The following is a 56,474-nucleotide window of genomic DNA, read 5'->3' as shown; positions in this document are numbered from 1 at the left end:
GACGATGGTATTTCTGGAAAGCTGAGCCTGTCAGCCGATCTCGCCTTCAGGGCTGTTCTCCCGCGTGTTCCCGATCAAACATCTCCCGTGATGCGCGAACGCTGTCGACGTTCTCGACGATCCACGTCCAAAGCGGAACCATCCTGACCAGTAGCTTCAGTCCGGTTTCGGACAGAGAATATTCTACATGAGGAACCACCTCCTCGAAGTCGTGACGCACCACCAATCCATCGCGCTCCAGATGGCGCAGTGTGCGCGTCAGCATCCGCTGCGTAATACCGTGCATCCGTCGGCCGATTTCCGCATGGCGAAGCTGGCCGTACACGCCGAGCGTATGGATGACACCAAGCGACCAGCGGTTGCCGGCATGGGCCAACACCTCACGGCGAACCCCGTCGTCATCGTCCCGGAGGCCATCACACACCGTTTGCGAATATTGGAGGATGTCCTCCTCGCTTAGCGATTGAACGGCAGTATCACGCATGTACCCATCTTTCACGCTTGCCCGTGGCTTGCCAGATCACCGGCATCCACGGTGAAACGAGTTAGAACGATGAACGATACAGTCTCCAACGTGAAATCCCGCAATATCCTCGTTCTGGGTGCTGGCGAGCTTGGCATGCCCGTACTCCGCAATCTGGCGCGTCGCGCCAAGGGCATCGACGGTGCCAAGATCAGCGTCCTTCTCCGCGAGAGTGCCGTCGAGTCGGGCGATCCCTCCAAGCGGCGTGACATCGCCGAAATTCGCGAAGCGGGGATCAAGATCGTGATCAGCGACCTGGTGAACGACACGATCGATGAGCTGGCATCGCTCTTCTCGGACTACGATACGGTGATCGGCTGCGCGGGTTACGCAGCGGGGATCAACACGCCGATGAAGCTCGCCAAGGCGGCGCTGCAATCCGGTGTCCCGCGCTATTTTCCGTGGCAGTTCGGCGTCGACTTCGAGGCGATCGGCCGTGGCGGGCCGCAGGACATCTTCGATGCGCAGCTCGACGTGCGCGCGCTGCTGCGCTCGCAGGACAAGACCGAGTGGGTCATCATCTCCACGGGCATGTTCATGAGCTACCTGTTCGAGCCGGACTTTGGCGTCGTCGATCTGGAGAATAGCGAAGTTCACGCGCTCGGCAGCCTTGATACCGCTGTGACGCTGACGACGCCGGATGACATCGGTATGCTGACCGCCGAGATCGTGTTCTTCGAGCCGACGATCCGCAACCAGATCGTCTTCCTGGCCGGTGACACCGTCACATATGGCGAGGTCGCGGACAAATTGGAGGTGGCACTGGGCCGGGCCTTCAAGCGGTCGGTTTGGACCGTGCCTATCCTAATGGAAGAGCTAGCGAACGATCCGAAAAACATGATGCGCAAATACCGCGCCGCCTTCGCCATCGGTCGCGGTGTGTCCTGGCCGAAGGCAGGCACGTTCAATGATCGGCAGGGTCTTCCGGTCACCGACGTCGCAACCCTGATCGATGCCGATCTGCGAGGGGCGCAACAAGAAAAGTGATGCAGGCGGGGTGACTGTAGAGACCTTCCCAAAGACAAACCTAGGGTAGGACAGTCGCCCCGGCGATCACGCAGACAGCCTGGGGCAGCTTACTTCCCAAGACCCGTTCCCAATTGGCCTTTCCCGAAATGGCCAATCGGAGACGTAGAAACGGGAAAGTCGCGCTGAACGAATGGCCGTTATGGGGCGCCCCGATCGCCAGCCTGAACGTCCGGGTGTGGGCGATCGATCCCTGCGCTACGGCTTCCGGCCAGACCCATAGTCGGACGCTGGGGGGCGGCTTGTCGTTCCCCAACTTCGCCCGGCCGACGCCACGGCGCGATCTGCGAGTGAAACAGGCCGGGCCGACGCCTTCAAGAGCAGCGCCGGCGATCGATTTTAGACTAGCGATAGCAAGCCGAACGGCACATTTATGCTGCGACCGGCCGTCGTGCTGGTCCACATTGCCGACTGGCTCGTTAGATCGGGATGCGCTATAAGACATTGTGCCGATCCACGGTCCCGCTGCTGATCCTGCTTACCCACGAAGCGGCGCACGCTCAGGTCGTTCCGATCGAAGCCGTAGCCCGTCCAGACCCCATCGCGATTGCGGTCGACGAGGCCGAAGTGACGGACCCCAGACTTCGGACGTTGTACGCCAAGTCGAAATGGCGAGCTTTGTGGTCGAAGCAGAGCATCACGGCATTCCAGTCCGCGCTCGCCGACCGCGGCCGGCACGGTCTCGACCATCTGGCCTTCGCCGCCGCGGACGGAATGGATACAAGCCCCGCCATCGCCGACGTAGCGCGGTCGCGCACCGCCCTCTCCTATGCTGAAGCGCTGGCAGGAGGACACATCGATCCTGTCTCGTTGCACGAAATCTATACCCTGCCCCGGCCAAAAACCGACGTAACGGCCGGCCTCGGCGTCGCCCTTGCGACCGGTAAACTCACCGAGTGGCTGGCGTCGCTGGCACCGCAGGACGCAGAATACCGGGCTTTGTCCGACGCCTATCTCCGCTTCAGTCAGGCTGCGGCCGCGGCTGGACCAGCCCAGCCGATCACCGGTGGCCTGATCCGCGTCGGCGATCGAGACCCGCGGGTAGCGGCCATCGCCGATCAGCTGACGCAAAGCGGTTATCTGGCACCCTCCGGTTTAGCGACCGAGCCGTCGCAACTCGCGCCTTCCCCCATGTCGGCGCTCTACACGCAAGCGCTGGCGGACGCGCTGAAAGGGTTGCAAACCGATTACGGGATTGCCGCCGACGGCGTCGTCGGCCCCGAGACGCTGAAGGTGCTCAACCTGGGCGCCGGCGACCGCGCCCGGGCGTTGGGCGTTGCGCTGGAGCGCCGGCGCTGGCTCGAACGCATGCCACCGGCCACGCGGATCGACGTCAACACCGCGGCGTCACAGTTGCGCTATTACCGCGACGGCACGGTGGCGGACGAGAGAAAGGTCGTGGTCGGAGAACCCGGGCACGAGACCCCGGCGCTTGCATCGCCGATCTTCAGGTTGGTCGCCAACCCGACCTGGACCGTGCCGAAATCGATCCAGAACGGCGAGATGGCGAATGTCGACGACGCGTTTCTGCAAGCGCACAACATGGTGCTGCGTGACGGCTGGATCGTCCAGCAGCCGGGACCCGACAATGCGCTCGGCCTCGTCAAGTTCGACATGGCCAACAACCAGGCGATCTACCTGCACGACACCTCGGCGCCTGCCCTGTTCGAGCGCAGTCAGCGTCACCTCAGCCATGGCTGCGTCCGCGTCGAGAACGCGCTCGGCTTCGCGCAGATGCTCGCCGAGGACGAGGGCGTCGCGGACGCCTGGCAGGCTGCGCAGGCGACGGGCGAGATGACCTTCGTGCCGTTGCCGCGTCGTATTCCGGTCCGGCTGCTCTATCACAATGTCTATGTCGGTGCCGACGGGGCGATAGCCTTCCGCACCGACCCGTACGGATGGAACGATCCAATCGCCGAGCAACTCGGTTTTGCCAAGTCGTCGGCGCGCCGGGCGGAAGCGCAGGCGATCGACATCGGCCCTTAGTCACAACCCTTCCCCTTGCCCGCGAACGCGAGCGCATGGGTTTGGCCACTGGTTCCTGCCTATTGAGGGATCGCTTAGACAAAGCATTGCTGGCCGCTGGGCAGCCATACCCCACCAAGCGGATCGGCGTTGAATTCCAACCGCCGTCGTGTATCCGTACCGCACCACAAAAAGGGTTGATCATGAAGAAAGTTTTTGCTGTCGCCGTCGTTACCGGTCTGCTCTCGCTCGCAGCCTGCAATTCCAGCCCGCGCGAGCAGGCGGCCGATAAGATCGAGTCGAACACTGAAGCCGTCGCCGATAACCTCGAAGACGCGGCCGACGCCACGGGCAACGAAGCAGCTGAAGCGAGCCTGGAGAACAAGGCCGACGCAGTGCGCGCCACAGGCCAGAATCAGGCGGAAGACATGCGCACCAACGATCCGGATACCAATCTTTCGAATGGCATCTAAACGACTGAGCGCTTAGAGCTGCAGGCAGGTTGCTCCCAAGCGGCTTGAAAAATTAGGGCATTCGAGGCGACTCGGATGCCCTTCTTACGTCTTGGAGTAAGCGCCAGGGCTGTTGGCAGCTGTAGTCCTCCGATGCACCATGGATGATCGAAAGGCTGCCCCCGAACGTGGCGACTTCACCGGCGATTGGCGTTTCTTCCTTGGTTGGGGACAGGTTTGGCGGACGCTGTTGCGGAACGAGTCGCTCCGACAGCAACTGGTCAGCTCCCCGCACTCGCGGGGCCAGATCCACGCGGTGAACCCGCTACGCAACGTGGATGCTTGGTACGCCGGGTGGAAGATCGATGCTAGCCAGACGCAGTATCTCGCGCCGGCCGACCGCGTACGGATCTGGCTACAGTGTCATCCGCCAGATATCTACGCCGGGCGGCAAACGGGGAGTTCAGGATTTGAGGTGACTTGCTGCACCTATTCATCCGCCAGCGCTACTCATCCGCGCGAAGACCCATTCCCGGTCATTCAGGACCTGTTTGCCGCTTCCCAACTGCGGCCTTTCGTTCATCTTGGTAAACCGCGGGTATCAAGCTTATGTAACCCGCAGTCGAGCGGGCGCTGCCGCAACGGCCGGTGCCTTCATCGACGTGCCGTTATGACCGAAAAAGGCCGGTATCCTCATTTCATCAGGCGCGTTGGGATGTCCCGTCACCTACTTGCAACGGGGATCGTCACGTTGGCCCAGTCGACGATCTGCGTGACACTCTGCATCGTAGCGGCATCGAACGCGGCAGCGATGGCTGGACCGGTATCGGCAGTGGCGGGCGCCGTTCCCGAGAATTGCAGTCGTCCCACGATGGTATTCGTTGCGCGATCAGCAAGGAATGCCACGCCGTCGACATGGATCACCGGCGCGCCTGCGCCGGCGCCCGGATAGCTGGCCTCGAACCTGTTGACCGAAACCGTCAGGATGGCGGTGGCCGCCCCGGACGCACGCGTGGCGACCGCGATGTCGGGTGCGCGTGTCGCGACGGTGGCGTCCAGCGCGGCCGCGTAAAGGGTTGGTGCGGGCGATACCCAGCGAACGCCTTTGATGTAGGATATCTCACTACCCTGCGTGGTCAGGATTCGGTCGCCGGCAGTTGCGGGTGAAAATTGCGGCACCGGCAACGCCAAAGTCCGGCGTGGCGCTGGGGTGGCTTGAGGGACCGTCCCCGCCGCCACTGGTCCGAACCGATACAGCGTGTCGGGTTTGCCGCCCCCCAGCAAGGCACCGACGCATCCGGTCAGGGACAGCGCCGCAGCAATCGCCAGGGTCGCACGTGATGTAGCTCGATAAGTCATTTCTGGAGTTCCCGTTCCCGGCTCGATCTCTTCAGCAGCGTTCCGCGCGGATCCTGTCGGATACTCCGGACCAGCGTGTCGAGATCGTCTGAGGTTTCCTGAAGGCTGCGCATCGTGTCGGTAATCTGCGGGAGCGTCGACGATCCTACCGTCTTGCCCTGCACGGCCAAAGTCGAAAGCACGGTACGCGCCTCTGCCAGTGTCGCCTTGAGTTCGGCTGCGGCATCGGCGGTGTTGGCGACCGCGCGTTTGCCGTCGCCCTCGACCAGCGACCGCACGCTGCCCATAGTGACCCGTGCATCGCCCGCGGTGGCATCAAGCTTTGCGATCGCGGATGCGGCATTGCCGAACATTGCGCGGTTGGCCGCGAGTGCGCCCGTAGTCTGCTTGAGGTCGTTTATCGCCCCGGACAGATTGGCGATGTTACGATCAGTCAGCAGCGAGTTTACCCGATCGAGCGCGGTCGTCGCGCTTTCGACCATCTGCCCGCCGCTCTGCAACAACGAGGCCAGCGCGTTGGGTTTCGACGGAATGATAGGGACCTTGTCCTTGGAAACGTCGCGCAACAGCGGCATCCGGGTCGACCCTGCGCTGATCGAAACCGCGTTCAATCCCGAGATACCCTGCATTTCCGTGCTGCCGAGCGAGTCCGTCCGCACCGGTGTATTGTGATCGATCTCGACATCCACCAGGATCTTGTTGGCATCCTGGGGCGCAAGCCGAACGTTGGTGACCTCACCGACCTTGATGCCGTTGAATTGCACATCCCCGCCCTTGCCGACGCCGCGGACCGGGCCCTGGAAAATAATGCGGTACGGGTCCTTCTTGTCGCCGGCCTGGAAGTTCCCGAGCCACAGGACGAAGACGATGCCACCAATCAGGAGAAACGTGGTCAGCACGCCGACCAACGCGTAATTCGCATGGCGTTCCATTAGTCGATCTTCTCCTGCACGGCGCGCCCGCGAGGGCCGCCGAAATATGATTTGATCCAGGGGTGGTAAGACTTTTCGAGCCTTGCGACCGTATCGATCGCAGCAACCTTCCGGTCGGCGAGTACCGCCACACGGTCACAGATCGCATACAGCGAGTCGAGATCGTGCGTGACCATCAGCACGGTGAGGCCCAGCGCATCGCGAAGCCTGCGGATAAGGTCATCGAATTCCGCGGCGCCGATCGGATCGAGCCCGGCGGTCGGTTCGTCGAGGAAGAGAAGCTCGGGATCCAGCGCGATCGCCCGCGCGACGCCTGCGCGCTTGCGCATGCCGCCGGACAGTTCGGACGGTTTCTTGAGACCGGCATCGTCCGGCAGCCCGGCGAGACGGATCTTCAGTTCGGCAAGGCCGCATATGAAGTCGGCGGGGAACCGGGTATGCTCGATCAGCGGTGCCTCGACATTCTCCCGCACCGTCAGCGATGAAAACAGCGCGCCGTTCTGAAACATCACGCCGATCCGACTGACCACGGCAAGGCGACCGACATCGTCGTGAATGTCATAGCCAAGCACTTCGACCTTCCCTGCATCGGGGGTCTTCAGCCCGAGGATCGTTTCGAGAAGGACGGATTTCCCCGTTCCCGATCCACCGACGAGACCAATGATCTCGCCGCGCCTCACGTCGAGATCGAGGTTGTCGTGGATGACGGCCTTACCGAACGCCGTGCGCAGGCCACGGACGCGAACGACGACGTCGTCGTGCCCATCGGAGGATGCTGGCGGGGCCGTCGTCACAGTCCGGCCTGCTTGAAGAGGACCGCGAACAGAGCGTCGAACATGATGATCAGGAAGATCGATTGGACGACGGATCCGGTCACGTTGGCGCCCAGGCTCTCGACGTCGTCCTTCACTTCGAGCCCCTGGCGGCAGCCGGTCGTTGCAATCGCAAGCGCAAATACCGGGACCTTGACCATGCCGACCCAGAATTGCTGGGCACCGACGGCATCCACGAGCCGCTGAAAGAAGAAGCTTGGTTCGATCCCCATCATCGTTCGCGCCACCAGCATGCCACCAACGATACCGCCGAGGTCCGCAACCAGTGTCATCAGCGGCAGCATCAGCAGCGCCGCCAGAACGCGGGGCACGACCAGAGCGTCGAAAATATCGACCCCCATCACCCGCATCGCGTCGATTTCCTGGTTCATCCGCATCGACCCGAGCTGCGCGGTGAAAGCCGACGCGGATCGTCCGGCGAACAGTATTGCAGCGATCACCGGTCCGAACTCGCGCAGGATACCGATGCCGACCAGCTCGACCGAATAGACCGCCACGCCGAGCGACTGGAGCATGGTACTGCCGACGAGCGCGAGCACGGCCCCGATAAAGAACGTCATGATCGCGGCGATCGGCAGACCACCCAGTCCGGCCTGTTCGATCGTGGCGACGAACGGCGTAAGGCGCAGCCGGTGAGGACGGACCAGTGTTCGGCCGAGGGCAACCACGAGTTGTCCGAAGAATGTCTGATTGCGGTAGGCGGTTTGCCCGATACCGACCGTCGCGCGCCCGATCCGATCGAAAATCTGCCTGAGTCCACCGGCGCGCGGCGCAGCCAGGGGAGGCTTTTCAAGCGCAGGACTGATGAGATCGGCAAGTGTCGCGAGGTCCGGTCGGAGCGATTGCGGGAGGTGAACCTTACGGACCAACCCCAGCGCCCGGACGATCGCGTACGCGCCCGCAGTATCCAGACGGCCCAGGTCTTCAACGTCGATATCGACCTCGACATCGTCAGTCATGCCCGTGATATCGCGCCTTAGCCGGTCCGCGGCGTCGTTGAGCCGCATGGTGATCCAGTCGCCATGCAGGACCAACGAGCGCCGACCGTCGCGATCGTGCAATTCGAACGCCGCAGCGATGCTCATGATCGCATGTCCTGCCCGCCGTCTGATCGTGCATCCGCCAAGGCGAGCTTGAGCGATACCAGGCGGCTTGAAGCGTGACGTCTCGGCCCGGTCACCGCGCGGCCCCGGCTGGTTCAGACCATCCCAGTCCCAGTGCCTTGTTGACCGCGATATAGCTGAGCGAAAGCTGCGCACGCGACTGCTGTACCGCGATCGTTGCTGCAAGGCGCTGACGCTCGATATCGAGCTGATCGATGACCGAACTTGTCCCCGCCTGAACACGCTGCGCGTTGAGCCGCTCGGACCGCATCGCAGTTGCCTCAGCGAGAACCAGTTGCCGCAATTGCGCACGCGTGTTGCCAAAGCCGGACAGCGCATTCTCCGCATCCTGCAATGCCGCCAGCACGGTGCGGCGATACTTGGCATCGGCTCCATCACGTCGCGCCTCCGACGCCCTGGTCGCTGCACGGTTCTTACCGAAATCGAGGAAGGACCAACTCAGCGATGGCGCGAGCAGCGTGGTCAGATTGCCGGTATCGAAAACATCGCCGGGGCTGGTGCCGCCAAGTCCTAGAATACCTAGGAAGCGGATCCCCGGGAGCTCCTTCGCCTTGTAGACGCCGATCGCGGCGGTGCTTGCTGCCAGCTGGCGTTCGGCCGAACGGATGTCTGGCCGATGCGCGATCAGCGCGGCCGGGTTGCCGATCGCAACCTGCGCAGGCGGCAGCGGCACGGCGACGACCGGCGCAAGCGTTGCGTCGAGCGCACCGGGCGTCCGCCCCGTCAGCACCGCAAGCTGGTTCAGATATTCATCACGCTGCGTGCCGAGCGGTATCGCGTTGGCCTGCGTGCTTTCCAGTTGATTGCGCAACCGCTCGACGGCGAGCAGCGAGACGGTGCCCCCCGCATAGCGCACCTGCGCCAGTTCGACCTGGCGTCGTTGCAGGGTTGTCGACGCGGCGTTCAGCCGGATCCTTGCCTGCACATCGCGCAGATTGACATAGGCCTGAGCAACCTGAGCGGACAGCGTCACCTGCGTATCCGCTAGATCGGCGCCGCGCGCGTCGATCGTCGCGCGTGACTGCTCGACCCCTCGCCGCCCGCCACCGAACAGATCGGGTTCCCACGATGCATTGAGTCCAAGATTGTAAAAATCGAGGGTGTTCGATCCGCCCGATGCAGCCGTATCGGCGCTACTGCTCTGACCGATCCCGACTCCCGGCAGCGCCGCGTGAAGATATGTGGCGTTCGCGCTGACGCTGGGCAGTTGCGACGCGCGCTGCTGTTTGAGTTCGGCTTGCGCCTCCCGGATGCGCGCGGTTGCCTCGTCGATCGAAGGGCTATGCGCCAGCGCATCGTCGACCAGCACGTTCAGGGTTGGATCGGCCAGCGTCTCCCACCAACGGGCGAGACCCGGTGATGCCATCAGCATCGTGTCCTGCGCCCGCACAAAGGTGCCACGGGCGATGGCGTCCGCCGCGACGGCGGGGCGCCCGCTATAATCGGGGCCGACGGTACACCCCGTCAGCGCAATGCTGGTCACGAGGGAAACCAGAAAAGGCAGGGAATACCGCATCAATGCACCATCGCCGGTTCGGCGTCCTTTGGCAGGGGCTTCAGGAACAGGACGAGGGGCAATGCGGCGAGCGTACCGAGGCCCATGATCCAGAAAATGTCGTTATAGGCCATGATGGCCGCCTGGCCCTGAACCTGTTGGCCGAGGATGCGGAGTGCAGTCGACGTGTCACCCAACTGGCGCGACAATCCACCGACAAAGTCCTGCACCGCTGGGCCATTGGCGTTCAGCGACTCCTCAATCCGACGCGAATGCAGCCATGTCCGCTGCTCCTGCAAGATCGAGATGCCCGCGAGTGCGAAGCTCCCGCCAAGGTTGCGCATCGCATTGAAAAGGCCGGAAGCATCGCCGGCATCGTCGGGCGGCACTGCGCGCACGACCGCCTGGCTGAGAAAGAGCATGCCCAGGATCTGGCCTACGCCGCGCATCAACTGACTGATGGTAAAGTCGCCGCCCGACGACGACAACGTCAGGTTCGCGTCCATCAACGCAGAGGCCCCCATGATGGCCAGTCCGGCTCCGACCGCGAGCCGGATATCGACCCGGCTCAACATCAGCGGCACGATCGCCATCATCAAAAGGCTTGGCACGCCCGACAGAAGCACCACCTTGCCGGACTGGAGCGCGTTGTAGTTGGCGACCGACGACAGAAACTGCGGGATCGCATAGGCGGTGCCGTACAGCACGATGCCGAGCACGACGCCCATCAGCGCCACCGAGCCGAATTGCCGATCGAGCAGCAGCTTGAGCTTGATGATCGGGCGCTTCGCGGTTGCCTGCCCCCAGAACAGGAGAGCAAAGCCAATCAGCGTTGTCGCAAACATCGCCCGGATCATGCCGGAGTCGAACCATTGCTCGCGCTGGCCGTCTTCGAGAAACACGGTAAGGCCACCCAAGCCCAGCGCCAGGCCGGCGATGCCCTTCCAGTCCGCCTCACCGAACAGATGCAGCTTGGCCTTCTCGTGCGGCAAACCGATCAGCAGGAGCGTAACGAGCACGGCGCAGATCGGTACGTTGATGAAGAAGGCGTAATGCCAACTTATATTCTCGGTCAGCCAACCACCGATCAGCGGCCCGAGGACTGGCCCTAGAATAGCGGTCGCGCCGAATGCGGCGACGCCGACGGATTGCTGCGATCGCGGCAGACGTTGCGCGATAATCGCCTGCGCCGTCGGGATCATCGCGCCGCCCGTGAAGCCCTGTCCCACGCGTCCGACAATCATCATCCCTAGCGACGTAGAAACACCGCAGATCACCGAGAACGCAGTGAACAAGCCCGCCGCGATGAGCAGGAACGTGCGCAGTCCCAGCATCCGTTCCAGCCATGCCGCCATCGGGATAATGATGATCTCCGATACGAGATAGGCTGTGGCGATCCACGTCCCCTCGGTGCCGCTGGCCCCGATCTCTCCCTGGATCGTCGGCAGCGACGAATTGACGATCGAGATGTCGAGCGTTGCCATGAACGCGCCGAGCGTGCCCGCCGCCACGGCGAGCCAGGCCGACAGGTCGGCGCGTTCGTCCGAACGACCGCCCGCGCGAGCGACGGATGGAGCGGATACCGCGCTGGTCACCTCAGCGGTCCTTGCGGTCGAGCTGCTTTTGCTGGTCGCGGATCCGGTCGAGCTCACCCTTGGCACCGATCGTATCGACCGTCACGACGACCGAGAGACCCGGCACGAGCAGGCGCTTGGCGGAGGGAGACGCTTCGATCGAGATACGCACCGGCACACGCTGCGTGATCTTGGTGAAGTTGCCTGTCGCGTTCTGCGGCGGCAGTAACGAGAATTGCGCCCCGGTCCCCGGCGATACGCTCTCGACCCTGCCCTTCAGCGCGATCCCGTCGATGGCATCGACCTCGATCGAGACCGGCTGGCCCGGCCGCATCAGTGCAAGCTGCGTCTCCTTGAAATTGGCCGTGATATACATTCGGTCGAGCGGCACGATCGACATGAGCCGCGTTCCAGCCTGGACATATTGGCCGACCGTGACGGTCTTGTCGCCAATCCGGCCGGCGGTAGCCGCGCGGATCAGCGTCGCGCCGACGTCGACATCGGCCGCGTCGAGCTGCGCGCGCGCCGCCTGCCCCTGCGCGGTACCCTGTCGCACCTGGGACTGGATCGATGCCACGCGGCGCTGCTGCATCGTCAAAGCGGCCGCCTGCGCGCGCGCATCCTCAGCGGATTGACGCGCGGTCGCTTCGAGTTGAACCAATTGCTGCCGGCTCTCCGCACCCGACGCCGCAAGCGGCCGATACCGGGCGACCTCCCCAGCGTCATAGGCCGCCTTGGAGCGCGCCGCCGCCAATTGGGCGCGGGCCTGATCGATCGTCGCATATTGCTCGCGGATCTGCGCACGAGCGTTGTCCGCCTGAGCTGCAGCCACGGCGATCTGCGCTTTGGCCTGAGCTGCTTGCGCCTCTGAGCTGCGGGAATCGATGCGCGCGAGCGGCTGTCCGGCCGTCACATCCTGATGATCGCGCACCAGCACCTCGGCAACATAGCCTGCAACCCGCGGCGACACCGTTACCATGTCGGCCATAACCTGCGCGTCGTTGGTATCTTGCAGATATTTCCCGGTTGATTCGTACCGCACGTACCAGATGACCCCGACGACCAACACCGCCAGGCCCAGCACGGTCAGAATGATCTTCGCGCCCAGGCTCAGGCCTTTCTTCGCGCCTTCGTCGTCATGCTGCGCGCTCGCATCCTCGCCAAGCGTAGCGTCCGGCTCGCGGTGCGCGTCTTCATGCTCTGTCACGGTCTGCCTCGTCGCTGCTCCGGCCGGGCCGGATGCCGGTGTCGAGGGCTACTTAAGACATTTTCCGTAAGCGGACAAGATGTCCGTTTACGTCAGCGAGGACGGAGTCCGTCGAGCAGAAGGTCCAGCGCATCGTTCAGATTGCGTAACGCCACCGCCTCATCGTCAAAATCATGGTAAACATTGCTCACCATGCGAAGCGCGGTGCTCAGTTTCCATCCGTCCGTGTCGCTGCCCACATCGCCGCTCGCTCTCGCGCGATCCGCCAGTGGCGCCAACGCCTGCGCCAATCGATCACCCAATGCTCTGAAGGCCGCCATGTTCGCGGTATCGGCAACCAGATCCGCTGCGATACGGGCGTACAGGGACGTGCCGCGGGCGGTTACCAGCGCAACGTCTATCATCGATTTCCGCAGATCATGCCCAGCCGCCACGGTCTGCTGGATGCGTTCTATCTCCGACTCGAATATCGCCAGCGCAAGAGCTTCGCGGTCTTTAAAGTTACGATACAAAGTCCCCCGGCCGACTCCCGCTCGCGTGGCAACTTCGTCAAGCGGAACCTTATAGCCACGCTCGGTAAAGATCTCTGCCCCTGCAACGATCAGCGCGTCTCGCCGCACCTTCGCATCACGCCGCATCGAACGGCGAGCCTTGGCGACAGGAATGAGTCAACTTCGTCACTTCGAGCCTACCAAGATTGTCTCCTGCCATTTGCCACATTTATTCCAGAAATTGGGAACCATTGGTGGGCGCCGGTTTTATCACTCATCATATACCGGACACATTGTCCGGTTATGCGTCGATATCACAGGTCATCCATGGCTTCTGCAACTACCGATATGCAAAGTTCTTTGCCCGTGTCCATTGCCAGCAGCGTTGCCGCTGCGAGCGCGACGTTCGAGTCGTCGTTGATCGCAATCAGCCCGCGGTTACAGCGCTACGCCCGGTCGCTCGCACAGAATGCCGATGCGGCGGAAGATCTGGTGCAGGAGACGCTGCTGCGCGCATGGAAAGCGCGGGCGCAGTTCGTCCCGGACACAAGCCTGAGCGCATGGACCTTCACGATTATGCGCAACCTGTTTTTCTCCGCACGCCGTCGCGACCGATTCCATGGGCCATATGACGAAGTTTCGTCGCAAGCTATCATTGCCACCGGTAGCAACCAAGACAATGTAGTCGACCTTGCGAAAGTAACGGCGGCGATGGCATTATTACCGGAAGGGCAGCGGCAAGCACTCCATCTCGTCGCTATTGCCGGAATGACACCCGATGAGGCTGCCGACCGGATTGGGTCTCCAGTCGGGACGGTAAAAAGCAGGGTGTCGCGCGCCCGAACGAACCTGAAACTGCTATTGAGCCCTCAATCTTCGCGTTCGTCGGCGGTAGTCGGGAGATTACCTGTTATTGCGACCCAGCAGCGTATGGCCGTCAGAAAGAAGCGGAATTTTAAGGATCGCTCCTTGGTGATTGGTTAGGATTCTGCAGCGCCTCCGGTACCTTGCCGGGCAAAATTGGCACCTGAGTAGGGCCGGCGGATGGTTCCCAGATCTGCGAAGCGGGTTGCTGCCGTCTCCGGCATGCCCGTAGCATCGGCTCGCCCGTCGAATGAATAGAGCACGCCTGTCAATAGGAGCAAGGTGATGCGCATCATGCCCATCACCGGGTGGTGTCCTCGATGGTTCCAGCTGCTGCCAACCCTGTTGCGCCGCTGTCAAAGCGAGCACCCAGGCACCTCCGCACCGCGCCGCTCGCGCGTACGACCGTCACCACCGCTGCGGCGCCGCGAACGTAAAAGGGTGCGCTGAGCCTCGACTTCGCGGATACGCAGGTCCTGCACCATCTGAATGGTGAACGAACGGCGGCTTAGCCGATTCCACTGCTCCAAACCGGACAGTCCGCTTTCCACCAATCGCTGACACCTGCTCAGCATAAAACTCGTCAAGCTGACCCATTCCGCAATCGGATCCTATCGCGTCGAGCAGCTTGATGTTGGAGGACGCCAGTTTTCGCAGGCACCCCCTATTTTTGTTGGAAATCGTACCGTACGGAATGGAACATAATAAGAACGATATGAGTCGGCGTTATGGTTTTAGTCTTCCAGTCTCAGCCCCGATGTGAGCGCGGATGTGCTCGGTGTGAAACAACCTGCGCTATGCTCGCTGGCGCGCGTGACGATCGTCGTGACCGTCTTCAGGATCGGCTTGAGGAGCATCGTCGTCATCCGTCTGTTCGAACACGAGCGGCCCTTGAAGAAGCCCGAGCCCTCTGGGAAGCAGCTGTGCGAGTTCACGCGCGAGCGCTTCCTGCGGCAAGCCCTCCGAAGCCTTCAGAATTCCAAGAAACATCCGCTCCAGAGCGCGCGCGTCCGGCAACAGGACCTGCATGGTCGCGAACTGCGCGACGGGCTTGATACTGGCCTCGATAGTCGGCGCATTCGTTTCCTCGAAGCCGCCCAGCGCCAACACATCCCACTGGTCTATGCCATGAGGTGTCAAATGCTGCGCGAGCGACTTTGTCAGTTCGATCGGCAGATAAGCCTTCTTAAATTTTTTCGGGTCCTCGTAAAACGCGTACGTCGACGCGGGCATGCCTAGCAATTGCGCGAGTTTACGCACGCTTAGAGCTGGATCAGCAGCCTCGCGCAGTTTCTTGAGCCTGATAGCAGCGGGTTCCACGCGTGCTACGTCGCGAAAATTTCGCACGCTGTCTGTACGAAATAACCGTTGATATACTGTGCGACTTTATCGTACATAGCTATTCATGGTCATGGCTTCCAACCTCTTTGATCGATTTGACGGCGTCCGGCCGATGGCTGCTGCGCTCATTGAACGGTCGTCCACCGTTCAAAGCTCGAAAACCGCAGGACGTATTCCATCGACCAGGCAGCCGGAGGTTTTGGAAAAGGCCCGCGAACTCAGCATTCAGATCAGTGCCCTAGACGTTGTATTTCCGCTTAATGGGCTCTCAGACGTGCCTCGTTTAACTGACCTACCTCCTCCCTATGGCAAGGTCGATTGCCATCAGCGTTCGGTTTTGCAGCGACAAGGCGGCGCATGACCAAGCTCCGCACGCCCGATACGTTTCAGGACGCGATGACTAAGGTTCTCGCGCAGATCGGCCCGGCCGAAGCTGCGCGCGTCATCACCGCGCTCACTAAGCGCGACTATTCCGCGCGGACTATGCGCGAGTGGTCCGACCCCGACACGGGAACGCTGCCGACCCTCATGCAAGCGCTGGCGTTAGATACCGCCCATCGCCTTGCAGGCGGTGAGGATGCGCCGTTCCGCGACGCGTTTAGTCAGCAACTCGGGATTAAGATCCAGCAGCAGGAAGCCTGTCGCCTCGCGCTCGTGGCGGATTCGCTCGACTTCATCCACAAGGCAGGAGAACTGCACTCCGCCCTTTTTGCCGCCGCCCAGCCCAGTTCGTCCCCGCGCGATCATCATCATGCGCTGGTCAAGGCGCAGCAGGTTGACGGCGTTCTGCGCCGCATTCGTCGGCGCCTGCCAAATTTCCTTCGTCCCACCATGTCGACGGGGTCGGGCAATACCGGGGGGACCCATCAGTGACGAAGAGGAGAAGCTATACGCCGCGCATCCCGGCCATGGTGTGCCCGCACTGCCTGACGCGCTCGATCGCCTGTGACTCCTTTGAAATCGATCGGCTGCCGCGAGATGTCCGCTACATTTGCCAGAACGCCAAATGCGGTCACGTCATCGTGGCGCGGCTCTTCATCATCCGCATTGTGCGGCCGAGCATGATTCCGGAGCCGGCGATCCGCTTGCCATACGGCCAATGGCGCTCGAAGTCCGCTAACGACGACAATCACTTGCCGGCCAACGACGACCACCGCGTGCCGGCCAATGACGACCATCCGCCAGACGCGGCGGAAGTCGCTATCCCCCGGCTAATCCCCTGATCTGATTCCCGCGGCCGAGCTGCCGCGACCGTCCTGAACCATCCCTCCGCAGCTCCGGAAGATCCTGCTTTCGGTGCCGCCACCCTTTTGCCTGCAAGGATTGTCCCATGATCCATGTCACGATGCCCATCCTCCACGGCGTCTGCACTGGCCTATTCATAGGCGGCGGCGCGACCGCGCTCGGCGTCATCGTCGCAACGGTCGCGCCGGAATGGCAACGCATCTGTGGCCTCGCGCTCGGAGATGTCCCCGCCACCCCGCCGCTCTTGTCGAAACGCTTTCTACAAGAGCAGCGGCTGGCACACCCGCTCGATCACCCCGCAGCGGGTGGATCAGCATGATGACCCGCGCCGCGCCCACGCAAGTATGCCAACTCGGCCCACCGCCACGGTCAGCGACCTGTTCCCGAAAGCGGGAACAGGTCACGTTCCCGATCGCGGTGGTCCGGATGATGAGGCTCGATACCGCGGCCGGATTGCTCGGCAAGGGCAAGCTGGCCGACGAACTGTGCATCAGGGGCCCCACACTGAACTTCAAGATCAACGGGGACCGCGGCACGTCAGTCTCGAACATTAAGGACGCTGCTGCAGCGCGGGAGTCGCGCGGCGAACGGCTTCCCGCCCACGCCCGCAAGCTGCGCGAGGCGATCCAATGAACGCCCCCTCAATCGTCCGGCTCGACCAGAAACTCGCCCGCGCCGCCGAGCTTGGAAAGGGCATCCGGCTCGAATCCGCCGACCTCGATCTGCTCGGCAGCCTCGGTCTCTTCGACATGACGCACCGCGCTAAATCCGAATATCTGAAAGAACGAACACAATGTCGCGACGCACGCCGCCGGTCTATCAACGGGGCAAATACTGGCTCGCTCATGACGAACGAGCAGACGGAACCCGCCGCAGCCCGTATTTCTATGTCTGGTGGTACGATTCCGCCGCGCAACGTGAGCGAAGCTCGTCGACGCGTACGGTAGACGAAGCCACTGCGATCCTTGCGCTCGACACGCTCTACCTTGCCGACAAGGGCGAGGCGCCGGCCTTCTGCCACGCCTGCGGCCAATCGCTGGCGCAGGCGCAAACCTATCTCCTGACCGACGCTATCGCGGATTATAAAATCGAATGGGGCGACACGCGCGTGTCGGCGGACACGATCGCCGGACGGCTGGCGCACGTCGTTGGATTCCTAGATGCCGAGCAGGCGCTGGGCGCGGAAGGCCGGTTCGGTCACGCCACCAGCTGTGCGGCCGCCTGCTCGTCCGTGTTCGTCCACGCGTTCCGTGCCTGGTCGCGGTTGCAGCCGGTCGAATGGCGCAACGGCAAGGGCGAGGTCACGGTGTCACGCACCCGCTCGCCAGCCGCGACCGAGGCGTCGATCGCGCAGCTGATCGCGGTCCTGAACCACGCCGCCAACGCCGAGCCGCCGCGCTCGGACAAGCGCCCGATCTACAAGCCCCTTCCCGCCCGACAGGTGCAGCGCCAGCGCCGTACGCGAATCGGCGTCGAGGAAATCGCGAAGATGTTCGCCTATGCGGCCGAGCCCGATCGCCAGCGCGGCTCGCTCCATGCGTTTCTCGTAGCTTCGGTCTGCACCATCGCGCGGCCGGGCGCGGTTGTAGATATCAGCGTCGCTCCAGATCGCCAGCAATGGTGGCCGGACGCCGGGACGATCGATCTGAACCCACAGGGCCGCACGCAGAACAAGAAGCACCGCGCGCTCCTACCCGTTCTCCCGCTGCTAGATCGCTGGCTATTCGCCGAATACTCGACCTACATGGCACTCAAACCCGCCGAGCGATCGGGCCGCGGCTGGCTAGTGAACTATCACGGCCGCCCCGTGCAGGACGTCGACCGCGCCTGGGACACGATGCTGACGAAGCTCGACATGCCCACCGGCCGCGAATGGCGCCCTTATGTGCTGCGCCACAGCCTTGCGACGCTCGTCCGCAACCGCGGCGCTGAGAAATGGGATCTGGAGGGCTTCATGGGCCACCGCGCCGGAAGCCAGACCGAGGTATATGCGATCGGCGAATTTCCGAGCGTCGTCCGCGCTCTGGAGAGCATCATTTCGGAAATCGAAAAGCTCGCACCGGGTTCGATGCACCGGAACCCTACCGGAGCCGAAAAATCCTCAACCATGCGGGAGGACGTAAAAATGTAAGTATTTTCAACAACATGTCGATGGTGCCGCTTACAGGACTCGAACCTGTGACCCCCGCATTACGAATGCGATGCTCTACCAGCTGAGCTAAAGCGGCCCGACGACGGACGTATCCGGTCGAGGTCGCGGCGAATACCAAGGGATTTGCGGGCTGACAAGCGGTTTGCGTCTTTACCGGGCGTTTACCAAACGGCGTGCAAGAGCGTGGCTGAAAAACGGGGGCCCTTGGGCATGGATACGGTACGCGGCCTGGACAACGAACGCAGCGACGGTCCAGATGGTCCGGTCGCTCGCGGAGGATATGATGCAGGGAGTTCGGGGAGTTCGGGTTTCGGGAGTTCGGGTTCTGGGAGTTCCGATTTCGGAAGTTCGGATTTCGACGGCACGAACCACGCGACGCCCGGCGATGCGCGCCACCCAACCGATGCGGGCGTCAACGACGTGATGTTCGATCTCGGCGGCGACGAGCGGCGGATGCACGTGCGCGCGTACAACCACTGGGTGTCGCTGCTGAAGGACCGCCCCTACCCGTCGATCGCCGATCTCGAGCCCGAGACGATCACCGATTTCGGCCCGCACAGCGTGCTGCTCGATTTCAGTCGCGGCATGGGCGACCCCAGGATCGCGTATCTCGGGCGTGCGCTACGCGAAGAATGCGGGCTGGAGGGGCCGATCGCGACGATCGCGGACGTGCCAAGCCGCTCGCTGCTGTCGCGGCTGACCGACCATTATCTCCAGATCATCGCCAATCGCGCACCGATCGGTTTCGAGGCGGAATTCGTCAGCAGCCGGGGGCGGACGACGTTGTACCGCGGCATCCTGATGCCGTTCGCATCGGGCGGGGTGACGATCGACTTCATCTACGGCGTGATCAATTGGAAGGAACTCGCGGACGCCGATCTGCAGGCGGCGCTGTCGGCCGAACTGGATGCGGCGGTTCAGGGCACGCCCCGGAGCTCGGGTGCGGCCGCGCAGGTCTGGGCCGATGGTCCGAGCGGCGGGTTCGATATCATGCCGGCCGAGCCGACGCCCATGCCGGCGCTTGTCCTGGATGATCCCTTGCCGGCCGAGTATGTGCTCGCCGGTCCGCTCGGCGAGCAGCTGGCGATGGCGCGCGAGAGTGCGGCGCAGGTGCGGGCTGCCGAAGCACGCAGTCGTGCGGCGCTGCACCGGACGCTGGGTCGGGCGCATGATCTCGCGGTGTCGACCGAGCACGACGAGGGCGATTTCGCCACGCTGTTCGCCGCTGCCTGCCTGCCGGGCCAGACGGACGTCATGATGCAGATCGTCACGCTGGTCTTCGGCGTCAATTTCGAGGCGACCCGGCTGGCGACGTTCGCGGCGGTGCTGCGCCACGCGCAACGGCATCAGGTACCGGCAGGAGGTTTCGCAAGCTTTCTCGGCGGTTTCGAGGGCGATCTGGTCGCGATCGCAGCCGCCGAACACGCCGCATCTTAGGTGCGCCGCAGCATTCGCCTTCGCACCTGCCACAAGGGTTGAGATAGGCGGATAGCGGGCGCATAGGCCCTGACCTATGGCGAACCAATCGTTGAACACGCTCACCGAAACCCTCGCGGGCCGGCTGACCGAACGGGCCCTTCCGGGCGAACTGAGGGACTTCGGGGCGAGCGAGGTCGCGCAGGCTGCGGCGTTCGTCGCCGCGACCGCCGCGCACCGCGACGACGGTGCGCCGGCGATCGCGATCGAGCCGATCAGCGCGGATGACACGCGGCGGCGGATGCGCCTCGCGATCGTCAACGACGACATGCCGTTCCTGGTCGATTCGATCGCCGCGGCGATCGGCGCTCAGGACATCGCGGTCGATCGGATCATCCACCCCGTCGTCCGCACGACACGCGCGCCCGATGGCACGCTGCATGCGATCGACGCCGACGGCCAGGGTGCAGGTCGGCCCGAATCGATGATCTATCTGGAGATGGAGCGAGCGGACGCGCGTGATCGTCGCGGACTGATCGAAGACCTCACGGCCGTATTGGCCGACGTCCGTGCGGCGGTGAGCGACTGGCGTGCGATGCAAGCCGCGCTCGACGACGATATCGCCAAGCTGCCCGAGGGCGAAGGCGCTGCTCTGTTGCAGTGGTTCCTGGGCGGGCATCTGACGCTGCTCGGGCATCAGATCTGGCATCGTGACGGCAGCGGCCATGCCGCGCTGGGTATCGCGCGCAACGAACACCGCGTGCCGATCCTCGCCGAAGCGTCCCGCGCGCTGGCGATCGAATGGTTCGAGGCGGGCAACGACGCGCCGTTGTTGCTGAAGTCGAACTTGATTTCGACCGTCCACCGCGCCGTGCCGCTCGACCTCGTCGTCGTGCCGGTGATGGAGGGCGCGACGGTCGCCGGGCTGTCGATCTACAGCGGCCTGTGGACCAGCGCCGCGCTGGCCGCGATGCCGCGCGAAGTGCCGGTGTTGCGCACGCGCCTTGCGGCGATGAAGGCGAAGTTCGGGTTCGATCCGCGCGGGCATGCCGGCAAGGCGCTGACGCACGCGTTCACTGCGCTTCCGCACGATCTGGTCATCGCGTTCGCGCCCGATGCACTGGAGGATCTGGCGCTGACCGCGATGAGCATCGCGGATCGGCCGCGGCCGGCGCTCGTGCTGGTCGAATCGGCGCTCGGGCGTCATTTGTTCGGGTTCGTGTGGTTGCCGCGCGACGACGTCACCACCAGCCGCCGCGTCGCGATCGGCGACATGCTGGCGGAAGCGGCGAATGCCAGCGTGCTCAACTGGTCGATCGCGCTGGAGGACGGCGAGGTCGCAATGATCCGCTACACGCTCGACCTGCGCGGCGATGGCCGGATGCCCGACGTCGCGCCGCTCGCGCTCCGGTTGCAGCGGATGGTCCGCGGCTGGGTGTCGGACGTCGAGGCGGCTCTCGTCGAGACGTTGCCGCCGCCGCGCGCCGCGCGCCTCGCGCTCAAATGGGCCGCCGCGTTCCCGCAGAATTACCGCAACCTCAGCACGCCCGCCGAAGCCGCCGAGGATATCCAGCGCATCGCCGCGCTGGGCGACGCGGATGCGCGTGGCGTGCGTCTGGTTCCGGGTGAAGCCGGCGCCGACCCACAGCTTAAGATCTACAAGCTCGGCGGCGCGCTCCCCCTGTCGGACGCAGTTCCGGTGCTGGAGAATTTCGGCTTCCGCGTGATCGGCGAATTGCCGACGCGGTTGCGCGACGACAGCGTGCCGTTCGTGCATGATTTCGTGCTGGAGGCGAACGACGCCGCGCAGCAGAGCGACGCGCCCGTGCTCGAAGGCGCGATCGCGGCGGTGCTCGAGGGCGCGGCCGAGAACGATGCGTTCAATCGGCTGATCGTCGAACTCGGGATGCGTCCCGAGGCGATCGTGCTGTTCCGTGCGTGGTTCCGGTATCTGCGCCAGGCGGGGCTTCCTTATGGCCTGACCACCGTGGTCGACGCGCTGCGGCGTGCGCCGAAAGTTGCGGCGGCTCTGATCGCGCGCTTCACCGCGGTCCACCATCCGGAGCACCCGGGTAACGCGATTAAGGCAGACCAGGCGATCGAAGCCGGCCTTGATGCAGTCACCGCGATCGATGACGACCGCATCCTGCGTGCGTATCGTAACCTGATTGCGGCGACGCTACGCACCAACGCGTTCACGCCGGCCGCGTCGGAAGCGCTCGCGTTCAAACTCGACAGCCATCTGATCCCCGGCCTCCCAGCCCCCGTGCCGTGGCGCGAAGTCTGGGTCTATTCGCCCCGCGTCGAGGGCATCCACTTGCGCGCCGGCCCCGTTGCGCGTGGCGGCCTGCGCTGGTCCGATCGTCGCGACGATTTCCGCACCGAGATCCTCGGGCTGATGAAGGCGCAGCGCGTCAAGAACGCCGTCATCGTGCCGACCGGCGCGAAGGGTGGCTTCTATCCCAAGCAACTCCCTGCCCCGTCGAACCGCGACGCGTGGTTGGCCGAAGGCACCGAGAGCTACCGGATCTTCATCCGCACCTTGCTGTCGATCACCGACAACATCGTCGAGGGCAAGGTCGTGCATCCGGACGGCGTGACGATCCTCGACGGCGAGGACCCGTATTTCGTCGTCGCCGCCGACAAGGGCACCGCAACGTTCAGCGACGTGGCGAACGCGCTCGCGTTCGAACGCGGCTATTGGCTCGGCGACGCGTTCGCCTCCGGTGGCTCGGTCGGGTACGATCACAAGGCGATGGGGATCACCGCCAAGGGCGCATGGCTGAGCGTCCAGCGGCACTTCGCCGAACGCGGGCTCGACGTGCAGAGCGAGAGCATCACCGTTGTCGGCTGCGGCGACATGTCGGGCGACGTGTTCGGCAACGGCATGCTGTTGTCGAAGACGCTGAAGGTCATCGCGGCGTTCGATCACCGCCACATCTTCCTCGATCCCGATCCCGATCCGGCGACCAGCTGGGACGAGCGCAACCGGATGTTCGCGCTGCCGCGGTCGAGCTGGGCGGATTACGACGCCAGCCTGATCTCGAAGGGCGGCGGCGTGTTCGCGCGTACCGCCAAGGTCGTGAAGCTGTCGCCTGAGGTGCAGGCTGCACTCGGTGTAACCGCGAGCGAGATGGAGCCGGGCGCGCTGATCTCGGCGATCCTCAAGGCGCCGGCCGATCTGCTCTGGTTCGGCGGCATCGGCACCTATGTGAAGGCGGCATCGGAAGCGAACGTCGCGGTCGGCGATCCGGCGAACGACCGGTTGCGCGTCAACGCGGAGGATCTCCGCGTGATCGCAATCGGCGAAGGCGCGAACCTGGGCGTCACGCAGGCGGCGCGCATCGCGTTCTCGGCACGCGGGGGTCGGATCAACACCGACTTCATCGACAATTCGGCGGGCGTCGACTGCTCGGATAACGAGGTCAACATCAAGATCGCGCTCAACCGCGAGATGATTGAGGGCCGGCTGGAGTACGAGGACCGCAATACGCTGCTCGCCAGCATGACCGACGACGTCGCGCACTTGGTGCTGGAGGACAACCGCCTCCAGACGCTGGCGCTGTCGATCGCCGAGGCGGATGGCGCAGTCGCGATGCCGAGCTATGTCCGCGTGATCGAGATCTTCGAGGGCACCGGGCGGCTCGATCGTGCGGTCGAGGGGCTGGCGTCGAACGATATCCTGCTGCGTCGCGGCCAGGATGGCCTGGGGCTCACGCGGCCTGAGCTAGCGGTGCTGCTGGCGACCGCCAAGCTCGGGTTGCAGGATGCGATCGAGCACAGTGATGTCGCAAAGGACGACGCGCTCAAGCCCGACTTGCACGCTGCGTTCCCGGCGGCGATGCGCGAGCGGTTCGCGACGGCTATCGATGAGCATCGGCTGCGGCCCGAGATCGTCGCGACCAAGCTCGCCAACCGGATCGTCAACCGACTGGGCATCCTCTACCCGTTCGAACTGGCGGAAGAGGAAGGCGCGGCGATGGGCGATATCGCGGCGATGTTCGTCGTCACCGAACGCCTGTTCGACCTGCCGGCCTTGTGGGCGGAGATCGAAACCGCCGTAATGCCCGAGGCTGCGCGGATTGCATTGTTCGACGAGGTGGCGGTCGCGACCCGCTCGCAGATCGCCGACCTGTTGCGCGTGTCGGCGCCCGGCGCCGTGCCGGGCGAAGTCCTCGCGCGGCTGGCAAAGGGGATCACGCAGCTCGACAGCCAGACCGCGGCGTTGCTGCTCGAAGAGGCGAGCGCGCAGAGCAGCCGTATCGCGGCACAGCTCGAAGCGGTCGGTGCACCGGGCGATCTGGTGCGCAAGGTAGTGCGCCTTTTCGAGATGGACGGCGCGGTCGGGCTGGCGGATCTCGGCGAGCGGATGGCGCTCGACGAGGCGGTCCTCACGCGCGCGTTCACGCATCTCGGGCAGGCGCTCGGGCTCGACTGGGCGCAGGCAAACGCCGCGCGGATCAGCCCGACCGATCCGTGGGAGCGCCTGCTGATCGCAGGCTTGGCGCGCGATTTCCAGCAGCTACGGCTCGAATTCCTCGCGCGCCGCGGCGCGCAGGATCCGCAAGGTGCGGTGGACCAATGGCTAACCGCGAACGCAACACGCGTGGCACAGTTCAAGGCGGTAATCGACCGCGCGCGCCATGCGGCGGTGCCGAACGCGGCAATGCTCGCGCAGATCGCCGGTCAGGCACGGGTGCTGTTGGGACGCTAACCTAAACCCCTCTCCCCTGCGGGGAGAGTGAGGGGCCCGCGTGCTCTTGCGCGTGGGAGGGTGAGGGGCATGAGGCTCGGGACATAAATCTCAATCACCCCTCACCCTCCCGTCGCCAAGAGGCTCCTCCCTCCCTCTCCCCGAAGGGGCGAGGGAAAGCTTACGCTGCCCGCTTGGCCGCCAGTTCCGCCTTCCACCCACGCGCGCGCCACCACATGATCACCCCGGTCACCGCCAGCACCGCCGGCAATATTCCCCCGAGGAAGATGATCACCTGCCACAGCGCACCCATGTCGGTGCCGTCGTGGATCCGCCGGATCCACTGCGCCACGCCGCCCTGCGGCCGCGCGGGAGCAGCGGTCGCGCCGCCGGTGTCGTCGGCGATCTTCACCCCGACCGGCGTCGTCCCGCGCGCGAACGTCACCGTCCAGTCGGCGCTGAGATCGGTCGGCCACGCGACACTGCGCAGCGGCGCGCCACCCGCCAGCGCGCGCGCCTTGCCTATCGCCACGGCAAGCGGTTGCGCCGGCTTGGCCAGCGGTTTCGCGCGCATCATCGCGCCGCGATCGGGTCCACCTCTGGGCCGCGACGCCTCCCCCGTGATCTTCCCGAAGAATTGCGGGAACGAGATCCACGCGCCGGTCAGCGACAGCACGAACAACGGCAGCGCGATCCAGAACCCGAACAGATGATGCAGGTTGGTATCGACGTTGCGATGCCGCCGAAACCGCAGCCCGCGCGACCATTTGCCCACGGTCGGCCACCACAGCCAGAGCCCGGTGAAGCACGACACCATCATCGCCACACCGATCCAGCCGACGATCGATCGCCCGACGCCGGGCAGTTGTAGGCTTCCGTGGAGCACGTGGAGAAACCGCACGAGCCCGCCGTTCGACGGCGACACCTCCAGCACGCGCGCGGTCGGCGGATCGAGATAGACCATAGTCCGCTGCGGCGGTCCCGGTCGCTTGGTCGCAGTCCCGGCGGCGGCGGCAATGACGACCGGCCCGCCATCGTCGGGCATAGTCAGCTGTGCGATCCGCTCGCCGTGCGTCAGCCGGGTCGCCGCCGCCGCGACATAGGCGTCCGGGCCGAGCACCGTAGTTCCCGACACCGCATAGCGCGTCGGATCGACGATCCGGTCGAGCGCGTCATGCCACACCAGCGCCGCGCCGCTGAACGACAACGGAATGATCAGGATCGCGAGGATCAGCCCGATCCACTTGTGGACCTGAAACCACGCCCGCCGCATCGCCAAATTACTCATCGAATATCCCCCGTTCGTGGAGCGTGGCATGGCAGGCGTACGCAAGTCCATCCTTCCCCCCCCCCGTCATCCTGACGAAAGTCAGGACCCAGAGCCAAGCAGCGTAAGGCCCGTGATCCTGGGTCCTGACTTTCGTCAGGATGACGGACCGCGCTCAGACGTCCGCCCAGCGACGCAGCAGGTTATGGTACACCCCCGTCAACCGCACCGTCGCCGGATCGCCCTGCCCTTGTGCGGCTGCGACCGCCTGCACGCCCTGATCGAGATCGAACAGGATCCGTCGCGCGCCGTCGTCGCGCACCATCGACTGCAACCAGAAGAACGACGCGACCCGCACACCGCGCGTGACCGGCGCCACGCGGTGCAGGCTGGAGGCGGGATAGACCACCATGTGACCGGCGGCCAGCTTGACCGATTGCGGCCCGAATTGATCCTCGATCACGAGTTCGCCGCCGTCGTAGGTTTCGGGATCGGCAAGGAAGAGCGTGGCGGACAGGTCGCTGCGGATGCGAAAGTCGGAGCCGCGCTTGATCCGGATCGCAGTGTCGACGTGGAGCCCGAAATCCTGGCCGCCGGCATAGCGGTTGAACAGCGGCGGGAAGACCTTCAGCGGCAGCGCGGCGGCGACGAACAGCGCGGAGCGGCCGAGCGCGTCGAGAATCATGCCACCGGCCTCGCGCGCTCCGCTGGAGTCCTCGGGCAATTGCTCGTTGCGCTTGGCGAGCGCCGATTGTTGGCCGGAGGTCGCGTTGCCGTCAATCCATTCGGCCGCATCGATGATACGCCGAACCCGCGCCACTTCCGCCGGATCGAGCACATCGGGAACGGCGATCAGCATGCTGCCCCCTCGCGCAACGCGGCCACGCCGGAAGTCCGGAACGCTGAGATATCGCTCGACGCCAGCCACGCTTCGGCCTTGCCTAGAAACGCCGCGTTGCCCCGCGCGCCGGCTTGTTTCAACCAGACCAGCGCCGCGTCGACCTCCCCCGCAGCGCCAAGCATCCGCGCGTGATTGAAACACCCGCGAAAATCCCCGCCTCCCGCCGCCCGTGCATAGCATTCAGCGGCCCGCAGCAAATCGCGCTCGCACGCCCAGCCGTCTTCCGCAAAACTCCCGACGAAGTTGATCGCCTTCGCACTGGCGAGCCCCGAATCCATCGCCGCGACCGTCTTCAGCAACGCTAGCGCCGCCGGTTTGTCTTCGGCGACCCCCTCCCCCAGCGCGAGCAGCGTCGCGTAGTTATACATCGCCCAGTCCAGCCCGCGCTCGGCGGCAATCCGGTAGCATTCCGCTGCGCGCGCCCTGTCGACCGCCGTGCCCCAGCCGAGATCGTAGCAGCGCCCCACCATGTTGAGTGCCATCACATGATGCTGCGCCGCCGCCTTCACGAACCAGCCGAGCGCAGCTTTCCGGTCGGCGGCAACGCCAATCCCGTCGAGCAGCATCTGCCCATACACCGCCTGCGCCTCCGCCACGCCTGCATCCGCCGCCTCGCGCACGAACGCCGCGCGCTCCTCCGGGCTTCCGGAGAGGCGCGCGGCGATGGCGTCGGGCGTGAGGGTATCGATCGCCGTCATATCATCCTCAGAACCGCAGGTTCACCGTGCCGAAGATCGTGCGACCGGCCGCGAGCGTCGCATAGTGGCTGGCATAGGTCTGCGAGAAATAGGTCTTGTTCGTCAAATTCTGCGCATTGACGCTGAGGTCGACATTGTCGGTCAGCTTGTAGCTCGCGCGTGCATCGAAGCGCCAGTAGTCGGGCGTGCTGCGCGTCAGGACCTTGGTCGCCGGGTTGACCGACACGACGCCGGCGGCAGTCTGCGTCGCGGTGCGGTTGTCGGCATAGCCGCCGATCTGCTCGTCCATGTACAGAGCCGTGCCGCCGATCTGGAGCCGCTTGGTCACGGCGACGTTGGTGGTAGCGGTGAAGCTGTTCTTCGCGGTCTGCGGGACCTGCTTGCCGGTGTTGACCGACACGACGCCGATCGTCCGGGCCGGCTGGATGACGGTGGTGACGCCGTTCGCGGTGCGCGTGATCGCCGGCGCGGTCAGGATCGTCGAGCCGCCATCGATAATCTTCGGATCGAGATGCGTGAACCCGCCGAACACGGTCCAGCCTGGCAGGATCGTCCCGCTGACGTTGAATTCGACGCCACGGATACGGGTCTCGCCAATGAACGACGCGGTGTTCGAATCGTCGAGCACGCGCGCGTTCGAGATCTCGGTCTGGAACGCCGCAGCGCCAAGCTGGAGCTTCTCGCCGAACAGGCTGGCCTTCGCGCCGACCTCGTACGACTTGGTCTTCTGCGGCTTCAGCAGGCTGAGCGTCGCGACCGTGATCGCATTATCCTCGCGGCCTTCGCCGAGCAGGCTGTTGGGCGGCGTCGCGGCGGTCGCATAGCTTGCGTACAGGCTGGTCTCCGGCGTCGGCTTGAACACCAGGCCGGCCTGCCAGTTGAACAGGTTGTCGACGCGCTTGACCTTCGTTTGCGTCGCGCCCGGAAGGGTGATGGTGGATTCGAACCGATCGTAGCGCGCACCCAAATTCAGGATCAGCGCCGGCATCAGCGTGATCGAATCAAACGCGTAGACCGCCTTGGTATTGGCGTCGTTCTGGGTTTCAGCGGACGTCGCGCCCTTCACGATCGGGGTCGGCGTGGTCGACGTGTCGCTCGTGTAGTTGACCCACGGTGCGTTCGGATTGGGGTTGAACAGGCTCACGCAATAGGACCGCGCGATCGTCGCGGTGTTGCAGCGGGGCGAGATCGTCGATCCGTTGGCCGACACGAACGCGCCGCGCCGCGTCTTTTCCCACGAGATCTCGGTGCCGAGCGAGAAGCTGTGCTCGATCCCGCCGGTGTCGAACTTGCCGTACAGGTCGGTCTGGTCGACGATGCTCTCGCTATAGCCGTAGCGCGTATTGCCGCGGGTCCAGACATAGCCGCCATTGGTCACGTTCGCGCCGGTGTTGGTCGCGGTGGTGCCGTAGACGTTGCCCTGGCTGTCGTCGGGCAGCGTGAAGATGTAGCTCTGGTCGCTGTGCGTGTAGCGCGCGGTGTTGCGCAGCGTGATGCCGCCGAAATCATGCTCGACGCGGATCGTCGCCTGGTTGGTGTTGGCATCGCGGAAGTCGCGATTGGCCAAGCCGTAGAAGTTCTTGCGCGAGACGTAGCCGGTCTGGCCGCCTGCGGTCGTCACGGTGCCGAGCGCAGGAAGAGTCGAGATGTTGCCGGTGCCCGGATGATTGGCGATCGTGTAAAGATACGGGATGCCGCTGTCGGGCAGTTCGCTGCTCTCCATGTGGTAGAGGCTGGCGGTCAGCCGGGTCGGCGTACCGAGTCCGACCGCGAACGACGGTGCGATGCCCCAACGCTTCGCCCAGATCGCATCGCGCCCGGCGACGTCCTGATCGTGCCACATGCCTTCGATGCGGAACGCAGCGGTGTCGGAAATCTTGAGGTTCACGTCGCCGGTGATGCGCTTGTAGTCCGCCTCGCCGTAGCTTCCGCTGAGCGATCCAAAGTTCTCGAGCTGCGGCAGGCGCGACAGGATGTTGATCGTGCCGCCCGCCGAGCCGCGGCCGCCGAGCGTCGAATCCGAGCCACGAACGATCTGGACCGAATCGACCGCGAAGACTTCGCGTGTCTGCGATGCGAGATCGCGGACGCCGTCGACATAGATGCTCCCCTGGCTGTCGAAGCCGCGGATGAACGGGCGGTCGCCGATTGGGTTGCCACCCTCGGCCGCGCCGAAGGTGATGCCGGGCACGGTCCGCAGCGCATCTGCCAGGCTGTTCGACCCGGTCTGCTCGATCACGTCCTTTGGCAGGACGATCACCGAGCGCGGCGTGTTGACGAGTGGCGCGACCTGCTTGGGGCCGGAGTCGCGCTCGCGCTGACCGTTGACGAGGATTTCGTCGCGTTGCTGTGCGTCGGTCACCGGTGCCGCGGGTTTGTCGGCATCCGCCGCATAGGCCGGCGCGGTCGCGAAGGCGCCGACGCACGACAACGCGAGAAATGCTGGCACGGTGGACGAACGCTGCACGGATGCGCGCGGCGATGGTAGCGACATAGACAAACCCCTTTGCTCTTGAAGGGCTCGCTATTGAGACTCGTTCGCACTGTCAATGCTAATGCGAGTAGTTCTCAACCTAGATTATCGAACAGCCATGTTCTCAACGCACTAGCGAGGTTCGGTGGATCGTCCGCGACGATGCGGATCGCGTCGATTTCGGCGACGAGCGCGGACAGCGGCAAACCGAGACGCACCGCTACGGCCTCGAGCGCCTGCCAGAAGACGGGCTCGAGGCTGATCGAGGTCTGATGGCCGGCGATCGTGATCGAGCGCTTGACGGGGCCATGAAATCCGCCGGCTGGCGCAGCGATCACGCCGCCCGCCTGAGGATCACTCGGTATCGAACAGCGAGGCCAGCTGTTCGATGATCGTCCCGCCGAGCTGCTCGACGTCCATGATCGTCACGGCACGCGCGTAATAGCGGGTGACGTCGTGGCCGATGCCGATCGCGACCAGCTCGACCGGCGACTTGCTCTCGATCCAGCCGATCACCTGGCGCAGATGACGTTCCAAATACGAGCCGGAGTTCACCGACAGCGTCGAATCGTCGACCGGCGCGCCGTCGCTGATCACCATCAAGATGCGACGTTCCTCCGGCCGTGCGACTAGCCGCGCATGCGCCCACATCAGCGCCTCGCCGTCGATATTCTCCTTCAGCAACCCCTCGCGCATCATCAGGCCCAGCGAGTTGCGCGCGCGGCGCCACGGCTCGTCGGCGCGCTTATAGACGATGTGGCGGATGTCGTTGAGCCGACCCGGCTGCGGCGGACGCCCGGCCGCCAGCCACGTTTCGCGGCTCTGCCCGCCCTTCCAGGCGCGCGTCGTGAAGCCGAGAATCTCGGTCTTCACACCGCAGCGCTCCAGCGTGCGTGCGAGAATGTCCGCGCTGATCGCCGCGATCGAGATCGGGCGGCCGCGCATCGAGCCGGAATTGTCGATCAGCAGCGTCACGACGGTGTCACGGAAGTCGGTCTCCCGTTCGGCCTTGTAGCTCAGCGACAGCGTCGGGTTGACGATCACGCGTGCGAGGCGCGCCGCGTCGAGGATGCCTTCCTCCTGATCGAAATCCCACGACCGCGACTGCTGCGCCATCAACCGCCGCTGGAGCCGGTTGGCAAGCTTCGACACGGTCGATTGCAGGTGCACGAGCTGCTGATCGAGATAGCCACGGAGGCGTGCGAGTTCGTCGGCGTCGCAGAGCTCGGTGGCGGCGATCACCTCGTCGAACTGCGTCGTCCACGGCTTGTAGTCGAACGCGCCGCCCATGTCCGCGAAGGGACGGTTCGGGCGAACCGGCTGCATGCCTTCCTCGCCATCGTCGCCCGGCTCGCCGTCGATGTCGTCCATCGACTCGTCGCTCTGCTCCTGGCCGTCGCTTTCCTCGTTCTGCTGCTCGGACTGTTCGCCGCGCGCTTCGACTTCGCCCTGGCCGTCCTCGCCCTGGTCGTCGCCTTCGTCGCCCTCGTCCTGCTGCTGCTCGTCGGTGCCCTCGTCCTCGGAGCCGCCTTCGTCGCTCTCCTCGGGGACCTGATCGCCCTCGACCAGTTCGAGCTCTTGCAACATTTTCCGCGCAAGGCCCTGGAACGCCTTCTGGTCGTCGAGCGCATAGGCCAGCGCGTCGAGATCGGTCCTGCTCTCGATCCACTCACGCACCAGCGCGAGACCGGGCGCGGCGATCGCGGGCGATTCCAGTCCGGTCAGCCGCTCGCGGACCATGAGGCCGAGCGCGGTGGACAGCGGCACTTCGTCGCGATTGCGCGCGCGCGTGATGGGATCCGCCCGCAGCCGCACGTCGAGTGCGCGGTCGAGGTTCTCGGTGATGCCGGCATAGCCACGCGAGCCGAGCGCTTCGACACGTGCAGTCTCGACGGAATCGAACACCGCACGCGCAACCGCATCAATCGGCGCTGCACGATTATGCAGCGCGATGTCGTGATGCTTCAACCTCAGCGCGAATCCGTCCGCGAACCCACGCGCCTCCGCGACCTGCTCCAACGGCAGGGCACGTGCGGGCATCGGCACCTTAATGTGCTTACCCGACTGCGTCGGTGCATCCGCGGTGAAGGCGAGTTCGACCTCCGGCTCCTCCGCAATCGCACGCGCGGTACCGGCGAGCACCGCCTTGAAGCGGTCGAGTGGGGTTTCGTTGGCCATTACCAGAGTACCTTGCAGCCGAACTTGGCGATTTCAGGGTCCCGCGTGAGGACGGTCAAATTCTCGATCATCGCCTGGGCCGCGATCATCCGATCGAACGGATCACGATGCGCTCCAGTCAGAAACCCCGCCTTGAGCGCATGATCGTCCGTGATCATGAGAGCTTCGAACGCATTGGTGCGCATGAGAGGCCCGTATTCGCGCGAAAAATTGGCAATCGCTGTCAGCTTGCCCGACTGCGTCTTTATGGCGATTTCCCAGACGCTTGCCACGCTGACCGAGATCCGTGCCGCACCCTCTCCCAGGATTTCGCGGGCATCGTGGCCAAGACGATCGGGCTCGGTCCACCACCATAACAACGTGTGCGTATCGAGAAGAAACCCGCTCACCGACCGTATTTCTCAAGACGATTGCCCTCGAAGAGTTCGAGTTCGTCCTCGGGCATTGGGTCGAAGAACACCGAATCAGGAATTGATCCCGTCACAGTCAGGCCCCCAGGCGTACGCTTGCGCCTCATGGCAGGCTCGAGCGGCATCATCCGCGCGTAGGGGATGCCAGCCTTGGCAAGAATGATTTCTTCGCCCGCGTGCGCACGCTCGATCAGTTTCGACAGATTGGTCTTCGCATCATGGACGTTGAACGTCTTCTGTGGATCGGCTTCACCCATGATCGCCTCCCTGGGGTGGACTAAATAGCTTAGTCCACCCTGATCTTCAAGCCTTGCCCACCACGCTCTCGGGGAGATCCTTGCCGAACACGCGCTGGTAATATTCGGCGACCAGCGGCCGCTCCGCCTCGTCGCACTTGTTGAGGAACGACAGGCGGAACGCGAAGCCGACGTCGCCGAAGATCAGCGCGTTCTGGGCCCAGGTGATCACCGTGCGCGGGCTCATCACGGTCGAGATGTCGCCGTTGACGAAGCCCTTGCGAGTCATGTCGGCGACGCGGACCATGTTCTCGACGGTCTTCTTGCCCTCGGGCTTGTCGTATTCGCCGGACTTGGCGAGAACGATCTGCGCCTCGACCTTGGCGGGCAAATAGTTGAGCGTGACGACGATGTTCCAGCGGTCCATCTGGCCCTGGTTGATCTGCTGCGTGCCGTGATACAGCCCGCTCGTATCGCCGAGGCCGACAGTGTTGGCAGTCGCGAACAGGCGGAACCACGGGTTCGGGCGGATCACGCGGTTCTGGTCGAGCAGCGTCAGCTTGCCCTCGGTTTCCAGCACGCGCTGGATCACGAACATCACGTCGGGGCGGCCGGCGTCGTATTCGTCGAAAACGAGCGCGGTCGGCGTCTGCAGCGCCCAGGGGAGCAGGCCTTCGCGGAATTCGGTGATCTGCTGGCCGTCCTTCAGCACGATCGCGTCGCGCCCGATCAGGTCGATGCGGCTGATATGCGCGTCGAGGTTGATGCGGATGCACGGCCATTTGAGGCGCGCAGCGACCTGCTCGATATGCGTCGACTTGCCGGTGCCGTGATAGCCCTGGACCATCACGCGACGGTTATGCGCAAACCCCGCCAGCACGGCGAGCGTGGTGTCGGCATCGAAGACGTACGCCGGATCGAGATCGGGGACGCGCTCGTCGGCTTCGGAAAACGCCGGCACTTCCATGTCGGAATCGATCCCGAACATCTCGCGCACCTTCACCATGCGGTCGGGTGCGTCGAGGATCGTGGTCTCGCGGCTATCTGGCTGGGTATTCGGGATATCGGTCATGTTGGCCTCGTGTTCCCGGTAGCTCTAGGCCAAGCGCGGGCAATTACTCAACCGCCGCTGTACGATTGGTCGGGCGATTGACTGGAAGAGTTAGACGAACCGCTCGCCAGCCGTGCGGTTCCGGCGGGGGCGTCGTGAAATATCGATCAGAGTAAGTATGGATCACATTCCCGCTTCGTCAGGCAAAAGCGGTGGCCCCCTTCAGGTGCTGGTAGGCCGCGATCACCTTCTGCAATTCTGCTTCATGCGCGCGGTCGCCGCCGTTGCGATCCGGGTGATAGCGGCGGACGAGTTCGCTGTAGCGTTTGCGCAAGGCCGTCCGGTCGGTGTCCGTGCCGAGCCCGAGCACGCGCAACGATCGCCGTTCGCCATCCGACAGCACGCGGCCGTCCTTGCGCGCCGCCGCCATCCGCTCGCCGAACCGCGCACCGATCGCGTCGATCGGATCGGCGAAGTCCGCCCATTTCGGCGGGGTGTCGCCGCCGCCATGCGCGAACGCACGCGTTTCGCGTTCCCAGCCCGCCATCGGCCGCTGCGCATAGTGGATCTCGTCCGCGGTCATCCCGTCGAAGAAATTATAGCCGGAATTGAACGCGCGGACATGCTCGAGGCAGAACCAGCGGAACCGCGGCGGGCCGCCGTCGCTCGGCCCCTCGAGCGGCGGCGCGCGAAATTCCCCGGGTTCCTCGCAGTCGCGCCACATGCAGACGCGCCCCGTCCCTTCCACGCGGCCGTGAAACCGTGGGCTGGGTCGCTCCTTGCGATTGTTCTGACCGTCTTCGCTCACCGGCTCCCCGCGCTTTCCGAAACGGGCTATATAGGGAGCATGACAGACCTCGCCACCGGCTCCATACAGGACCAGATCACCGCCCGCCTTACCGCGACACTCGCCCCGACGCAGCTGACAGTCGTCAACGAGAGCGGCCTCCACGCCGGTCACATGGGCGACGACGGCACCGGCGAAACGCATTTCCGCGTCGAGGTGGAAACGCCGCGTTTCGAAGGCCTTAACCGCGTCGCGCGCCAGCGGCTCGTGAACCAAGCGCTCGCCGATCTGTTGAGTACGCAGATTCATGCGCTCGCCATCAAGGCCCGCGCGCCGGGAGAGTGATCGATGTCCTACAAGCTCTGGTATTGGCCGTCGTTGCAGGGCCGCGGCGAGTTCGTCCGGCTCGCGCTCGAGGGCGCCGAGATCGCGTATGAGGATTGCGCGCGGACGGTCGGCGAAGAGGGGCTGCTCGCGAACCTCAACGATCGCACCGGCCGCACGCCGTTCGCGCCGCCCTATCTGGAGCTCGACGGCCTGGTGATCGCGCAGGTCGCCAACATCCTGATGTATCTCGGCGAACGTCACGGCCTCGCGCCGTCGAACATGGCGGACCGGCTGTGGCTCAACCAGCTCCAGCTGACGATCGCCGACCTCGTCGCGGAGGTGCACAACGTCCATCATCCGGTCGCGATGATGGACTATTACGACGACCAGAAGCCCGAGGCCGCGCGTGCGGCGAAGCAGTTCCGCGAGGCGCGGATGCCGAAGTATCTCGGCCATTTCGAGGATGCGGCGCAAGCCAATACCGGCGACTGGCTGATCGATCACAAATGGAGCTATGCCGATACGTCGCTGTTCCAGGTGATCGAGGGGCTGCGGTACATGTTCCCGCAGCGGATGAAGACGCTCGAACCCGACTATCCGAACCTGATCCGCATCCACGACCAGGTCGCTGATCTGGGCGGCATCAAGGCGTATCTAAAAAGCGACCGGCGCGTTGCCTTCAACACCGACGGCATCTTCCGCGCGTATCCGGAACTCGATGCGGCATGAGTCACCTTCGATCCTCCCCCGCCAGGGGGAGGTGGATCGCGCAGCGAGACGGAGGGGGCGGTAAGCGATGACCGCTGCTCCGTGTCCTCCCCCTCCGTCGCCTTCGGCACCACCTCCCCCTGGCGGGGGAGGATCGAAGCGCACCCCACGCCCGGCCGCACGTATCCTGCTCGTCGATGGCCAGGATCGCGTGCTGATGTTCCGCTTCACCCCCGCCGATCGCCCCCCGCTCTGGTGCACGCCGGGCGGCGCAGTCGATCCGGGCGAGAGCTATGCCGCCGCCGCGCGCCGCGAACTCTGGGAGGAAGTCGGCCTCGACATCGACTGCGGTCCCGAAGTCGCACGACGCGTCGTCGACTTCCGAACCTTCGAAGGCACAGAGGTCACCGCGGACGAACGCTATTTCCGGATCGACGTCGACAGCTGCGAGGTAAAGGCGGGCGATCTCACCGAACAGGAGAAGCAACTGCTCGTCGGTCACCGCTGGTTTTCCCGAAACGACATCGTCGCGCATGACGAAACGCTCTATCCAGCAGACCTGGTCGAACTGCTCGACGCCACGGAACCTGCCAAGGGATAACGCCATGCTCGATGATTTCGTCCTCCAGACCATCCTGCCGTCGACGCACGATCTCGGCGGGTTCAAGGTCCACCGCACGCTGCCGAACAAGGAGCGGACGATGGTCGGCCCGTTCCTGTTCTTCGACCAGATGGGCCCGGCGCATCTCGAAATCGGCCAAGGCATCGACGTGCGCCCGCACCCGCATATCAACCTGTCGACCGTCACCTATCTGTTCGACGGCGCGATCGACCACCGCGATTCGCTCGGCACGCAGGCGCGGATCGAGCCGGGCGCGGTCAACCTGATGACCGCGGGCCACGGCATCGTCCATTCCGAACGCTCGCCCGGCGACGAGCGGGCCGAGGGGCCGAACCTGTCGGGTATCCAGACTTGGTTGGCGATGCCCGAGGCGGTCGAGGAGATCGACCCGGCGTTCGAGCACGTCACCAAGGCGCAGCTGCCAACGATCGAGGCGCACGGCGCACACTCGCGGATCATCATGGGGAGCCTGTGGGGCCAGACCGCGCCGACGACGACCTATTCGGGGACGATCTATGCCGACATCGCGCTCGATCCGGGCGCGAGCGTGCCGATCGACGCGGCCGCCGAGGAGCGCGCGATCTACCTTGCAATGGGTGAGGCGACGCTGGAGGGTGTGAAACTGGAGCCGCAGGTGCTGTACGTGCTCAGGCCCGGTATCTCCGCGACGCTGCGGTCCGCCCACGGCGGCCGCGCGATGCTGTGTGGCGGCGACGCGTTTACGACGCCGCGCCACGTCTGGTGGAACTTCGTCAGCTCGAACCGGGATCGTATCGAGCAGGCGAAGCGCGACTGGAATGCGGGCAACTTCCCGAAAGTGCCCGGCGACGAAAAGGAATGGATCGAGATCCCCGCGATCCCGAAGACTGTCAGCTATCCGTAACTCCTCCCCTCCCGCATGCGGGAGGGGGTAGGGGTGGGCACGCGCTATCGCCGCCCGCTCCATGTGAAACTGGCCGCGAGCCCACCCCCGGCCCCTCCCGCATGCGGGAGGGGAGAACGCACCTTCTGCTCTCCTCCCGCTTGCGGGAGGCGTCGGGGGAGGGCATGATCCAAGGGCAGCGCGAACGGGCAGGCCCTCCCCTAACCCCTCCCGCCAGCGGGAGGGGAATGATGTCGGACCTGCAACGCATCGCGTTATCTACCGGAATCGAACTCGACGTTGCGATCAGCGGCGACCTGGCGAACCCGCCCGTCATCCTGCTCCACGGCTTCCCCGAATCGCACCGCACCTGGCGCGACATCGCCCCCGACCTTGCCCGCGACTATTACGTGATCGCCCCCGACCAGCGCGGGTTCGCACGCTCCTCCAAACCCGAGGGCGTCGACAGCTACAGCCCCGACAAGATCGTTGCCGACCTGATCGCGCTCGCCGATCACCTGAAGATCGACCGCTTCACGCTGGTCGGCCACGACTGGGGCGGCGCGGTCGCCTGGATGGCCGCGCTGCGCCACCCCGAGCGCGTCGCGAAGCTGGTGATCATCAACGCCCCCCACCCGCTCGTCTTCCAGCGGACCATGTTCGACGACCTCGAACAGCGCGCCGCCAGCCAGTATATCCGCGCCTTCCGCAACCCCGATCTCGAAAAGCATATCGCCGCGATCGGCCTCGAAACCTTCTTCGACACCAGTTTCGCAAAGCACGCCGACCTCGCCGCGATGGCCGAGGACAAGGCCGCCTATCTCGACGAATGGGGCCAGCCCGGCGCGATCACCGCGATGCTAAACTGGTACCGCGCCAGCGCGATCGTCGTCCCCGCAATGGACGAAACGCCGCCCCGCCCCGCGTTCCTCGATGCGCCGTTTCCGCCGACCACCATGCCGGTGCTGGTGATCTGGGGAATGCAGGACAGCGCTTTGCTGCCGAGCCAGCTCGACCTCGCCGAGTATGTACCCGACCTCACGATCGAGACGATCGACGCAGGCCATTTCGTGCCCTGGCAAAAGCCCGATGCGGTGATCACCGCCATGCGCCGCTGGGGTATCTGACACGACCACCACTCAGCAATGTACGTACCGCTGCCCTACATTGAACCACCCCGGCGAAGGCCGGGCCCAATCCGGTAACGGCCGAAATTTGGAACGGCGCTGCGTTACTGCAAAGGCTCCAATGGACCCCGGCCTTCGCCGGGATGGTCTGACTGTTAGTAGGGCAGGGAACACAGAATCGGGCATGCGCCACCTGTCTGAATCCTGACGACCGCATTCTGCGATCGTTCAGCGCGACGGGCGCAAAACCCTGTCCATGCCGTCGATTCGGCGTCGAACATAGGAGAGCAGTCATGCGCAAGATGATCCTCGCGGCCGTCGCCGCCGCCACCCTCGTCCCAACCGTCGCCACCGCGCAGAGCTACGGCGAAGTCCGCCGCGACCAGCGCGAGATCCGCGAAAGCCAGCGCGACCTCCAGCGCGCGCGCCGCTACGGCGACCGCCACGACGTCCGCGAAGCCCGCCAGGAACTGCGCGAAGACCGCCGCGAAGCACGCGAAGACTGGCGCGACTATCGCCGCACGCACGGCGACCTCTACCGCCGTCCGGCCTATGCCGGCCCGCGCGGCTATCGCTACCGCCCGGTCAACGTCGGCTACCGATTCGCGCCGGAATATTACGGTCGCAACTACTGGATCAACGACTATCAAACGTATCGCCTGTCGCGCCCGGCGTACGGCTATCAGCGCTGGGTCCGCTACGGCCGCGACGTCGTCCTGGTCGACACGCGCTCGGGCCAGGTGGTCCAGGTCAACAACGGCTTCTTCTACTAAGCCGGACGGGCCCCTCCGTCACCCCGGACGTGTTCCGGGGTCCACCGGTCCGCAAACTCGAAGCAATCGATGCGCGGAACGGTGGATGCCGGAACGAGGCTCTCCTGAGCTTGTCGAAGGGTCCGGCATGACGGGGGGACCTCAATCCTTCTCGTACGCGCCACGCCGCATGACGTAGTCGCGCGTCTCGTACGGCAGCGCCAATCCTTCGACCCACGCGCCATGTGCATGAGTTAGCGCGACCAGTTCCATCGCCCGCTCTCCCGGCCAGCCGCGGACGCGCACCTCATGCCGGTGCAGATCACGATTCGGCTCCATCATTACCCAGCCAAGCGGTCGCTCCACTGTCGCCCGCGCACCCGCCGCCTCCATCGCGCCCCGGATCCGCTCGCGCGAAGCCGCCGGCAGATACTGCCACACCACCGAATGCATCAGCACGCGCGTCACTCCCTCGGGCTGCGGCTCGGCCAATTGCGCCTCGACCCAGTCGGCCGCATCGCCCCTCACGAGATCGACGCCACCCGCGCGCATCATCGCTATCGCCGCCGCCAACCGCGCCTGCCGCTCGACCGCATCGACCCAGACATACGCCTCCAGCCGTGCCGCAGCGTCCGGATCGGCGACGTCCACCGGGTGGATATCGACGCCGCGGGTCGACCCGATCTCGACGGGCGCGTTCGGCGGCGGCGGCCCGCGCCATTTAGGACGGATCGTCACCGGCGATGTATCCGGCCCGACATTCACGCCGCCGAGATCGAACCGATAGCGATCGATCAGCAGGTTCAGCCCCGCACTCGATCCTATCTCGAGCACCTCGAACCGCGGCCCGTATCGCTCGGCCAAATGGAGGATCCCGGTCATCATTCCCGCGGACCGCGCCGCCTCGTTGGTCTGTGGCGGCCCATCGAGCCACGGCAGCAACGCCGCATCCTGCGCGACCAGCGTCGCCCGCAAAGCAGCCGCCACGCGTACCGGATCGGTCTCCGCCCCGGCAAACACGGCAGAAAGCGCCGGATCGACGCCCGCGCGGTGCAGCGCATGCAATCCGCCGACCAGCCGCAACGCCAGCGCATCCGCGACAGGCTCGCCCGACCAGTCGAGCACACGCCGCCCCGTCTCGCTCTTGCGATCCACCGCGGTCGCCAACGCAGTGCAGACCCGCGCCGTAATCGGCGCGTCCATCGCGGTGCAATAGCCCGCCTGGATATCGAACGCCGCACGGTTAGCCGGTTCATTTGCCATGTGCAGGTTGTTGCACCCGCCAAGCCCCCCCCGTAAAGCCCGGCGCGTGCCAGATTCCCAGATCATCATCGCCGTCCCCAAGGGACGCATCCTCGCCGAGGCCCTGCCGTTGCTCGCACGCGCCGGGGTGCATCCCGAAGCGTCGTTCTCGGATGAGAACTCGCGCGCGCTCCGGTTCGCGACCAACGATCCGGCGATCTCGCTGATCCGGGTGCGCGCGTTCGACGTCGCCACTTTCGTTGCGCACGGGGCTGCGCAACTCGGCATCGTCGGGTCGGACGTGATCGCCGAGTTCGGCTATTCGGAGCTTTACGCGCCGGTCGACCTCGGCATCGGCCATTGCCGGCTGTCGGTCGCCGAGCCCGCCGAGATGGCGGCGCAGGACGACCCGCGCGGCTGGAGTCACGTCCGTGTCGCGACCAAATACCCGCATGTGACGGCGGCGCATTTCGCGAGCCGCGGCGTCCAGGCGGAGTGCGTGAAGCTCAACGGTGCGATGGAACTGGCGCCCACGCTCGGTCTCGCACCGCGCATCGTCGACCTCGTATCGTCCGGCCGCACGCTGCTGGAAAACGGCCTAGTCGAGGTCGAGACGATCATGGAAGTCACCAGCCGCCTCGTGGTTAACCGCGCCGCGATGAAGACGCGCAGCCGGGTGGTGCCGCTGGTCGAGGCATTCCGTCGCGCAGTCGAAGCGCAGGAGATCGCAGCATGACTGCCCTCATCTGCTCCACTTCCCGCAAGCGGGAAGGGGCTGGGGGTTGGGCTCGTGCTTTCCTCCAGCGTAACGCCAGTGGTGAGCGCGTGCCCACCCCCAACCCCTCCCGCATGCGGGAGGGGGGCAAGTGATCCGCCTCAACACCTCGGATGCAGACTTCGCGACTCGCTTCACCGCGCTGGTCGAAGACCGCCGCGAGTCCGACGCAGGCGTGACGCAGGACGTCGCCGCAATCATCGCCTCGGTCCGCCGCGACGGTGAAACCGCAATCCGCGACCTCACGCAGAAGCACGACCGCCACGACCTCGAAACTACCGGCTGGCAGATCGACGCCGCCGACTGCAAGGCCGCGTTCGATGCACTCGACCCGGACCTGCGCACCGCGCTCGAACTCGCCGCCGCCCGCATCCGCGCGTACCACGAGAAACAGCGCCCCCTCGACAGCGACTCGGTCGACTCCGCAGGTGTGAGGCTCGGCGCGCGCTGGCTCCCCGTTGACACCGCTGGCATCTACGTCCCCGGTGGACGCGCCGCCTACCCCTCTTCGCTGCTGATGAACGCGATCCCCGCCAAGGTCGCGGGCGTCGGCCGCCTTGCGATGGTCACGCCGACCCCCGACGGCCAGATCAACCCGCTGGTCCTCGCCGCCGCGCATCTCGCGGGCGTCGACGAAGTGTGGCGCGTCGGTGGCGCACAAGCCGTCGCCGCGCTCGCGTATGGCGCAGGCCGGATCGAGCCGGTCGACGTCATCACCGGCCCCGGCAACGCGTGGGTCGCGGAAGCCAAGCGCCAAGTCTACGGCGTCGTCGGCATCGACATGGTCGCGGGCCCTTCCGAGATCGTCGTCGTCGCGGACGCGCTCAACGACCCCGAATGGACCGCCGCCGACCTGCTCAGCCAGGCCGAGCACGACGTGACCACGCAGTCGATCCTGTTCACTGACGATGCAGCGTTCGCCGACAAGGTGACGGACGCCGTGGACCGACAGTTGCGCGACCTCGCCACCGAAGCCGTTGCGCGCGTTGCTTGGGACACCAACGGCGCGATCGTTGTCGTCGACACATTGGCGGATGCGATCCCGCTGGTTGACCGCCTCGCCGCGGAGCATCTCCAGCTGGCGATCCCCGATCCGCAGGGCTTCTTCGACCGCATCCGCCACGCGGGCTCGGTCTTCCTCGGCCGCTACACCCCCGAGGCAATCGGCGATTACGTCGCCGGCCCGAACCACGTCCTCCCCACCGGCCGCCGGGCGCGATTTGCCAGCGGGCTGTCTGTGCTCGACTTTATGAAACGCACCAGTTTCCTGGCGTTGGACGAAGCAGCTCTGCGCGAACTCGGGCCTGCTACGGTTGCTTTGGCCAACGCAGAGGGCCTGCCGGCTCACGCAAAATCGGTGGCTTTGCGGTTACGGCTTAACAGTTAGATTTGTTCACGCGGAGGCGCGGAGACGCGGAGGTGTCGACCTAGCCGCGTAGCGGCCGTTCAATCATCGGCGGATGAAGAGATCGAAGCGGCTGCGCCGCACGCAACATCTCCGCGCCTCCGCGCCTCCGCGTGAACAACCCTTCTTCCCGTTCCGTCCGAAACGCAAAGGGCTGACACACAGCCCCCCCGCGCCTACAGGCAACCGCTTATGACTCGAACCGCCCCCCGCACCAAGGCGCGTGCCGCCGCTCGCCTCGCCGCCGTCCAGGCGACTTACCAGCACGAGATGGAGGGCACCGCGATGCCCGTCCTGCTCAACGAATTCCACCAGCACCGGCTCGGCGCGACGATCGAAGACGTCGAATATGCCGAAGCCGACGTCGATTTCTTCGACGACCTCGTGACCGGCGCCAACGCGCGCGCCGGTGAGATCGACGTGCTGATCGAGGGCAAGCTGGCCAAAGGCTGGACGCTTGCGCGGCTCGACAAGCCGATGAAGGCGATCGTCCGTGTCGGCACGTATGAACTGCTCGCGCGCAAGGACGTGCCGGTCGCGGCGGTGATCAGCGAATATGTAGACGTCGCGCATGCGTTCTACGACAAGCGCGAGTCCGGCTTCGTGAACGGGCTACTCGACGGTATCGCCAAGGAAGTGCGGGCCTGAACTCCCTCTCCCCTCCGGGGAGAGGGTCGGGGTGAGGGGCTGTACCGGGCGGTGCGCTGTGTGGCAGCCCCTCACCCCAGCCCTCTCCCCGGAGGGGAGAGGGAGCAGAGAGTGACCGAAGCCGAGTTTATTGCCGCACTCCGCCTGCTGCCGCTCCATCCGGCGGCGCGCGGCCTCAACGACGATACCGCGCTGATCGACGCAGGCCCGCTCGTCGTCACGACCGACACTCTGGTCGAAGGCGTGCACTTTCTCCCGACCGACCCCGCACAGGACGTCGCCTGGAAGCTGGTCGCCACCAACCTCTCTGATCTCGCGGCAAAGGGGGCCAGACCCGAGGGGGTCCTCCTCAACTATCCGCTCAGCGACGACGCATGGGACCGGGCGTTTCTCGAAGGGCTCGCCGACGTCCTGACCACCTTCGACACCAGGATCATCGGCGGCGACACCGTGACGCTCCCTCCGAATGCGCCGCGGGTCCTGACCCTCACCGCGTTCGGCAGCGACGCCGCGGCGCCCGCCCGAAACGGCGCACGCGACGGCGATGCGCTCTATGTAACGGGCACGATCGGCGACGCGGGCGCGGGGCTAGCCATCGCACTCGGCGCACAAGGCCCAGCCGAATTCCTTGCCGCATACCGGCGCCCCCAGCCACGGCTCGCCGACGGTCGCATACTTGCCCCGCAGGTCCATGCGATGATGGACGTATCCGACGGGCTGCTTATCGACGCATCCCGCATGGCCTCAGCCAGCGGCCTCGCCGTGAGCGTCAACCTCGCGCGCATCCCCATATCCGACGCCTATCGCACCTTCTCCGGCGACCGGCTCGCCGCCGCAACCGCCGGAGACGACTACCAACTCCTTTTTGCTGCACCGCAAGATTTCATCACCGACGCCACTCTAATCGGCGCGTTCTCAGTCGGCTCGGACCTCACTCTTCACGACTCGGGCACCCCCGTCCCGCTCCCGCCAAGTCTAGGCTACGAGCACCACCCCCGAGGATAACTTGCGCAATACCCCCGCACTGATAGGTTCGCTGCATCGGGACTCGGCAAAGTCGAGACCGGAGAGGACCTGACAAGAGGGATAGCGCCGTATGACGACCGTCTATTTGGCCATGATCTGCGGCGTCATCGCCGTCCTATATGGTTTCGTCACCAGTCGACAGGTGCTCGCCGCCTCCCCCGGCAACGCAAAGATGCAGGACATCGCCGCCGCCATTCAGGAAGGCGCGAAGGCCTATCTCGGGCGCCAGTACACCACGATCGCGATCGTCGGCGTCATCGTCGCGGCTATCCTCCTCTTCACGCTCGGCTTCACCTCCACGATCGGCTTCGTCATCGGCGCAGTGCTGTCGGGCGTCGCGGGCTATGTCGGCATGAACATCTCGGTCCGCGCCAACGTCCGCACCGCCGAGGCTGCGCGCACATCGCTGCAAGCCGGCCTGACGCTGGCGTTCCGATCGGGCGCGGTTACCGGCATGCTCGTGGCGGGTCTCGGCCTGCTCGCGATCAGTGCGTTCTTCTGGTACCTCACCGGTCCGGCAGGCCACGCGCCCAACGACCGGATCATCGTCGAGGCGCTCACCGCGCTCGCGTTCGGCGCCTCGCTGATCTCGATCTTCGCGCGATTGGGCGGCGGCATCTTCACAAAGGCGGCAGACGTCGGCGCGGATCTGGTCGGCAAGGTCGAGGCGGGTATCCCCGAGGACGACCCCCGCAACCCCGCCGTGATCGCGGACAATGTCGGCGATAACGTCGGCGACTGCGCCGGGATGGCCGCCGATCTGTTCGAAACCTACGTCGTCACCTTGGGCGTCACGATGATCTCGATCGCGCTGCTGATCCAGGCGAGCGGCGCCGAGCTTATGCGGCTGATGACTCTCCCGCTGCTCGTCGGCGGGGTGTGCATCGTCACCTCGATCATCGGTACGTACATGGTCCGGCTGGGCGGCGGCAGCATCATGGGGGCGCTCTACAAGGGCTTCTTCACCTCGACGATCCTGTCGATCCCGGCGATCTATCTCGCGACGCAATACGTGCTCGGCGACCTCCATCGCGTCATCGGCGGCGCGGGCTTCCTCGATCCGACGACGGACGACCTCACCACGCAGGCCGCCCCCTCGCTGACGCAGAACTTCACCGGCATGGACCTGTTCTGGTCGATGATGATCGGGCTCGTCGTCACCGGATTGATCGTGTGGATCACCGAATATTACACCGGCACCAACCACCGCCCGGTCCAATCGATCGCCAAGGCGTCCGAGACCGGCCACGGTACCAACGTCATCCAGGGCCTCGCGATCAGCCTCGAATCCACCGCGCTGCCGACGCTGGTGATCGTCGTCGCGGTGATCGTCGCGTACCAGCTGGCCGGGATCATCGGCATCGCCTTCGCCGCGACCGCGATGCTTGCCCAAGCCGGCATGGTCGTCGCGCTCGACGCCTACGGCCCTGTCACCGACAACGCCGGCGGGATCGCCGAGATGGCCGGCCTGCCCGACGATGTTCGCCAGCGCACCGACGCGCTCGACGCGGTCGGCAACACCACCAAGGCCGTCACCAAGGGATACGCGATCGGCTCGGCCGGACTTGCCGCGCTCGTCCTGTTCGGGGCGTACACGACCGACCTCGCAACGTACTTCCCCGACGTCACGGTCGATTTCAGCCTCAGCAACCCGTACGTCATCGTCGGGCTCCTGCTCGGCGCGCTGCTCCCGTATCTGTTCGGCGCATTCGGCATGACCGCCGTCGGTCGCGCGGCCGGCGCGGTCGTAGAGGAAGTCCGCGAGCAGTTTCGCAACAACCCCGGCATCATGCTCGGCACCAGCCGCCCCGACTACGCACGAACGGTCGATCTCGTCACCAAGGCGGCGATCCGCGAGATGATCGTCCCCTCGCTTCTCCCCGTCCTGAGCCCCCTCGCGGTGTATTTCATCATCACCACGGTCGCAGGCCAGGCCGCGGGCTTCGCCTCGCTCGGCGCGATGCTGCTGGGTGTGATCGTCTCCGGGCTGTTCGTCGCGATCTCGATGACAAGCGGCGGCGGCGCATGGGACAACGCCAAGAAATACATCGAGGACGGCCACCACGGCGGCAAGGGGTCCGATGCGCACAAGGCCGCGATCACCGGTGACACCGTGGGCGACCCGTACAAGGACACCGCAGGCCCCGCGGTCAACCCGATGATCAAGATCACCAATATCGTCGCGCTACTGTTGCTGGCAGCACTGGCCGGCGGCGGGGTGGGGTGATTACCTGATCGCTGAGCGGCTAGGTCATGTGGCCGCTCGGCGATCGTCTTTTGACGCCCCCGAAGTGACTATCGCTATTTCTGAAGAACAATTGCGTCGGATCCCCACAGTATATTTCTGCTGGATGCGAGGGTTCTACGGCAGGAAACTCCATAGCGGATCATATCCGCCGACTACGGATGCATCTCGCTTGGACGCGGCTGGAATTGTACCCGCATCTTCCAACAATGCGAAACCGCCCCGAAAATCACCTGTTCTATGGCGACAACCTCGCCGTCCTTCGCAAGGAGATCACCGACGAGAGCGTCGACCTGATCTATCTCGACCCGCCGTTCAATTCGAACGCCAACTACGGCATCCTTTTCAAGGAGCCCGACGGCAAATCCTCCAGCGCGCAGATCGAGGCGTTCGAGGATACCTGGCATTGGAACGAGACCGCGGAGGACGCCTTCGACCAGGTTGCCCGCAGCGGCAATACCAAGGCGTTCGACCTGTTGAACGCGATGCGCGGGTTTCTCGGCGACAACGACATGATGGCGTATCTGGCGATGATGGCGGTCCGCCTGCTCGAACTGCACCGCGTCTTGAAGCCGACCGGCAGCCTGTATCTCCACTGCGATCCGACCGCGAGTCATTACCTGAAGCTGCTGCTAGACGCGATCTTCGGCAAGCGGCATTTCCAGAACGAGATCGTCTGGAGCTATCGCCGTTGGCCATCGGTCTCGCACCGGTTCCAGCGGATGCACGATTGCCTGCTGTTCTACACCAAGAGCGAAAGCGGCAATCTGTTCAACACGCTCACCGTGCCGCCGTCGGCGAGTTCGCTGAAACGGTGGAAGGGATCGATGCAGAAGGTCACATTCACGGCCGACGGCGTGCGCAACCCGACCCGGGAATCGGGCACCTCGCTGGGTGTCGCCATGAACGACGTCTGGGAAATACCGATCATCGCTCCCGTCTCGAAGGAACGGCTCGGCTACCCGACGCAGAAGCCGGTGGCCCTACTGGAGCGCATCATTGCCGCCTCGTCGAACGAAGGCGACGTCGTGCTCGATCCGTTCTGCGGGTGCGGCACTGCGGTGCATGCCGCGGAGAAACTCAAGCGGCAATGGATCGGCATCGACGTCACGCATCTTGCCATATCGCTGATCGAGAAGCGGATGAAGGATGCGTTTCCCGCCGTCACCTTCACCGTCGAAGGCACGCCGAAGGACCTCGCCTCCGCCTGCAATCTCGCGCTACGCGACAAATACCAGTTCCAGTGGTGGGCGGTGTCGATGGTCGATGCGCTGCCGTTCGGCGGCAGGAAAAAGGGTGCGGACGGTGGGATCGACGGACTGATCTATTTCAACGATCATGACCCGGCATCGGGCAAGATGGTGACGCACCGCGCGATCGTATCGGTCAAGGGTGGGCTTAATCCGGACACCACGATGGTCGAGACGCTCGCCGCGACGATCGCGCGTGAGAAGGCGCCGATCGGCATCCTCATCATGAACGCCAAGCCGACGCGCGAGATGGAGCGCCGTGCCGCCGCGGTCGGCATCTACCGTGCCGGCGTTGACGAGACGTTTCCCAAACTCCAGATCCTGACGCTCGCCGATCTGTTCCAGGGCAAGCGCCCGCGCATCCCCAACGTCGACCGCGCCGCGTTCCGGCGCGCAGCACGCGAGGCCAACGCGTTTCAGCCGAGCCTGCTGTGACATTCCGCGTCCGTCGTCCTCGACCGGTGCTCTTGTCCAACGACGCTCGATGGCCGATATAGGGATCAAGCAAGCGGGTTCGGGCATCACGCCCGTATCCGCCTTCGGTCGTGCTTTCCTTTTTCGCGAACCTGCGGTAAGGGCGCTCGTCCCGAAATTCCCCCAATTCAGAGATTATATTTGGCCAAGGAAGAACTGCTCGAGATGCGCGGCCGCGTGGTGGAACTCCTCCCCAACGCGATGTTCCGGGTTCAGCTCGAAAACGATCACGAGATTCTCGGTCACACCGCCGGCAAGATGCGCAAGAACCGCATCCGCGTGCTGGTCGGCGACGAGGTGCTGTGCGAACTCACGCCGTACGATCTGACCAAGGGTCGCATCACCTACCGCTTCAAATAAGCCCGTGGGTGCCTAGGCGCCTGCCGCTTCTATAACGAGGCACCAATGCTGGTCCTGGCCTCTTCCTCGCCCCGCCGCCGCGATCTGCTCGCACGGCTCGGCGTCGTGCCGTCGCGCGTGGCATCCCCCGACATCGACGAGAGCCCGCGCAAGGCCGAACCGCCCCGCGCCTACGCGCTTCGTCTCGCAGTCGAGAAGGCAGGTGCCGTCGCGCGCGCCGAGGGTGAGATCGTCCTCGCCGGCGACACCACAATTGCGCTCGGCAGCCGCATCCTGCCCCCCGCCGACACGATCGAGATCCAGCGCGACCTGCTCGGCAAGCTGTCGGGTCGACGCCACCATTGCCTGTCCGCGGTCTGCGTGATCGACGCGACCGGCAAGGTGCGGACGCGGATCGCCGACACGATCGTCGCGTTCAAGCCGCTCTCGCCCGCCGAGATCGACGATTATCTCGCGTGCGGCGAAGGCCTCGGCAAGGCCGGCGGCTACGCGATCCAGGGCCGCGCCGAGGCATTCGTCCGTTTCCTGTCGGGCAGCCATTCGGGGGTGGTCGGCTTGCCACTGTTCGAAACGCGCGCGCTGTTGAAGACCGCGGGCGTCGCGCTTGCCTGATTCGGGGCCTGAATGGCTCTACGAAGCCGGTATCGGCGAAGCGCGCGCTGCGCTGGTGGACGATGATCAGATTGTCGAAGCCGCGATCGAACTCGACACTGACGCACTGAAGGTCGGCCTCATCGCTCCTGCGCGTCTCGTCGAACTGCTGCCGGGCCGTCGTGGTCGCGTCACGCTCGACGGCGGTGAGGCGCTGATCAACCACCTCCCCCCCGGCATCACGCAGGGCGCCAGCCTCACCGTCGAGATCGTTCGCGAGGCGCTGCCCGAAGCGGGCCGTGCGAAGCTCGCCAAGGCCGTCCCCAGCGACTTGCCGCCCTGCCCCGCCCCGACGCTGTACGAGCGCCTCATGGCGACCGGCCTGCCCGTCCTGAGCCCCCGCTCCCACGAAACCGATGCGCTGGAAGCGGCGGGCTGGTCCGAACTTCTCGACGAGGCTGTGAGCGGCGAGATCGTGTTCCCGCTCGGCGCGCTGCGCCTCTCACCGACGCCGGCGATGACGCTGTTCGACGTCGATGGCGCGCCGCCGCTGGACACGCTCGCAGTCGCCGCCGCGCATGCCGTGGCGCGCGCGATCCGCCGACACGGTATCGGCGGCTCGATCGGGATCGATTTCCCGACGATCGCCGGCAAGACGCAGCGCAACGCGGTCGCCGCCGCGATCGACGAAACGTTGCCGCAGCCGTTCGAACGGACCGCGATGAACGGCTTTGGGTTCCTCCAGATCGTCCGGCCAAGGCCCCGCGCGTCCATCCCCGAGATCCTCCGCGCCGATCCGGTCGGTGCAGCGACCCGCGCGGCGCTTCGCACGTTCGAACGCACGCCGCCGACCGCCTCACGTCGCCACACTTTGCCCGCAGCAGTCCACACGCGCCTAATGACGCGCGCGGATTGGATCGCGGAACTCGCACGCCGCACGGGCGTCGTCCACGAACTGGAGAGCGCCCGATGATGCCCACCTCCCCCACCGTCAAATGCCCGATCTGCGACCAGCCCGCAGTTGCCGAGTACAAGCCGTTCTGCTCGAGCCGCCACCGCGACCGCGACCTGTTGCAGTGGCTTGGCGAAGGCTATCGCATTCCCGGCCGATCAATTGCGCAAACGGGGCTGGACAGCGCCGAAGACCCCGACTAAACGCGCCCTTCCGATCGCAAGGTCGGACGCTTCTCCGGTCCCAGACCGGACGTGCCCGGATAGCTCAGTTGGTAGAGCATGCGACTGAAAATCGCAGTGTCGGCGGTTCGACCCCGTCTCCGGGCACCATTTACCCCCGCCATCGACCGTCATAGCCAGTCAAATAGCACGCAAATCCGGGCTTTTGCAGGCTTTCAGATGCCGTCAGGAGCCGCCATAAGCCGCCATGTTAGGCGGGGGCATTCGGGGGCATTATGGGGGCATGGTTTTTCAGAGCTGGGGGCATCGGTTGCTAACCGACCTTCAGTGCAAGTCGCCCCCGGTCGACGGGAAGTCGAAGCTATTCGACGGGCATGGGCTCTACCTCGAAATTCTGAAGTCGGGTGCTCGATCCTGGCGTTGGAAGTATCGCATCCACGGCAAGGAGAAGCGGCTGACGTTCGGTCTATATCCGGACGTGTCGCTGAAGAAGGCGCGAATCGCGCGGGAACAAGCCGCAGCTCTGCTTCGGTCGGGTGTGGATCCATCGATCGATCGCCTCGTGCAGGCCGCGCAGGCGGCAGCGCAGAGCGAGCACACGTTCAAGTCAGTCGCGCTGACATGGCACGCCAGCCAATCGAAGATGTTCAGCGACAGGCACGCGAAGCACGTTCTGCGAACCTTGGAGAACGACGTCTTTCCAGCGATCGGCAAGATGCCGATCGCGCAGATCACGTCGCCGCAGATCGTAGCGTTGCTTCGGGCGATCGAATCGCGTGGGTCGGCGGACGTAGCGCACCGGGCCCGGCAGCGGATCTCGGACATCTTCGTCCATGCGATCGCCAGCGCGATCGCGACGAACAACCCCGCGGCGGAAATGGGCAAGGCGCTCGGCAGGATTCGGCGCGGCCGCTATCCGGCGGTGCAAACGATCGTCGAGGCGCGGAAGTTGCTGACGGTAGTCGAGAGCCGTCGCGTCTATCCGCTGACGCGGTTGGCATCGAGGTTGCTCGCGTTGACCGCGGTACGATCGGGCGTGTTGCGTCTCGCCGAGGTGCACGAGTTCGAGGATCTGAACGGCGATTCGCCGATCTGGCGAATTCCCGCTGCGAAGATGAAGCTGGCGCAGGAACGCCGGAACGATCCGGCGTACGAGTTCATCGTTCCGTTATCGCGGCAGGCGGTCGAGATCGTGCAGGTCGCGATCGGCTTCAGCGACGCGAAGGGGCTGATCTTCCGCTCGATCAGGTTCGCGAATCGGCCGATCAGCGACAGCACGATCAGCAAGTTATATCGCGAGGCCGGGTACGCGGGAATTCACCTGCCGCACGGCTGGCGGGCAACCTTCTCGACCGTGATGAACAGGCTTGCGGCCGAGGAAGATCGCAAGGGCGATCGGGAGGTCATCGATCTGATGCTGGCGCACGTCGCCGGCAGCGTGGAGGCAATCTACAATCGCTACGCCTACATGCCGCGACGTCGCGAGATCGCGCAGGAATGGGCGGACATGCTCAGCGTGGGGCAGATGCTACCAGGGCAGCTGATCGAGGGGCCTCGACACCCCTGATCGGAGCGGCGCTGTGAGCGCCGGTGCAAACCGCCTGACGGCCGCAAATGCGGCCCGCGCGGCCCGTCACCAGCTGAAGCAGACAAGCTCGGCCCTACAGGGCCTGCGCCGCGGCACCAGCTCGGACGTCCGCCGCAACAGCTACCACGCCGGTGATCGCGAGAAGCGCGAGTGGGCAAAGCACAACACGTTCTCCGCGGCAGTGCGTAACGAGCGCCTCCGCCAGGTGCGCGCCTGGTCGATGAGCCCCGCGCAGAAGAAGGCGGGGAACCGCCGGGGCCCGCTGAGCTTCCGCACGCCCCATGTCTACGACGTCATCATGAGCTTCCGGAACTTCGAGAACGGCGCATGCTTCCCTTCGATCAAGGGCATTGCACGTCGCGCGAATGTCGCGATTGCGACCGTCGACAAAGCGATCAAGGAGCTGGTCGACGCCGGCTTGCTCGGAAAGCTGCTCCGCACCCGCCCGGTCGAAGATCCTGATCCCAAGGGGCCGCAGGTCGAACAGATCACGACGGCCTACTGGTTCCTGGTACCGACGTGGCTGGCAAAGGCGCTCAAGGCGAAGTTCGGCTCCGCCCCTAAGCCCGACGACCAGGTGCAACGCGAGCAGGACGACGCAGAGCACGTTCAGCGCATGCTCGACACGTTGTCGGCCGAGGAGCTGGCCGCGTTCCGCCTCGGCGATCAAACCGTTCTCGCGAAGGCCCTCGCAAGCTACGGCCGCGCGCATGATCGAATAGCGCGATTCCAATCTGTCGAAACTATCAGGGTCGCGAAGATATAATAATAAGGAATGGGACCGCTTTGGCGGCCCCATGCTTCAGTTTGATGCTCCCCCAATGCCGAAACGGACCGCCTTGAGCACCCGACCGCCAAGACCCGGCTGTCGGAACGAGGCGGCTTGCGCCGCCCCGGGCTGCCGAGGGGGAGGAGCACGAACGGTGCCAACCGCCTCACGCGTCGCGCATGCGGCGCTGTCGAAGATGAGCCCCAAATGACGCCGCTCGATCGAATTACCGACTGCCGTTTCGACCGCACACGCCAGTGGGCGGCACGACTGGCGATCTGTCGCTTCGTCAGCGGTCGCGGTGACGCAACCCACCCCGCATGGCGAATTGGATCGAACGCCCCGCTCGGCTCGATCGCGGCCGACGACTGGGAGGCGTTCGAACATGAGCCATGTCAATTCTGCGGTGCGCCTGGCGCCGACATTCTCGGCGGTGGCGGCGGTGGGGTCGGCATGGAATACTGCCGGGCATGCGGCAACGACTGGATCGTCGGCGACTACGACTGGCGAAACCTCGCCGACTGTCTGCGGTACCGCGAAGATCTAGCGGCCGGCCTCGTCCAGCCCGACTCGATCTAGTCGACCGATATCGGCGCGGCCGGCGCCAACAGATCCGCCCACTCCTGGAACAGATCGCGCAGGCGCTGAAGGCGCTCGCTCCGATCGTACGCCGCTTTGACCTTGTCCTTCGGCGTATGCGCCAGCGCCCGCTCGATGTCGGCGCCGTCCGATCCCCGCTCGTTCATCACCGTCGAGAACGATGCGCGCCAACCGTGCGGGACATGGCGCCCCTCGAACCCCGCGCGATCGTACAGGGCGCCAATCGACTTCTCACCAATCACCCGGCCGGCGCCGCAATCGAAGATCAAACCATGCATATTTGCATCGTCCTGATGCATATTCCCGCGGACCTCGCGCAGCAGCGCGACCGCCTGGTGCGATAGCGGCACCGCGTGGTCATTCTTCGCGTCGAGCTTCTTCGCTGCCGCCAGCTTCATCCGCGCGGCCGGTACCCGCCACAGCGGCGCGGCGCCGTCCAGGTCCTCGATCTCCTCCCAGCGCGCGCCGCGGACCGCAGCGAAGCGGACCGCGGTCAGCGCAAGGAATCGCGACGCGTGTTTCACCACCGGCGCGACGTCGACCAGCTCGGCCGCGGCGAGCAGCGCACGCGCGTCCTCGATCTCGAGCAATGCGGGATGATGCTGTGCCGGCGCCGGCGGGGTGAGCGCGCGGCTGACGATCGCCGCGGGATCCTGGTCGACCAGGTCCTCCGCCATCGCATAGGCGAATACGGCCGAGATCCGCTGGCGGACGCGGCTCGCGGTGACCAGGCTGCCGCGCTCCTCGATGACGCGCAGCGCGTTCAGGATCACCGGCACGGTAACGGCGCCGATCGGCATCGCGCCGATCGCCGGGAAGACGTCGCGCTCGAGGCTCGCCATCACGTCGCCGGCATGCACCTCCGTCCAGCGCCGGCGCATGTGCGCGTGCCACTGGCGCGCGACGTTTTCGAAAGCACGAGCCTTGCCGGTTTGCGCAAGTTCGCAAGTTCGCGGATCCTCGCCGCGGCCGAGCTGCTCGCGCACCTGGTCGCACCGGGCCCGGGCGGCATCGAGCGTCACCTCGGGCACCGCGCCGATCGTCAGCAGCTGCTCTTTGCGGCCGAGGCGATACTTCATCCGGAATGACTTCCGGCCGGTCGGCGCGACGTAGAGGTGCAGGCCGCCTTGATCGAACAGCTTGTAGGCGGCCGTTTTCGGCCGCGCGGCTTTCACCGCGGCGTTGGTCAGCATGCGTTTGCTCTCGCTAGAGGATAGCCGTCATTGCGGCTCAGGTGATGCGAACTGTCACAGCGCGTGGGGCGCGGCGGTGCGCAATGTCTGGGAAGCTGGCAGCTAGTTCGCAGGCACCGCTAATTCCCTCGACAGGCACCGGAACGAGCTTTTTGCCGCTATGAAACAATTAGGCGGAATTTTCGTTTACTGCGGATATTGCGTTTGCTGCGATTGGCGCATAGATGGGCAACCAACAAGGAGACAGGCAATGACTGCGGTAGCGGTTAAGCTGGATGAACTGCACGAGCCGAGCGTCGAGGACATCGACGCTGCGCGCACCGCTGCGCGTCAGCTTTCGCGATTCAACAAGGGCAAGCCTGTGAGCTTTACCCTAGACCGCGCTGGCGACGATGCCGATCATGCGGACGCTGAAGAACCAATCAGCCTTCCGGCGAACATTTTTCGCGTACTGGTTAATATGCTGGTTGAGATGGGCAACGGCAACGCCGTGGCCGTGGTTCCTGTTTCGGCTGAGCTAACTACTCAGCAGGCAGCAGACCTTCTCAATGTATCGCGGCCGCATGTCATCAAGCTGATCGACGCGGGCAAAATTCACTCTCGGATGGTCGGAACGCATCGCAAGCTGCGCGCTCAAGATGTCCTCAGCTTCCGAGATAGAACTGATTACGAGCGTCGAATCGCTTTGTCGGCGATGGTCGCGTCGGATGAGGAATTGGGGCTGTATGATGATGAGCCCGTTGGAATGAAGGACGGGTAATGTTGATCGGGCGATACCTAGCATTCTTAGACGCTAACGTCCTGCACCCCGCTTTTTTGCGGGGTGCAATGCTCTGGTTCGCCGACGAGCGTTTATTTCGTCCTGCCTGGTCGGCTGACGTCATTGAAGAATGGCGGCGGTCGATCAAGCGTAGGTACCCTGACGTTGGTGATGATCGGTTGGACGCCCAGCAGGCCATCATGGCAGATCAATTTCCTGACGCCGAGGTGTCTGGCTACCAACCCATTATTCAGGCCCTGAACCTACCCGATCCCGATGACCGACATGTTCTAGCTGCCGCAGTGGTTGGAAAATGCCACGGTATAATCACCGCTAACCTCAAGGATTTCCCGGCACAGACACTGCAGGGGTTCAAACTTGATCTCATTCACCCCGACGACTTCATTGTAAATATCATCGATTTGCATCCAGGCCGTGCACTTGCAGCCTGTAAACGTCACCGAGCCGCGATGTCGAAATCGAACCCGACACCGGAGGATTACCTGGCGCGCTTTGAAGCGTGCGGGCTTGTCCAAGCCCATGCACGGCTCAGCGACTATAAGGATTTGCTATAGACAATGAGGGGCGCGACTTCCGATCGCGCCCTCCAAAGTTTCTCCGTACGGTTTGCAGCCCGCTGTACGGGGATGCGCCCCACATGAAGGCAAGCACTGTGCGCTTAGCACAGCTTCACGGGGGCGCAAGATAGGGCTGCATCTCAATCGGGCACCGCGCCTGACAATAAGGTGAAGTAAAATGGCTAAACCCCCCGTACCGAAGCAAGACGCCTATCGGAACTCGGATACTGGTCGGTTCGTAACCGAGCGGTTTGCTGAGCGTCATCCGAAGACCACGGAACACGAGCGGATCAAGCATCCGAAGTGAACCTCGTACCCCGGCAGGTGAAAGCTTGCCGGGGCTTTCTACGGTCTAGCAACAATGCCGTAGCTGGCACGGATACCCTATTAGTCGTGGCGGACCTCCCGACCCTCACGGCGGAGAAGCCCTCCGCCGCACCTACGCGTTTCCGTGGGTTTCGGTGCGGGCCATACCCCGATTTTTCGTCATCGATACCCCGGCCGCTTACGCCCAAATACGGACGTTCCGGGTGGCGCCGCGCTTGCCCGACAGCGGTCATTCGTTCAGCTGTTCTCGTATTCTGCCCGCTCGTCCAACCAGCAGTCAGCGGTGCCCAGGTTCGCCCTTATGCGCGCATCAAACTCGCCAAAGGCGACTTCATGGGGATGAAGTGGCAGCATGTGACTCGTTGAAGTCAAGATTTTCAATACAGGTCCTGTGGATAGTAATCACCGGCGGCCATGA

56 protein-coding genes, 2 tRNA genes and 1 pseudogene are annotated in these 56,474 nt (G+C 64.7%); 35 read left to right on the top strand and 24 right to left on the bottom strand.

Going from position 1 to position 56,474, the window contains the following annotated elements; all coding sequences use genetic code 11:
* Positions 1 to 46: 46 nt before the first annotated feature.
* Positions 47 to 484 (bottom strand): helix-turn-helix domain-containing protein, encoded by a 438-nt coding sequence (locus C8J47_RS01025; RefSeq protein ID WP_121884096.1) that lies wholly within the window; start codon positions 482 to 484, stop codon positions 47 to 49.
* Between C8J47_RS01025 and C8J47_RS01020 the strand changes: the two genes are divergently transcribed.
* The 4 genes and pseudogenes from C8J47_RS01020 to C8J47_RS01005 form a co-directional block, all read left to right on the top strand.
* A complete protein-coding gene (locus C8J47_RS01020) occupies positions 464 to 1,510 on the top strand; it encodes an aromatic alcohol reductase (RefSeq protein WP_259467286.1) in 1,047 nt (348 codons plus the stop codon). The two genes, C8J47_RS01025 and C8J47_RS01020, sit on opposite strands and share 21 nt — an antisense overlap.
* A 468-nt stretch (positions 1,511 to 1,978) precedes the next feature.
* Positions 1,979 to 3,535 (top strand): L,D-transpeptidase family protein, encoded by a 1,557-nt coding sequence (locus tag C8J47_RS01015; RefSeq protein WP_121884094.1) that lies wholly within the window; start codon positions 1,979 to 1,981, stop codon positions 3,533 to 3,535.
* Positions 3,536 to 3,570: 35 nt separating this feature from the next.
* On the top strand, positions 3,571 to 3,987 hold the full coding sequence (locus C8J47_RS19425) for a hypothetical protein (protein WP_259467284.1): 417 nt from the start codon (positions 3,571 to 3,573) through the stop codon (positions 3,985 to 3,987).
* A 139-nt stretch (positions 3,988 to 4,126) separates the two neighbouring features.
* Positions 4,127 to 4,357, top strand: a pseudogene (locus C8J47_RS01005) (M13-type metalloendopeptidase); the annotation flags it as partial.
* A 332-nt stretch (positions 4,358 to 4,689) separates the two neighbouring features.
* Here the strand turns inward: C8J47_RS01005 and C8J47_RS01000 are convergent.
* From C8J47_RS01000 to C8J47_RS00965, 8 genes are all read right to left on the bottom strand, one after another.
* A complete protein-coding gene (locus C8J47_RS01000) occupies positions 4,690 to 5,325 on the bottom strand; it encodes an ABC-type transport auxiliary lipoprotein family protein (RefSeq protein WP_082444073.1) in 636 nt (211 codons plus the stop codon).
* Positions 5,322 to 6,257, bottom strand: a complete 936-nt coding sequence (locus C8J47_RS00995; RefSeq protein WP_056050151.1) for an MlaD family protein — start codon at positions 6,255 to 6,257, stop codon at positions 5,322 to 5,324. The genes C8J47_RS01000 and C8J47_RS00995 overlap by 4 nt, the downstream gene beginning before the upstream one ends.
* On the bottom strand, positions 6,257 to 7,051 hold the full coding sequence (locus C8J47_RS00990; RefSeq protein ID WP_121884092.1) for an ABC transporter ATP-binding protein: 795 nt from the start codon (positions 7,049 to 7,051) through the stop codon (positions 6,257 to 6,259). Before C8J47_RS00990 ends, C8J47_RS00995 begins: the two co-directional genes overlap by 1 nt.
* Positions 7,048 to 8,175 carry an ABC transporter permease gene (locus C8J47_RS00985; protein ID WP_183129017.1) on the bottom strand — a complete coding sequence of 376 codons (1,128 nt, stop codon included), beginning with the start codon at positions 8,173 to 8,175 and terminating at the stop codon, positions 7,048 to 7,050. The genes C8J47_RS00990 and C8J47_RS00985 overlap by 4 nt, the downstream gene beginning before the upstream one ends.
* A gap of 91 nt (positions 8,176 to 8,266) precedes the next feature.
* A complete protein-coding gene (locus C8J47_RS00980) occupies positions 8,267 to 9,697 on the bottom strand; it encodes an efflux transporter outer membrane subunit (RefSeq protein ID WP_236698754.1) in 1,431 nt (476 codons plus the stop codon).
* 32 nt (positions 9,698 to 9,729) lie between these two features.
* Positions 9,730 to 11,304, bottom strand: coding sequence for an MDR family MFS transporter (locus C8J47_RS00975; RefSeq protein WP_056050156.1), 1,575 nt, complete (start codon positions 11,302 to 11,304; stop codon positions 9,730 to 9,732).
* Between the two features lies 1 nt (position 11,305).
* Positions 11,306 to 12,490: an HlyD family secretion protein gene (locus C8J47_RS00970; RefSeq protein WP_121884091.1), complete on the bottom strand. Its 1,185-nt coding sequence runs from the start codon at positions 12,488 to 12,490 to the stop codon at positions 11,306 to 11,308.
* Positions 12,491 to 12,582: 92 nt separating this feature from the next.
* A complete protein-coding gene (locus C8J47_RS00965; protein ID WP_121884090.1) occupies positions 12,583 to 13,128 on the bottom strand; it encodes a TetR/AcrR family transcriptional regulator in 546 nt (181 codons plus the stop codon).
* Between the two features lie 180 nt (positions 13,129 to 13,308).
* Between C8J47_RS00965 and C8J47_RS00960 the strand changes: the two genes are divergently transcribed.
* Positions 13,309 to 13,965: an RNA polymerase sigma factor gene (locus C8J47_RS00960; RefSeq protein WP_183128979.1), complete on the top strand. Its 657-nt coding sequence runs from the start codon at positions 13,309 to 13,311 to the stop codon at positions 13,963 to 13,965.
* Here C8J47_RS00960 and C8J47_RS19315 read toward each other — a convergent pair.
* Together C8J47_RS19315 and C8J47_RS00955 are read right to left on the bottom strand one after the other, a co-directional pair.
* Positions 13,962 to 14,141, bottom strand: a complete 180-nt coding sequence (locus tag C8J47_RS19315) for a hypothetical protein (RefSeq protein WP_162237227.1) — start codon at positions 14,139 to 14,141, stop codon at positions 13,962 to 13,964. The genes C8J47_RS00960 and C8J47_RS19315 overlap by 4 nt on opposite strands.
* 499 nt (positions 14,142 to 14,640) lie before the next feature.
* Positions 14,641 to 15,165, bottom strand: coding sequence for a helix-turn-helix transcriptional regulator (locus C8J47_RS00955; RefSeq protein ID WP_147454255.1), 525 nt, complete (start codon positions 15,163 to 15,165; stop codon positions 14,641 to 14,643).
* Between the two features lie 91 nt (positions 15,166 to 15,256).
* On the opposite strand from C8J47_RS00955, the gene C8J47_RS18795 reads away from it, so the two are divergent.
* The 6 genes from C8J47_RS18795 to C8J47_RS00930 all read left to right on the top strand — a co-directional run bounded on the left by C8J47_RS18795 (position 15,257) and on the right by C8J47_RS00930 (position 18,562).
* Positions 15,257 to 15,547, top strand: a complete 291-nt coding sequence (locus C8J47_RS18795) for a carph-isopro domain-containing protein (protein WP_147454254.1) — start codon at positions 15,257 to 15,259, stop codon at positions 15,545 to 15,547.
* Positions 15,544 to 16,059, top strand: a complete 516-nt coding sequence (locus C8J47_RS00950; RefSeq protein WP_121884087.1) for a hypothetical protein — start codon at positions 15,544 to 15,546, stop codon at positions 16,057 to 16,059. Before C8J47_RS18795 ends, C8J47_RS00950 begins: the two co-directional genes overlap by 4 nt.
* Positions 16,056 to 16,409 carry an ogr/Delta-like zinc finger family protein gene (locus tag C8J47_RS00945; RefSeq protein ID WP_259467282.1) on the top strand — a complete coding sequence of 118 codons (354 nt, stop codon included), beginning with the start codon at positions 16,056 to 16,058 and terminating at the stop codon, positions 16,407 to 16,409. Before C8J47_RS00950 ends, C8J47_RS00945 begins: the two co-directional genes overlap by 4 nt.
* 107 nt (positions 16,410 to 16,516) lie before the next feature.
* Complete coding sequence (locus tag C8J47_RS00940) at positions 16,517 to 16,750, top strand: hypothetical protein (protein ID WP_121884085.1); 234 nt, start codon at positions 16,517 to 16,519, stop codon at positions 16,748 to 16,750.
* Positions 16,747 to 17,064, top strand: a complete 318-nt coding sequence (locus C8J47_RS00935) for a hypothetical protein (protein ID WP_147454253.1) — start codon at positions 16,747 to 16,749, stop codon at positions 17,062 to 17,064. Before C8J47_RS00940 ends, C8J47_RS00935 begins: the two co-directional genes overlap by 4 nt.
* 160 nt (positions 17,065 to 17,224) lie before the next feature.
* Positions 17,225 to 18,562 (top strand): tyrosine-type recombinase/integrase, encoded by a 1,338-nt coding sequence (locus C8J47_RS00930; RefSeq protein WP_121884083.1) that lies wholly within the window; start codon positions 17,225 to 17,227, stop codon positions 18,560 to 18,562.
* Positions 18,563 to 18,583: 21 nt separating this feature from the next.
* On the opposite strand, the gene C8J47_RS00925 is transcribed toward C8J47_RS00930, so the two are convergent.
* A tRNA-Thr gene (locus tag C8J47_RS00925) sits at positions 18,584 to 18,659 on the bottom strand.
* A gap of 134 nt (positions 18,660 to 18,793) precedes the next feature.
* Here C8J47_RS00925 and C8J47_RS00920 point away from each other — a divergent pair.
* Positions 18,794 to 20,020: a hypothetical protein gene (locus C8J47_RS00920; RefSeq protein WP_121884082.1), complete on the top strand. Its 1,227-nt coding sequence runs from the start codon at positions 18,794 to 18,796 to the stop codon at positions 20,018 to 20,020.
* A gap of 76 nt (positions 20,021 to 20,096) precedes the next feature.
* Positions 20,097 to 24,713 carry an NAD-glutamate dehydrogenase domain-containing protein gene (locus C8J47_RS00915; RefSeq protein WP_121884081.1) on the top strand — a complete coding sequence of 1,539 codons (4,617 nt, stop codon included), beginning with the start codon at positions 20,097 to 20,099 and terminating at the stop codon, positions 24,711 to 24,713.
* Between the two features lie 160 nt (positions 24,714 to 24,873).
* On the opposite strand, the gene C8J47_RS00910 is transcribed toward C8J47_RS00915, so the two are convergent.
* The 10 genes from C8J47_RS00910 to C8J47_RS00865 all read right to left on the bottom strand — a co-directional run bounded on the left by C8J47_RS00910 (position 24,874) and on the right by C8J47_RS00865 (position 34,630).
* Positions 24,874 to 25,980 (bottom strand): PepSY domain-containing protein, encoded by a 1,107-nt coding sequence (locus C8J47_RS00910; RefSeq protein WP_121884080.1) that lies wholly within the window; start codon positions 25,978 to 25,980, stop codon positions 24,874 to 24,876.
* 154 nt (positions 25,981 to 26,134) lie between these two features.
* On the bottom strand, positions 26,135 to 26,818 hold the full coding sequence (locus C8J47_RS00905) for a Fe2+-dependent dioxygenase (protein WP_121884079.1): 684 nt from the start codon (positions 26,816 to 26,818) through the stop codon (positions 26,135 to 26,137).
* On the bottom strand, positions 26,812 to 27,558 hold the full coding sequence (locus C8J47_RS00900; RefSeq protein ID WP_121884078.1) for a tetratricopeptide repeat protein: 747 nt from the start codon (positions 27,556 to 27,558) through the stop codon (positions 26,812 to 26,814). Before C8J47_RS00900 ends, C8J47_RS00905 begins: the two co-directional genes overlap by 7 nt.
* A gap of 7 nt (positions 27,559 to 27,565) precedes the next feature.
* Positions 27,566 to 30,052, bottom strand: a complete 2,487-nt coding sequence (locus C8J47_RS00895) for a TonB-dependent siderophore receptor (RefSeq protein WP_121884077.1) — start codon at positions 30,050 to 30,052, stop codon at positions 27,566 to 27,568.
* Between the two features lie 74 nt (positions 30,053 to 30,126).
* A complete protein-coding gene (locus C8J47_RS00890) occupies positions 30,127 to 30,369 on the bottom strand; it encodes a ribbon-helix-helix domain-containing protein (protein WP_121884076.1) in 243 nt (80 codons plus the stop codon).
* Positions 30,370 to 30,385: 16 nt separating this feature from the next.
* Positions 30,386 to 32,209: a cobaltochelatase subunit CobT gene (cobT, locus tag C8J47_RS00885; RefSeq protein ID WP_121884075.1), complete on the bottom strand. Its 1,824-nt coding sequence runs from the start codon at positions 32,207 to 32,209 to the stop codon at positions 30,386 to 30,388.
* Entirely contained in the window at positions 32,209 to 32,598 is a 390-nt protein-coding gene (locus C8J47_RS00880; protein ID WP_183128978.1) for a type II toxin-antitoxin system VapC family toxin, read from the bottom strand. The genes cobT and C8J47_RS00880 overlap by 1 nt, the downstream gene beginning before the upstream one ends.
* The gene (locus tag C8J47_RS00875) at positions 32,595 to 32,876 is read right to left on the bottom strand and encodes a type II toxin-antitoxin system Phd/YefM family antitoxin (protein ID WP_121884073.1); all 282 of its coding nucleotides are present in this window, start codon (positions 32,874 to 32,876) and stop codon (positions 32,595 to 32,597) included. The genes C8J47_RS00880 and C8J47_RS00875 overlap by 4 nt, the downstream gene beginning before the upstream one ends.
* Positions 32,877 to 32,922: 46 nt before the next feature.
* Positions 32,923 to 33,927 carry a cobaltochelatase subunit CobS gene (gene cobS / locus C8J47_RS00870; RefSeq protein ID WP_056052421.1) on the bottom strand — a complete coding sequence of 335 codons (1,005 nt, stop codon included), beginning with the start codon at positions 33,925 to 33,927 and terminating at the stop codon, positions 32,923 to 32,925.
* Between the two features lie 178 nt (positions 33,928 to 34,105).
* Positions 34,106 to 34,630, bottom strand: a complete 525-nt coding sequence (locus C8J47_RS00865) for a J domain-containing protein (protein WP_121884072.1) — start codon at positions 34,628 to 34,630, stop codon at positions 34,106 to 34,108.
* A 123-nt stretch (positions 34,631 to 34,753) separates the two neighbouring features.
* On the opposite strand from C8J47_RS00865, the gene C8J47_RS00860 reads away from it, so the two are divergent.
* The 6 genes from C8J47_RS00860 to C8J47_RS00835 all read left to right on the top strand — a co-directional run bounded on the left by C8J47_RS00860 (position 34,754) and on the right by C8J47_RS00835 (position 39,112).
* Complete coding sequence (locus tag C8J47_RS00860; RefSeq protein ID WP_121884071.1) at positions 34,754 to 35,038, top strand: BolA family transcriptional regulator; 285 nt, start codon at positions 34,754 to 34,756, stop codon at positions 35,036 to 35,038.
* Positions 35,039 to 35,041: 3 nt separating this feature from the next.
* Complete coding sequence (locus C8J47_RS00855; protein WP_121884070.1) at positions 35,042 to 35,749, top strand: glutathione S-transferase; 708 nt, start codon at positions 35,042 to 35,044, stop codon at positions 35,747 to 35,749.
* A gap of 196 nt (positions 35,750 to 35,945) precedes the next feature.
* Entirely contained in the window at positions 35,946 to 36,329 is a 384-nt protein-coding gene (locus tag C8J47_RS00850; protein ID WP_404969235.1) for an NUDIX hydrolase, read from the top strand.
* Between the two features lie 4 nt (positions 36,330 to 36,333).
* The gene (locus tag C8J47_RS00845; protein WP_121884068.1) at positions 36,334 to 37,233 is read left to right on the top strand and encodes a pirin family protein; all 900 of its coding nucleotides are present in this window, start codon (positions 36,334 to 36,336) and stop codon (positions 37,231 to 37,233) included.
* 227 nt (positions 37,234 to 37,460) lie between these two features.
* Positions 37,461 to 38,339: an alpha/beta fold hydrolase gene (locus C8J47_RS00840; protein ID WP_404969234.1), complete on the top strand. Its 879-nt coding sequence runs from the start codon at positions 37,461 to 37,463 to the stop codon at positions 38,337 to 38,339.
* 293 nt (positions 38,340 to 38,632) lie between these two features.
* Positions 38,633 to 39,112: an RcnB family protein gene (locus C8J47_RS00835; protein ID WP_121884067.1), complete on the top strand. Its 480-nt coding sequence runs from the start codon at positions 38,633 to 38,635 to the stop codon at positions 39,110 to 39,112.
* 141 nt (positions 39,113 to 39,253) lie between these two features.
* On the opposite strand, the gene C8J47_RS00830 is transcribed toward C8J47_RS00835, so the two are convergent.
* Positions 39,254 to 40,354 (bottom strand): DUF2332 domain-containing protein, encoded by a 1,101-nt coding sequence (locus C8J47_RS00830; protein ID WP_121884066.1) that lies wholly within the window; start codon positions 40,352 to 40,354, stop codon positions 39,254 to 39,256.
* Between the two features lie 46 nt (positions 40,355 to 40,400).
* Here C8J47_RS00830 and hisG point away from each other — a divergent pair, with 46 nt between their 5' ends.
* The 14 genes from hisG (at position 40,401) to C8J47_RS00760 (ending at position 53,177) form a co-directional block, all read left to right on the top strand.
* Entirely contained in the window at positions 40,401 to 41,069 is a 669-nt protein-coding gene (gene hisG, locus C8J47_RS00825) for an ATP phosphoribosyltransferase (RefSeq protein ID WP_243693365.1), read from the top strand.
* Positions 41,070 to 41,199: 130 nt separating this feature from the next.
* On the top strand, positions 41,200 to 42,495 hold the full coding sequence (gene hisD / locus C8J47_RS00820; RefSeq protein ID WP_121884064.1) for a histidinol dehydrogenase: 1,296 nt from the start codon (positions 41,200 to 41,202) through the stop codon (positions 42,493 to 42,495).
* A 210-nt stretch (positions 42,496 to 42,705) separates the two neighbouring features.
* The gene (gene nusB, locus C8J47_RS00815; protein WP_121884063.1) at positions 42,706 to 43,161 is read left to right on the top strand and encodes a transcription antitermination factor NusB; all 456 of its coding nucleotides are present in this window, start codon (positions 42,706 to 42,708) and stop codon (positions 43,159 to 43,161) included.
* A gap of 111 nt (positions 43,162 to 43,272) precedes the next feature.
* Positions 43,273 to 44,166: a thiamine-phosphate kinase gene (gene thiL, locus C8J47_RS00810; RefSeq protein WP_121884062.1), complete on the top strand. Its 894-nt coding sequence runs from the start codon at positions 43,273 to 43,275 to the stop codon at positions 44,164 to 44,166.
* 91 nt (positions 44,167 to 44,257) lie between these two features.
* Entirely contained in the window at positions 44,258 to 46,414 is a 2,157-nt protein-coding gene (locus C8J47_RS00805) for a sodium-translocating pyrophosphatase (protein WP_121884061.1), read from the top strand.
* Between the two features lie 227 nt (positions 46,415 to 46,641).
* A complete protein-coding gene (locus C8J47_RS00800; RefSeq protein WP_121884060.1) occupies positions 46,642 to 48,117 on the top strand; it encodes a DNA methyltransferase in 1,476 nt (491 codons plus the stop codon).
* Between the two features lie 180 nt (positions 48,118 to 48,297).
* The gene (gene infA / locus C8J47_RS00795; protein WP_031441079.1) at positions 48,298 to 48,516 is read left to right on the top strand and encodes a translation initiation factor IF-1; all 219 of its coding nucleotides are present in this window, start codon (positions 48,298 to 48,300) and stop codon (positions 48,514 to 48,516) included.
* Between the two features lie 45 nt (positions 48,517 to 48,561).
* A complete protein-coding gene (locus C8J47_RS00790; RefSeq protein WP_121884059.1) occupies positions 48,562 to 49,128 on the top strand; it encodes a nucleoside triphosphate pyrophosphatase in 567 nt (188 codons plus the stop codon).
* Positions 49,121 to 50,080 (top strand): ribonuclease, encoded by a 960-nt coding sequence (locus C8J47_RS00785; RefSeq protein WP_121884058.1) that lies wholly within the window; start codon positions 49,121 to 49,123, stop codon positions 50,078 to 50,080. The genes C8J47_RS00790 and C8J47_RS00785 overlap by 8 nt, the downstream gene beginning before the upstream one ends.
* Positions 50,077 to 50,262: a DNA gyrase inhibitor YacG gene (locus tag C8J47_RS00780; RefSeq protein ID WP_259467279.1), complete on the top strand. Its 186-nt coding sequence runs from the start codon at positions 50,077 to 50,079 to the stop codon at positions 50,260 to 50,262. The genes C8J47_RS00785 and C8J47_RS00780 overlap by 4 nt, the downstream gene beginning before the upstream one ends.
* Positions 50,263 to 50,315: 53 nt before the next feature.
* A tRNA-Phe gene (locus C8J47_RS00775) sits at positions 50,316 to 50,391 on the top strand.
* Between the two features lie 133 nt (positions 50,392 to 50,524).
* On the top strand, positions 50,525 to 51,808 hold the full coding sequence (locus C8J47_RS00770; RefSeq protein WP_121884057.1) for a phage integrase central domain-containing protein: 1,284 nt from the start codon (positions 50,525 to 50,527) through the stop codon (positions 51,806 to 51,808).
* A 13-nt stretch (positions 51,809 to 51,821) separates the two neighbouring features.
* Positions 51,822 to 52,595, top strand: a complete 774-nt coding sequence (locus C8J47_RS00765; protein ID WP_121884056.1) for a helix-turn-helix domain-containing protein — start codon at positions 51,822 to 51,824, stop codon at positions 52,593 to 52,595.
* A gap of 210 nt (positions 52,596 to 52,805) precedes the next feature.
* Positions 52,806 to 53,177, top strand: a complete 372-nt coding sequence (locus tag C8J47_RS00760) for a hypothetical protein (protein WP_121884055.1) — start codon at positions 52,806 to 52,808, stop codon at positions 53,175 to 53,177.
* Here the strand turns inward: C8J47_RS00760 and C8J47_RS00755 are convergent.
* Positions 53,174 to 54,391 (bottom strand): phage integrase central domain-containing protein, encoded by a 1,218-nt coding sequence (locus C8J47_RS00755; RefSeq protein WP_121884054.1) that lies wholly within the window; start codon positions 54,389 to 54,391, stop codon positions 53,174 to 53,176. The genes C8J47_RS00760 and C8J47_RS00755 overlap by 4 nt on opposite strands.
* Positions 54,392 to 54,641: 250 nt before the next feature.
* On the opposite strand from C8J47_RS00755, the gene C8J47_RS00750 reads away from it, so the two are divergent.
* Together C8J47_RS00750 and C8J47_RS00745 are read left to right on the top strand one after the other, a co-directional pair.
* Positions 54,642 to 55,151 carry an excisionase family DNA-binding protein gene (locus C8J47_RS00750; protein WP_183128976.1) on the top strand — a complete coding sequence of 170 codons (510 nt, stop codon included), beginning with the start codon at positions 54,642 to 54,644 and terminating at the stop codon, positions 55,149 to 55,151.
* Positions 55,151 to 55,726: a PIN domain-containing protein gene (locus tag C8J47_RS00745; protein ID WP_121884052.1), complete on the top strand. Its 576-nt coding sequence runs from the start codon at positions 55,151 to 55,153 to the stop codon at positions 55,724 to 55,726. Before C8J47_RS00750 ends, C8J47_RS00745 begins: the two co-directional genes overlap by 1 nt.
* Positions 55,727 to 56,474 lie beyond the last annotated feature (748 nt).

Origin of the sequence: Sphingomonas sp. PP-F2F-G114-C0414, from assembly GCF_003688595.1 — a bacterium.
In the GTDB taxonomy this organism is placed as follows: domain Bacteria; phylum Pseudomonadota; class Alphaproteobacteria; order Sphingomonadales; family Sphingomonadaceae; genus Sphingomonas.
Note: the sequence above shows the minus strand (reverse complement) of the source record. Positions and strands in the feature narration are given on the sequence as shown.

What these genes read in the sequence shown, in the direction of transcription:
- C8J47_RS00755 (WP_121884054.1), bottom strand. Translation starts at nt 54,391, where the DNA reads ATGCTGACCAACGCCGCGGTGAAAGCCGCGCGGCCGAAAACGGCCGCC.
- C8J47_RS00905 (WP_121884079.1), bottom strand. Translation starts at nt 26,818, where the DNA reads ATGCTGATCGCCGTTCCCGATGTGCTCGATCCGGCGGAAGTGGCGCGG.
- C8J47_RS00915 (WP_121884081.1), top strand. Translation starts at nt 20,097, where the DNA reads ATGGCGAACCAATCGTTGAACACGCTCACCGAAACCCTCGCGGGCCGG.
- C8J47_RS00900 (WP_121884078.1), bottom strand. Translation starts at nt 27,558, where the DNA reads ATGACGGCGATCGATACCCTCACGCCCGACGCCATCGCCGCGCGCCTC.
- C8J47_RS00805 (WP_121884061.1), top strand. Translation starts at nt 44,258, where the DNA reads ATGACGACCGTCTATTTGGCCATGATCTGCGGCGTCATCGCCGTCCTA.
- C8J47_RS00835 (WP_121884067.1), top strand. Translation starts at nt 38,633, where the DNA reads ATGCGCAAGATGATCCTCGCGGCCGTCGCCGCCGCCACCCTCGTCCCA.
- C8J47_RS18795 (WP_147454254.1), top strand. Translation starts at nt 15,257, where the DNA reads ATGGCTTCCAACCTCTTTGATCGATTTGACGGCGTCCGGCCGATGGCT.
- cobS (WP_056052421.1), bottom strand. Translation starts at nt 33,927, where the DNA reads ATGACCGATATCCCGAATACCCAGCCAGATAGCCGCGAGACCACGATC.
- C8J47_RS01025 (WP_121884096.1), bottom strand. Translation starts at nt 484, where the DNA reads ATGCGTGATACTGCCGTTCAATCGCTAAGCGAGGAGGACATCCTCCAA.
- C8J47_RS00745 (WP_121884052.1), top strand. Translation starts at nt 55,151, where the DNA reads ATGTTGATCGGGCGATACCTAGCATTCTTAGACGCTAACGTCCTGCAC.
- C8J47_RS00830 (WP_121884066.1), bottom strand. Translation starts at nt 40,354, where the DNA reads ATGGCAAATGAACCGGCTAACCGTGCGGCGTTCGATATCCAGGCGGGC.
- C8J47_RS00860 (WP_121884071.1), top strand. Translation starts at nt 34,754, where the DNA reads ATGACAGACCTCGCCACCGGCTCCATACAGGACCAGATCACCGCCCGC.
- C8J47_RS00850 (WP_404969235.1), top strand. Translation starts at nt 35,946, where the DNA reads ATGTTCCGCTTCACCCCCGCCGATCGCCCCCCGCTCTGGTGCACGCCG.
- C8J47_RS00845 (WP_121884068.1), top strand. Translation starts at nt 36,334, where the DNA reads ATGCTCGATGATTTCGTCCTCCAGACCATCCTGCCGTCGACGCACGAT.
- C8J47_RS00750 (WP_183128976.1), top strand. Translation starts at nt 54,642, where the DNA reads ATGACTGCGGTAGCGGTTAAGCTGGATGAACTGCACGAGCCGAGCGTC.
- C8J47_RS00855 (WP_121884070.1), top strand. Translation starts at nt 35,042, where the DNA reads ATGTCCTACAAGCTCTGGTATTGGCCGTCGTTGCAGGGCCGCGGCGAG.
- C8J47_RS00940 (WP_121884085.1), top strand. Translation starts at nt 16,517, where the DNA reads ATGATCCATGTCACGATGCCCATCCTCCACGGCGTCTGCACTGGCCTA.
- C8J47_RS00910 (WP_121884080.1), bottom strand. Translation starts at nt 25,980, where the DNA reads ATGAGTAATTTGGCGATGCGGCGGGCGTGGTTTCAGGTCCACAAGTGG.
- C8J47_RS19425 (WP_259467284.1), top strand. Translation starts at nt 3,571, where the DNA reads ATGGGTTTGGCCACTGGTTCCTGCCTATTGAGGGATCGCTTAGACAAA.
- C8J47_RS01015 (WP_121884094.1), top strand. Translation starts at nt 1,979, where the DNA reads ATGCGCTATAAGACATTGTGCCGATCCACGGTCCCGCTGCTGATCCTG.
- C8J47_RS00770 (WP_121884057.1), top strand. Translation starts at nt 50,525, where the DNA reads ATGGTTTTTCAGAGCTGGGGGCATCGGTTGCTAACCGACCTTCAGTGC.
- C8J47_RS00960 (WP_183128979.1), top strand. Translation starts at nt 13,309, where the DNA reads ATGGCTTCTGCAACTACCGATATGCAAAGTTCTTTGCCCGTGTCCATT.
- C8J47_RS00760 (WP_121884055.1), top strand. Translation starts at nt 52,806, where the DNA reads ATGACGCCGCTCGATCGAATTACCGACTGCCGTTTCGACCGCACACGC.
- C8J47_RS00895 (WP_121884077.1), bottom strand. Translation starts at nt 30,052, where the DNA reads ATGTCGCTACCATCGCCGCGCGCATCCGTGCAGCGTTCGTCCACCGTG.
- C8J47_RS00920 (WP_121884082.1), top strand. Translation starts at nt 18,794, where the DNA reads ATGGATACGGTACGCGGCCTGGACAACGAACGCAGCGACGGTCCAGAT.
- C8J47_RS00950 (WP_121884087.1), top strand. Translation starts at nt 15,544, where the DNA reads ATGACCAAGCTCCGCACGCCCGATACGTTTCAGGACGCGATGACTAAG.
- C8J47_RS00790 (WP_121884059.1), top strand. Translation starts at nt 48,562, where the DNA reads ATGCTGGTCCTGGCCTCTTCCTCGCCCCGCCGCCGCGATCTGCTCGCA.
- C8J47_RS19315 (WP_162237227.1), bottom strand. Translation starts at nt 14,141, where the DNA reads ATGATGCGCATCACCTTGCTCCTATTGACAGGCGTGCTCTATTCATTC.
- C8J47_RS00840 (WP_404969234.1), top strand. Translation starts at nt 37,461, where the DNA reads ATGATGTCGGACCTGCAACGCATCGCGTTATCTACCGGAATCGAACTC.
- C8J47_RS00865 (WP_121884072.1), bottom strand. Translation starts at nt 34,630, where the DNA reads ATGTGGCGCGACTGCGAGGAACCCGGGGAATTTCGCGCGCCGCCGCTC.
- C8J47_RS00985 (WP_183129017.1), bottom strand. Translation starts at nt 8,175, where the DNA reads ATGAGCATCGCTGCGGCGTTCGAATTGCACGATCGCGACGGTCGGCGC.
- C8J47_RS00935 (WP_147454253.1), top strand. Translation starts at nt 16,747, where the DNA reads ATGATGACCCGCGCCGCGCCCACGCAAGTATGCCAACTCGGCCCACCG.
- C8J47_RS00875 (WP_121884073.1), bottom strand. Translation starts at nt 32,876, where the DNA reads ATGGGTGAAGCCGATCCACAGAAGACGTTCAACGTCCATGATGCGAAG.
- C8J47_RS00930 (WP_121884083.1), top strand. Translation starts at nt 17,225, where the DNA reads ATGTCGCGACGCACGCCGCCGGTCTATCAACGGGGCAAATACTGGCTC.
- C8J47_RS00780 (WP_259467279.1), top strand. Translation starts at nt 50,077, where the DNA reads ATGATGCCCACCTCCCCCACCGTCAAATGCCCGATCTGCGACCAGCCC.
- C8J47_RS00965 (WP_121884090.1), bottom strand. Translation starts at nt 13,128, where the DNA reads ATGCGGCGTGATGCGAAGGTGCGGCGAGACGCGCTGATCGTTGCAGGG.
- C8J47_RS00995 (WP_056050151.1), bottom strand. Translation starts at nt 6,257, where the DNA reads ATGGAACGCCATGCGAATTACGCGTTGGTCGGCGTGCTGACCACGTTT.
- cobT (WP_121884075.1), bottom strand. Translation starts at nt 32,209, where the DNA reads ATGGCCAACGAAACCCCACTCGACCGCTTCAAGGCGGTGCTCGCCGGT.
- nusB (WP_121884063.1), top strand. Translation starts at nt 42,706, where the DNA reads ATGACTCGAACCGCCCCCCGCACCAAGGCGCGTGCCGCCGCTCGCCTC.
- C8J47_RS01000 (WP_082444073.1), bottom strand. Translation starts at nt 5,325, where the DNA reads ATGACTTATCGAGCTACATCACGTGCGACCCTGGCGATTGCTGCGGCG.
- C8J47_RS00800 (WP_121884060.1), top strand. Translation starts at nt 46,642, where the DNA reads ATGCGAAACCGCCCCGAAAATCACCTGTTCTATGGCGACAACCTCGCC.